Annotated in this window: 35 protein-coding genes, 2 rRNA genes and 2 pseudogenes (1 of these 39 running past the window's edge); 22 read left to right on the top strand and 17 right to left on the bottom strand. The window is 48.2% G+C overall.

Annotated elements, in window-relative coordinates:
- Positions 1-77 precede the first annotated feature (77 nt).
- The 7 genes and pseudogenes from V8Z93_RS13930 to V8Z93_RS13900 form a co-directional block, all read right to left on the bottom strand.
- Positions 78-284, bottom strand: a pseudogene (locus V8Z93_RS13930) (IS66 family transposase); the annotation flags it as partial.
- Positions 285-534: 250 nt separating this feature from the next.
- Positions 535-1,560: an IS110 family transposase gene (locus V8Z93_RS13925; RefSeq protein WP_217763492.1), complete on the bottom strand. Its 1,026-nt coding sequence runs from the start codon at positions 1,558-1,560 to the stop codon at positions 535-537.
- Positions 1,561-1,849: 289 nt separating this feature from the next.
- Positions 1,850-2,875, bottom strand: a complete 1,026-nt coding sequence (locus V8Z93_RS13920) for an IS110 family transposase (protein ID WP_203041275.1) — start codon at positions 2,873-2,875, stop codon at positions 1,850-1,852.
- A 111-nt stretch (positions 2,876-2,986) separates the two neighbouring features.
- Complete coding sequence (locus tag V8Z93_RS13915; RefSeq protein ID WP_439431879.1) at positions 2,987-4,324, bottom strand: IS66 family transposase; 1,338 nt, start codon at positions 4,322-4,324, stop codon at positions 2,987-2,989.
- Between the two features lie 182 nt (positions 4,325-4,506).
- Positions 4,507-4,854 (bottom strand): IS66 family insertion sequence element accessory protein TnpB, encoded by a 348-nt coding sequence (gene tnpB, locus V8Z93_RS13910; protein WP_118155425.1) that lies wholly within the window; start codon positions 4,852-4,854, stop codon positions 4,507-4,509.
- Positions 4,842-5,252: a hypothetical protein gene (locus tag V8Z93_RS13905; protein ID WP_118155427.1), complete on the bottom strand. Its 411-nt coding sequence runs from the start codon at positions 5,250-5,252 to the stop codon at positions 4,842-4,844. The genes tnpB and V8Z93_RS13905 overlap by 13 nt, the downstream gene beginning before the upstream one ends.
- A 119-nt stretch (positions 5,253-5,371) precedes the next feature.
- Positions 5,372-6,151 (bottom strand): VapE domain-containing protein, encoded by a 780-nt coding sequence (locus V8Z93_RS13900; protein ID WP_439431878.1) that lies wholly within the window; start codon positions 6,149-6,151, stop codon positions 5,372-5,374.
- 202 nt (positions 6,152-6,353) lie between these two features.
- On the opposite strand from V8Z93_RS13900, the gene V8Z93_RS13895 reads away from it, so the two are divergent.
- On the top strand, positions 6,354-6,488 hold the full coding sequence (locus V8Z93_RS13895) for a hypothetical protein (protein WP_439431877.1): 135 nt from the start codon (positions 6,354-6,356) through the stop codon (positions 6,486-6,488).
- Positions 6,489-6,974: 486 nt separating this feature from the next.
- On the opposite strand, the gene V8Z93_RS13890 is transcribed toward V8Z93_RS13895, so the two are convergent.
- The gene (locus V8Z93_RS13890; protein WP_439431876.1) at positions 6,975-7,421 is read right to left on the bottom strand and encodes a DUF6078 family protein; all 447 of its coding nucleotides are present in this window, start codon (positions 7,419-7,421) and stop codon (positions 6,975-6,977) included.
- A gap of 210 nt (positions 7,422-7,631) precedes the next feature.
- Between V8Z93_RS13890 and V8Z93_RS13885 the strand changes: the two genes are divergently transcribed.
- Positions 7,632-8,249 (top strand): HAD family hydrolase, encoded by a 618-nt coding sequence (locus tag V8Z93_RS13885; RefSeq protein WP_439431875.1) that lies wholly within the window; start codon positions 7,632-7,634, stop codon positions 8,247-8,249.
- 24 nt (positions 8,250-8,273) lie between these two features.
- Positions 8,274-8,441, top strand: a complete 168-nt coding sequence (locus V8Z93_RS13880; protein ID WP_238405748.1) for a DUF418 domain-containing protein — start codon at positions 8,274-8,276, stop codon at positions 8,439-8,441.
- Between the two features lie 85 nt (positions 8,442-8,526).
- Here the strand turns inward: V8Z93_RS13880 and V8Z93_RS13875 are convergent, their stop codons facing one another.
- The 4 genes from V8Z93_RS13875 to V8Z93_RS13860 form a co-directional block, all read right to left on the bottom strand.
- Positions 8,527-9,981 carry a rhamnogalacturonidase gene (locus V8Z93_RS13875; RefSeq protein ID WP_439431874.1) on the bottom strand — a complete coding sequence of 485 codons (1,455 nt, stop codon included), beginning with the start codon at positions 9,979-9,981 and terminating at the stop codon, positions 8,527-8,529.
- A 384-nt stretch (positions 9,982-10,365) separates the two neighbouring features.
- Positions 10,366-12,357, bottom strand: coding sequence for a glucosamine-6-phosphate deaminase (locus V8Z93_RS13870; RefSeq protein WP_299332001.1), 1,992 nt, complete (start codon positions 12,355-12,357; stop codon positions 10,366-10,368).
- Positions 12,358-12,443: 86 nt separating this feature from the next.
- Positions 12,444-13,235 carry a glucosamine-6-phosphate deaminase gene (gene nagB, locus V8Z93_RS13865; protein WP_203039691.1) on the bottom strand — a complete coding sequence of 264 codons (792 nt, stop codon included), beginning with the start codon at positions 13,233-13,235 and terminating at the stop codon, positions 12,444-12,446.
- Between the two features lie 106 nt (positions 13,236-13,341).
- The gene (locus tag V8Z93_RS13860) at positions 13,342-14,541 is read right to left on the bottom strand and encodes an ROK family transcriptional regulator (RefSeq protein WP_439431873.1); all 1,200 of its coding nucleotides are present in this window, start codon (positions 14,539-14,541) and stop codon (positions 13,342-13,344) included.
- A gap of 404 nt (positions 14,542-14,945) precedes the next feature.
- Between V8Z93_RS13860 and V8Z93_RS13855 the strand changes: the two genes are divergently transcribed.
- The 12 genes and pseudogenes from V8Z93_RS13855 to V8Z93_RS13800 all read left to right on the top strand — a co-directional run bounded on the left by V8Z93_RS13855 (position 14,946) and on the right by V8Z93_RS13800 (position 33,355).
- Entirely contained in the window at positions 14,946-16,178 is a 1,233-nt protein-coding gene (locus tag V8Z93_RS13855; RefSeq protein WP_439431872.1) for an MFS transporter, read from the top strand.
- 88 nt (positions 16,179-16,266) lie between these two features.
- On the top strand, positions 16,267-17,184 hold the full coding sequence (locus tag V8Z93_RS13850) for a dihydrodipicolinate synthase family protein (protein WP_439431871.1): 918 nt from the start codon (positions 16,267-16,269) through the stop codon (positions 17,182-17,184).
- A gap of 68 nt (positions 17,185-17,252) precedes the next feature.
- Positions 17,253-18,440, top strand: coding sequence for an AGE family epimerase/isomerase (locus V8Z93_RS13845; protein ID WP_439431870.1), 1,188 nt, complete (start codon positions 17,253-17,255; stop codon positions 18,438-18,440).
- Positions 18,441-18,460: 20 nt separating this feature from the next.
- Positions 18,461-19,738 (top strand): sialidase family protein, encoded by a 1,278-nt coding sequence (locus tag V8Z93_RS13840; protein WP_439431869.1) that lies wholly within the window; start codon positions 18,461-18,463, stop codon positions 19,736-19,738.
- Positions 19,739-19,812: 74 nt separating this feature from the next.
- Positions 19,813-23,112, top strand: a complete 3,300-nt coding sequence (locus V8Z93_RS13835; protein WP_439432867.1) for a SusC/RagA family TonB-linked outer membrane protein — start codon at positions 19,813-19,815, stop codon at positions 23,110-23,112.
- Between the two features lie 12 nt (positions 23,113-23,124).
- Positions 23,125-24,687 (top strand): SusD family outer membrane lipoprotein NanU, encoded by a 1,563-nt coding sequence (gene nanU, locus V8Z93_RS13830; protein ID WP_439431868.1) that lies wholly within the window; start codon positions 23,125-23,127, stop codon positions 24,685-24,687.
- A gap of 416 nt (positions 24,688-25,103) precedes the next feature.
- Positions 25,104-26,969 carry a family 20 glycosylhydrolase gene (locus V8Z93_RS13825; protein WP_439431867.1) on the top strand — a complete coding sequence of 622 codons (1,866 nt, stop codon included), beginning with the start codon at positions 25,104-25,106 and terminating at the stop codon, positions 26,967-26,969.
- A 350-nt stretch (positions 26,970-27,319) separates the two neighbouring features.
- Positions 27,320-29,377, top strand: a pseudogene (locus V8Z93_RS13820) (GDSL-type esterase/lipase family protein); the annotation flags it as partial.
- Positions 29,378-29,416: 39 nt separating this feature from the next.
- On the top strand, positions 29,417-30,541 hold the full coding sequence (locus V8Z93_RS13815) for a cyclically-permuted mutarotase family protein (RefSeq protein WP_439432866.1): 1,125 nt from the start codon (positions 29,417-29,419) through the stop codon (positions 30,539-30,541).
- Positions 30,542-30,847: 306 nt separating this feature from the next.
- Positions 30,848-31,204 (top strand): P-II family nitrogen regulator, encoded by a 357-nt coding sequence (locus tag V8Z93_RS13810; protein ID WP_022120874.1) that lies wholly within the window; start codon positions 30,848-30,850, stop codon positions 31,202-31,204.
- Positions 31,205-31,272: 68 nt separating this feature from the next.
- On the top strand, positions 31,273-32,535 hold the full coding sequence (locus tag V8Z93_RS13805; RefSeq protein WP_439431866.1) for an ammonium transporter: 1,263 nt from the start codon (positions 31,273-31,275) through the stop codon (positions 32,533-32,535).
- A gap of 100 nt (positions 32,536-32,635) precedes the next feature.
- Positions 32,636-33,355, top strand: a complete 720-nt coding sequence (locus V8Z93_RS13800) for a hypothetical protein (RefSeq protein WP_439432865.1) — start codon at positions 32,636-32,638, stop codon at positions 33,353-33,355.
- Between the two features lie 439 nt (positions 33,356-33,794).
- On the opposite strand, the gene V8Z93_RS13795 is transcribed toward V8Z93_RS13800, so the two are convergent.
- Together V8Z93_RS13795 and V8Z93_RS13790 are read right to left on the bottom strand one after the other, a co-directional pair.
- The gene (locus V8Z93_RS13795; RefSeq protein ID WP_439431865.1) at positions 33,795-35,279 is read right to left on the bottom strand and encodes a glycoside hydrolase family 125 protein; all 1,485 of its coding nucleotides are present in this window, start codon (positions 35,277-35,279) and stop codon (positions 33,795-33,797) included.
- 80 nt (positions 35,280-35,359) lie between these two features.
- On the bottom strand, positions 35,360-37,537 hold the full coding sequence (locus V8Z93_RS13790) for a GH92 family glycosyl hydrolase (protein WP_439431864.1): 2,178 nt from the start codon (positions 37,535-37,537) through the stop codon (positions 35,360-35,362).
- A gap of 429 nt (positions 37,538-37,966) precedes the next feature.
- Here V8Z93_RS13790 and asnB point away from each other — a divergent pair, with 429 nt between their 5' ends.
- The 5 genes from asnB (at position 37,967) to V8Z93_RS13765 (ending at position 48,163) form a co-directional block, all read left to right on the top strand.
- On the top strand, positions 37,967-39,754 hold the full coding sequence (asnB, locus tag V8Z93_RS13785) for an asparagine synthase B (protein ID WP_439431863.1): 1,788 nt from the start codon (positions 37,967-37,969) through the stop codon (positions 39,752-39,754).
- A gap of 187 nt (positions 39,755-39,941) precedes the next feature.
- Complete coding sequence (gene gltB, locus V8Z93_RS13780) at positions 39,942-44,465, top strand: glutamate synthase large subunit (RefSeq protein WP_439431862.1); 4,524 nt, start codon at positions 39,942-39,944, stop codon at positions 44,463-44,465.
- Positions 44,466-44,484: 19 nt separating this feature from the next.
- Complete coding sequence (locus V8Z93_RS13775; protein WP_439431861.1) at positions 44,485-45,828, top strand: glutamate synthase subunit beta; 1,344 nt, start codon at positions 44,485-44,487, stop codon at positions 45,826-45,828.
- A 177-nt stretch (positions 45,829-46,005) separates the two neighbouring features.
- Positions 46,006-47,064: a glycoside hydrolase family 43 protein gene (locus V8Z93_RS13770; protein WP_439431860.1), complete on the top strand. Its 1,059-nt coding sequence runs from the start codon at positions 46,006-46,008 to the stop codon at positions 47,062-47,064.
- Positions 47,065-47,167: 103 nt separating this feature from the next.
- Entirely contained in the window at positions 47,168-48,163 is a 996-nt protein-coding gene (locus V8Z93_RS13765) for a hypothetical protein (RefSeq protein ID WP_439431859.1), read from the top strand.
- Positions 48,164-48,268: 105 nt separating this feature from the next.
- On the opposite strand, the gene V8Z93_RS13760 is transcribed toward V8Z93_RS13765, so the two are convergent.
- The 3 genes from V8Z93_RS13760 to V8Z93_RS13750 form a co-directional block, all read right to left on the bottom strand.
- Complete coding sequence (locus V8Z93_RS13760; RefSeq protein ID WP_439431858.1) at positions 48,269-49,450, bottom strand: hypothetical protein; 1,182 nt, start codon at positions 49,448-49,450, stop codon at positions 48,269-48,271.
- 111 nt (positions 49,451-49,561) lie between these two features.
- Positions 49,562-50,734 carry an OmpA family protein gene (locus V8Z93_RS13755; RefSeq protein WP_439431857.1) on the bottom strand — a complete coding sequence of 391 codons (1,173 nt, stop codon included), beginning with the start codon at positions 50,732-50,734 and terminating at the stop codon, positions 49,562-49,564.
- Positions 50,735-50,811: 77 nt separating this feature from the next.
- Positions 50,812-53,184, bottom strand: coding sequence for a hypothetical protein (locus tag V8Z93_RS13750; RefSeq protein WP_439431856.1), 2,373 nt, complete (start codon positions 53,182-53,184; stop codon positions 50,812-50,814).
- A 1,240-nt stretch (positions 53,185-54,424) separates the two neighbouring features.
- On the opposite strand from V8Z93_RS13750, the gene V8Z93_RS13745 reads away from it, so the two are divergent.
- Both V8Z93_RS13745 and V8Z93_RS13740 read left to right on the top strand, forming a co-directional pair.
- A 16S ribosomal RNA gene (locus V8Z93_RS13745) occupies positions 54,425-55,956 on the top strand.
- A 346-nt stretch (positions 55,957-56,302) separates the two neighbouring features.
- A 23S ribosomal RNA gene (locus tag V8Z93_RS13740) occupies positions 56,303-57,671 on the top strand; it runs 1,528 nt beyond the window's last position.
- The 16S and 23S rRNA genes sit together here, the layout of an rRNA operon.

Here is a 57,671-nt window from a genome sequence, read left to right as displayed (position 1 = left end):
CCTTGCCGGTAAGCGTCTCCGCGTTTATACCTTGCATAATTCAAAAAAAGCAGTAACAGCTGATTAAACTAATGCTGTTACTGCTTTTTCCATCGGTCAGGAAGTAAGTCTCTATATTTTTCCAATGGGGTATTGGGTTGCCATTCTGCAGTCTTTTCTATTACGTCGCATATGTATTCAAACAGATTAATGCCATTCAGCCTGCATGAGATGGCGATGGAATATAGGATAGCCGCCCGGCTTGCTCCTTCGTGCGAACCAAAGAACATTGAGTTTCTTCTTGATTCCTAAGACATAGCCAAATTTTTGAGCAGCTTTTTGTGTTAATAAATACAAAAGAGGCGCTTTGGAACATACAGGCACTACAATACCCGTAGCAGAAGTGGTCAAAATTGACTTTTCTGTTACAAAACAACACGGAACTCGTTCTTTTAATAGCGTATGGCTAGATTCCTAATTAGTTATCCGTGTTTGTGTCTTTACAAGACTCTAAATGGCAGTAGCACAGACTGCTATAGTTCACTTGTTTCGGACTTATGATATTGCAAGTTTCTCATTGCTGCTCTTTGAATCCAACGGTTCCCATTTTCTGTTCTGCTTGCCTATGGCGAACATTCTGAGAACGAGTTTGAACTTAACGGCATTCAATGCCTTGCGTTTGGTGTCTGAATCTTGCTTACCTCCTAATTTACGGTTATAGAATGATTGTAACTCTGCATCATATTGTACAGCAACTGTGGCCGCCATGGATAGATCAGCTTTCGCCTGACCATCACAGCGTGCTGAAGGTCGGGGACGCCATCTCACACTGGTGCCTGAAGTGTGAGAGTGCGGTGCAACGCCGACATAACTGGCATATTGCCTTGCTGTTTCAAAAGCGGTAAAGTTTCGAGTAATGACAATGGCATTTATGGCATTGACGAAGCCAATTCCCGGTATTGTCAGAAGATTCTTGTAAGTAGTCAAAAGGCTATCGTCTGTAGCCAGCAACTTCTGCTCTTCCAACTCGATGTTTTCAATGTCATGACCGAGTTTTCTGATGTAGCCATCATATAACTGGGCATCTTCCTTTGTGGAGCACAGCTGTCTTCTGTTCATAAAGCAGGTACGCTGTTCCACCAGGAACTTACGCTCATTCATCAGTGTCTTGAGTCTCTGCATGGTTTTGTCAGGCATTTTATAAGGCTTGACACATTCGGTACCATTATAGCGATAAAGAAAGTCTGCAATCTTGGCAGAGTCAATCTTGTCACTCTTGTCCTTGGACCCCATGGGATAGTGCTTTACCACATGGGTGGAGAGCATGCAGAACTGATAGTTCCTGGCATAAAGAAACTTCTCCAGCTCCATGGAATAGCTGCCGGTGAACTCCATTCCGAAGAGACAGTTCGAGAGAACCACATGATTCTTCTTGAGCCATGTGCACATTTCGCCAAATCCCTTGCGGGAATTGTTGAATACAGCGTGAGGAAAGTCCTTAATTGGGGTTCCTTCACAGAAAATTGATGCGTCAATGACATTTTTTGAGATGTCGATGCCGATAAATGATTTATTTTTCATACCTTTGTACCGCATTTTGCAGGAAGGAGCTCTCTATGTCAGGGTAAGCCACATCTTTTACAAGCTGGCGCACAGCTAAATCCCTAAACGGCACTTGACCTGGCATTTCAGGCAGGGGAGACTAGATCAGGGAAAGGTCTTTGCCTACGGCAAAATAGTTCACTACCCCCGTCCGGAGTTCCTTCCTTTTCAGATGCTCCGGCAAAGGTAGTGGAAAAAACGCAGACAAAAGATTTAATCGTGAGATTGTTATGATCTAAGCCGGGGGATAGTTCACTTTTGCTGCATTTTAGTTCTTGTATGCATCTGTCTCCACATATGGTGTTCCACGCTTTATCACGGCAAACATACGAAGGACTAGCTTGAACTTGACGGCATTGAGCACGATGCCACCGCATTTTTCCTTTCTCTTGCGTATCCAATAGTCTCTTATTGAAGGATTGTTCCTTATGGCGGAAAGGACAGCTATGGATAAGTCTGCCTTGGCTTCAGAAAAGCCTTTCTTGGAAACGGTCGTTCTCTTTCTTACAGAGGTTCCTGACTCCTTTTTGAATGGAGCAATTCCTATGTAACAGGCATATTTGCGAGGATTGCTGATAGCAGTGAAGTTTTCCGTCAACACAATGGTTTCCAACGCAATGATACGCCCAATGCCGGGAATGGAGGTCAGCAGATCGTAATTCTTGCTGATGCTTGCGTCTTCATTTATATAGCTGTCAATCTCCCTGTCTATTGCTTTCTGGTTTTCCTTCATGCTCTTCAACAGGAGTTTCTTGCGTTCAACGGATAAGTCGGTGTCGTATGCGCAGATATCATGAAGCTGCTGCTTATAGAGAGTTGACTGCTTGGTGTTCTGCTTACGCTCTGCCAGCAATCTCTTCAACTTGAAATAGACAGGTGAGGGAAGCTTGGAGGGATTGCGAAGAATCTTCTTGTGGTTCTGCTCACAATAGATTGCTATTCTGAAAGCATCCAGTTCGTCAGTCTTGATACGGTCAAGAGAGCGCTGGTCATCATCCAGATCAGGTTCGAAGCGATGCATTTTTCGAGGTTCCACCATACCATAGATATATTCTTTGGATTCCAGCCATAATCTGAAGTTTTGGTTATAGAGTCCCGTATATTCCATACAGAACAGAAAGGTATCAAAGTCTTTTCCTACCTTTGCGACCCAGGAGCCAATCTTTTTGAATCCTGCATCATCATTGCTCACCTGAATATGGGCATTCTTCCAATCGATGGTTTCACCATCATAATAAGCAAGGTCAAGTGTCTTCTTGGAGACATCTACGCCAAAATACAGTTCTTTATCCATATTATTAACATTTTAATATTAAATGGAAACAAGAAAACATTTGGCTTGGCGAAGGACTGAATCAAAAAATAGTGATATTCTAGAGTGACATACAGTTCACCTTAACACCCGTTAACCAATTCGTTTAAACTTGTTTCCAGGTGCAAAGGTAAAAGATAGTGATATGTACCTCTGGATTCTCTCAATATAGTTGTTATCGAGAGCCGTATCACCTCTTTTGAAGATGTCACAAATGGCATTATATTCATTAAGGGCATAGCCGACCGCCTGCGCCAAGGTAGACTTGGGCAGTAAATCCTTCCTGGAAGATATTTCCTCCAGTTTCTCCAATAAATCCTGCAAAATGTCCGGTGCATATGACTGCCGATAGGCTAGATGGTCTTCAACGGTCCATCCATTTACCCCAACCTTATGTTTTTTGTCTTCTCGATAAAATCTGTTGATGATATCTACGACTTTCTGAGCATCCTTGTCCTCCTTGCCGCAGTCGATGAAGTCTCTCTTGACATGCTGTAGGCAGGCGATTCTCATAATGTCAGGATAAGCATCCGACTCCAGTTTCCGGTAAGGAGCATACGCATCACTCTGTATGGTACCTTTATAATCTGAGAATACGTTAAGTATGACTTGCTCAGAGCGTGAACCATCCTCATATACGAAGAAGACAAGTCCCAGTTTAGGCGCACTTACAGCCCAGAGGTAGCCTTTTTTTGACCCCTTGTCCGTAGGCTTTGTCTTGGCTAACAGTACTTTATGGTATGTCTCGTCTGCCGAGACATAATCCTGCTGCAACACTACTTGGCAGATAGCCTTATAGAAGTTTTCCAGTACATCGGCACTTCTGGCAATCAGTTTGTTTGCCGTGGCTTTCCTTAACGTAAACCCATTGTCGGCAAAGTATTTGATGATTCGCTCTACCGGCATGGAATAGATGTATCGCATCTGCAGGAGTCCTGCTGCAAAGGAAGGTGAATAGGAAGAATTCAACAACAGAGCCGGCGGAGTTTTCCCCGGATACATGATACTTCCATCAGTATAAGTGTTGATGTGATACACGGTCTTGATGAATTTGATGGGTTCCATGCTGTAACGTATACAGGTACGAGTTCCGAAGAGACGCAACGTCTTCAAAAGCTCTGCATCCATGACTGGATCTATCGTAACATGCACCTCTTTCATCTCGTAATGCATGTCACGCTTGGCACCGTTGTTTTTGCGTGCCTTTCTCTTTTCGGCCTGCTCTGTTTTCTTCTTGTCAAATTCCTCCTGGGTCATCGAGGCTTGTGGATTCTTTTCCTGACGTTCGGACTTCTTGCCTGAAACGAGCTTGCCGAGTGCCTTGTTCTGACGATTCGCTTTGTCAATGGCGATTCCTTTCTGGACGAGTAGTTCTTCTAATGACTTTATACGTTCAATGAGTTCGTTGACCTGTAGAGTCAGCGAACTCACTGTAGTATTAGCTTGCTGAAGTTGTTCGTTGGCAAGCTGAAGTTGTTCCTTCAAAAGTACTATAATTTCGTCCTTTGTCATAGTGCAAAGGTACGAAAAAATATCGAGATATGCAAGTATTCTTATATATTATTTTTAGTTATTTTATTAATGTACAATATGTTAGGATTTTCCTACCGCTACTATAGATTGAGTCTCTTTCTATATTTCATGCTTTTTAGGCAAATTCCGCTCATGATGGCCGATAGTGTCCTGTACGGCATTTTGCATTGTTTGTTCTTGGGGTCAAAGAATGGCAATTCAAAGGTTCCTCGCTCCAGTCGCTTCTGGTACAGCAAGAAACCATCGCCATCCCATTTGAGCAATTTTACCTGCTGGCGGTTCTTGGAGAAGAAGATGAATACCGCACCACCAAGTGGCGGAAGTTCCATCTCGGTTCTCACTATCTGATACAAGCCATTTATGCCCATGTTCATTCGGACATATCGCTGGCAGACGTAATACTGGGTATTTTCGTTTAGTCCAAACATAGCATATCCTCCTTTTCGTAAAGTTTCATCAGATGCATGACAGATTTGACGCTACCTTTCTTGATGGTGACTATCGTTCCATTTGGGAAGGTTAGGGTTATGCCAAAAAGATAGTTCTCTGGACAGACGGGTTCGGATGGCATTTCCATGGGAAGGAACATCATCCCAGTGTCCTTGGCTATTGCCTCGGAACATTCCTTACGGGCTTCGGCCTGAAGCAGACGAATCTGCTGTTTGGCTAACCTAACGGAATAACCTTTCTCTGACATCCATCTATGCATCGAGCGATGGTTTACATGCCGTTCCTTTAAAAAAGGAATCAAACTGGCTTTTGGATTATGATTCAAATGAATCTGGAAGGCATTCCATGCCCTCTCATAACGTTCTGTTGCTCTCATAATTTCGTTGCTTTTAAAATTATGGTGCAAAGGTAAGAACTTTTACGATAAAGGGCAAGGTATAAATGCGGAGCCGCTTACGCCTTGCCAATCGTCTTTACGCTTTCTATAAAAGAAAACTATTTTCTAACTACCTGATACTCAGTACCAAATCTCGTTTTCTTGCTCTCCAGTCCCTCGATATTCTGAAGCTCTCTGCCCAATCTCTGTAGACTCGAAACCTGCAGGGAGGAACCGAATTTCTGCTTCAAAATGTCGAAAATGGCGGCTGCCATCATGTATTCTCCCTTTTCTGGGTCATTTGTTGGCTCAAAAACCTCCAGAAAACATTGTTTTATTGGCGAAATCTGCTCAAATTGCCTGTTGTATTGCATGATGATGGCAGTTTCCTGGGCATCGAAATAGGATTTTTCTCCCTGCTCCAGGGCTTGCATCGCCTGCGCATAAAGCTGCTCATAGTTCAATCTGCCACTCACATCGATAGGACCCGTCAGCTCCACACCCAGGAAACGGCGGTTGCCGGATGGGTCGGCAAGAATATCCGTCATGTTGCTCGTGGCTATGAAGGAGGCTAGGCGAGGGAACTCTTCTACATGACTACCATACGGGGGCTTGATTTTCACCGTGGGCAGTTGTAGCAGATTCTTCAGAAAACCCTGTTGTATCTGGGGCGAAATCTGATTGAACTCATCCAGGTTGATGAGCAGAAACTGTACCATGCCCTGCAACACCTGGCGCTTCTCCGAAAGAAGCATGTTGTCGGTGAAACCCCACGACAGTTCGCCCGGTATCAGACGGCGACAGAAGGTGCTCTTGTTGTAGCCCTGCTTGGAAATGAGCAGCGGCATCGTGCTGTTGCCGTATTGGCGGCGATAGGAACCTCGCCACTGATCTACCATGCCCAGAAACCAGGTGTAGAACCAGTCTTCCCAATGCGGATTTCGGGTAGGAACGGTGCGGGCGAGGGCACGGATATTCCGTGTATTTCATCACGGCATTATAGCGAAACTGGTATCTGCTTTGCAGAAAATTCTTCATCTGTAGAATATCAGCTCTGCCTTTTCTTCCCGATGAGGCTTTCTCGGTTTTCCGGTCCTTGGAATGGGTGGCGTAGGCACTGCCCACAATCTGACGGAACTCTTCCTCGGTGGCATCATTCCAGTTGTTTCTTCGGATATGGATGAATGCCTCCTCTTCGCTCATGCCCATGCGGCAGAGCTTGGCGGCAACGGCTGAAAGGAAGGCGAAAAACTGGTCGTTCTCATTAGCCCACTTCATGTTGGCTTCTGTCATTTCTGCCTGCGTCTCCTGGACAGCCTTACTGTAAAGAAACTCGTTGTCCTGGAATGCCTTCAGGTCATCCACTCGCTTGGGTGCGGCTGCTGATAGTTGGCAGTTTCTGGCGATGCGTTCCCAAAAACGGTCAATGCTTTTCAGGCTAACCATCAGTTGGTTCTGCCTGTTGATTCTAGTGATGGTAAACTTCATATTCAAGCTAATTATATGATATAACGATATTTAGAATAGCTTATGACGTATATGTTAAGCTGTAAATGACGTTCTGAACGGTGCTTCCAGGCATCGAGGAATGTTACCCGAGGCGTTGCCCAACTTTGCCCGAGGCTTTGGGCACTTGTACCCGGAATATCCGGTTAATAGTACCCGTGTTCTCGGGTATGAGTGCTCATGTTCTCGGGCACGAATCCTCATGTACGCGGGTGCTTAGTAGTTAACCTCTTCCGTATACTTATCGAATTTCAGGTTGGCGTATCCACGTGCCTTGCACCAGTTCAGCACATACTGCTGCTGTTCTGGCAAGAGGCCCGTCTGTCCTAACTTATATCTGTAATATGAAGTGTTGCTTCCGAAGTAGGAAGTCATGTGGTCTCTGAAACTACCTCCGTCTTTGCGCTTCAGTTCGTCGAGAATATTCTCAAAACCGTATGCCATTTTCATCAGTCGTAGTTGCAGGAAGTGTTCGCACTTATCGTCGTGATAAGCATCGGGAAAGACGGCGTAGCCGATGGTGTGCTCCGGATCTTTGTAGGTCACGGATAGATAGCGTGCGCATTGCTGGGCTAGGGGACATTGCTGGTTGAAGCAATAGGTCCATGTGCTGTGACTTTCGCCATTGGCGAAATAGAGTCTTACTAAATCTGCTTGTGTCATAGTCTCATTATGTTTAAAGTTTAAGTGTGGTTTCACAGGAGTCATGAGCTTCTAGGTGGAATCGGCAAGAACTTTTCTTGCTGGTTGCAAAGATACAAAAAAATGGGTCTGAATGCAAGCTTTTTCTCATTTTATTTGCTTAAATGATTTTTTTTCCGTACTTTTGCCCTAGGCAGAAGAAAGTTCTGTTAATATATAAATATTTAGATTATGCAATACAAGAATATTATATTCGATTTAGGTAATGTCTTGGTGAAGCTCAATCCGGAAGGATGCATCGGGGCTTTCAAGGCGATAGGAATGGGGGAGTTGGTTGATTCAAATCCTCAGAGTGAGGGGATGAAGCTGATGAGCAAGCTGGGTGTGGGAATGATGACCACCGAAGCGTTCTGCGATGCAGCCCGTAAGTTGACTGGAGCTGATGTGACGAATGAAGAGATCATCGATGCAGCGAACAAGATGCTGGTGGAGATTCCTGATGAGAAAAAGAAGCGACTCCTGCAGTTGAAGAAGGCTGGCTATCGCCTCTTTCTCCTGAGCAATACCATTGATGTACATTGGGATTATTGCGTGGAGCATCTCTTTCCTTATCAGAACCATGGGGTAGAGGATTATTTCGAACAGTGCTTTCTCTCTCAGCGAATGCATCTGGCTAAGCCTGATGCCCGCATCTATGAGGAGGTAATCAGGCAGGCGAGCATCCAGCCCGATGAAACCCTCTTCATTGATGATCTGAAGGAAAACTGTGAGGCTGCCGAGAAGCTGGGCATCCATACCTTCCAGAACGTGAAGTTCGATGATTGGCTTGCACTTACCTTTGTACGCTAATAATAACTAACATACAATATCGAAATGAATTTTTATAAGACTTTGGGACTGAAAAACAGCCGTATTGATGTGGCTGATGCCTTGCGAGGATTGGCAGTGGTGCAATGTCTGTTTTCAAATATCTGGCTCAAGTATCATTCCCATGGTCCTTTTGAGGGAATATGGAAGAAGTTGACCTGGATAAAATTTTAAGGCTTCCAAAAATCCCTCGCTTAGTCCAATTGGCTAGGCGAGGGATTTTTATTCATCGATTTTTTCTTTGATTTTATATTTGCCTTTATTTCTTCTTCACTATCAATTTGCTTCCTTTCTGCACATCAGCCTTGATTTGGGTGAAGCGTTCGTTCTTTACATCTTCCAGCATGATGGCAGGGCGATAGTCGGGTTTGATAGTAGTGAAACTTACATTATCTACTTCCAGATTATCCACGTGGCGGGCAAAGAGGCCGAAAGCCGGTGTTTCCTTGGCAAACTTTGGCTCAGGATAGTTGGTGCCTTGCTCTCTGTATTGTCTTTTAGCAAGTTCAGCTGCGCCACCTCCACGATATTGCAGACGGATGTTGCTGAGCGAAATATTGCGAAGAGGCTCGCCTGGCATTCCTGTAATGATGATACCGGCAAGGGAATCCACATCGTTGGCAACCACATTACTGATCATGATGTCGCGACCTGTAGATACGGTAGTGCGCTCCTTAGGGCCTCGGTTGCGGCAACCGGTGGTAATATAGATAGGGTAATGGTGTACATGGTTCATGGTGACGTTGTTTACTACCACATTCTCCATGATGCCCTGGTCAACCTCTTCAAACGCCAGACCGCTGCTATACATGAATGTGCAGTTGCTGAGCGAAATATTCTTATATCCTCCATTCGATTCCGTGCCGAGTTTGAATCTTCCGCATACCCAGTTTACCTTTTCAGGGATATAGGTTCCATCAAGCAGGGTGCCAACCTTGTAGCCCGTAATCACACAGTTGGTAATGGCGATGTGCTCTGTAATCACCGGTTTCTTTAGTGCGTATGAACTTTTGAGAACCAGGGCATCATCGTGAGGTGTGTTGATTTTGCAGTTGCTTACGGTGAGGTATTTGCAGCAGTCGATGTCGAATCCGTCGCGGTTGGTATCAATCACCACATTATCTACGGTACCCAATTCGCATCCTGTAAGTATGATGCCGAAGTGACCGCCCCGGTAGATGGTGACATCACGGATCAGGATGTTGCGGCATTGCTTGAGGGCAATAGCCTTATCGCCCGTACCGATATTTCCACCTTGCAGTTTTCCGCCTTTTTCTGTATCTCTCCTGGTGAGTCCTTCGCCGTCAATCATTCCCCGTCCGGTGATTGACACATCATTGGCACCGATGGCATAGATGAGGCTGTTTTTGAAATAAGAGTGTCCACCATCCTGGTAGGCTGGTCCTATCCATTCTTCTGCCTCATCGTATGCTTTCATCTTAGCTGGTGCGGCAAGGATTTTGGAGCCGGTCATCAGGTGGAGTTCCACATGGCTTTTCAGGCGGATGCTTCCACAGAGATAGGTTCCTGCTGGCAGAACGATACGTCCACCTCCATGTGCCACACAGGTGTCGATAGCGGCATTGATGGCATGATGGTCTAGCGTCTTTCCATCGCCCATAGCTCCGAAGTCTTTTACATTGTAGTCTTTGGCTTGCAAGCCTGTCACTGCCAGTGCTAGAAATAGCAGAAATGTAGATAGTTTCTTGTACATGATTTTTTTATTTTTATGATTTCAATGATTCTTGTTTATGATTTCGATGAATCTGGTTTATGATTTCGATGAATCTGGGTGCAAAATTAAAGAAATCATCTGGAAGAAATGTATGATAATCGTTCAATTTGTACTGCTTATCGTTCATTTCCATCATCACAGCATGCATGGTGCCCACGGTAGCATGCCCATCTTTACATACAAAATAAGGTTATTTCTTTACAAAATTAAAGACGGATCATCGGCTTATGTATGAATGCCCCCTTGCTTCACAGCAAGAGGGCACAAACACCAATTTTTCTCGTACATTTAAATGCTTAAATGAATAGTTGATATAAAAGTTAGAGGATTAAAATCCTTGAATATTTGTCAACTATAAATTGCTTATAGCGGAACATACTCCACGAAAGCCTCCATAGCCTCGTAGCAAGCCAGGCCTAACTCATCATAGAGCTGGGCGGTGCCACGGTTGCGGTCCTCGGCACGCTGCCAGAACAAACGCTCATCGTTGCCCAGGAATGGGGCACTCTCCATCTGTGACTGATGCTTCAGGATAGAGTTACGCTTTGCTCTTAACTCCTCTGGGCTCAATGGAACACACATCTCGATGTTCTCAATCTCCCATTCTGCCCATGCACCACGATACATCCAGATGCGGCAGTCCTTCAGCCACTCTGCGCCAGCCTTCTTCTCCTCGTCGATGGCTGCGAGAACAGCGTCGGTACACTTCTTGTGGGTGCCGTGTGGGTCTGCCAGGTCACCAGCTACATAAATCTGATGAGGCTTCACCTCCTGCAACAAAGCTCTAACAATCTCAACATCCTTCTCTGTCATCGGCAACTTCTCAATCTTACCGCTCTCATAGAATGGCAAGTCGAGGAAGTGAACACGGTTCAGAGGAATCTGGTTGAAGGTACATGCTGTGCGGGCCTCGCCACGACGAATCAAGCCCTTGATGGTCAGGATGTCGCGGGTGTCGAAGTCGCCCTCCTTCTTGTTGGCGAAGAATTCCTTGATCTCCTTATACTTCTTAGAGATAACGCTGTCCTTGGAATCAGCGAAAATCTGGTTGAAGCCGTTGATGAAGTGCATGAATCTTGTTACCTCCTCGTCGCCTACAGCGATGTTACCAGATGTTTCGTAAGCCACGTGAACCTCGTGCTGCTGCTGAACCAATCGGCGGATAGTACCACCCATTGAGATTACATCATCGTCTGGGTGAGGAGAGAAGACAATCACCTTCTTAGGGAATGGCTTCGCACGCTCAGGGCGATAGGTGTCGTCAGCGTTTGGCTTGCCACCAGGCCAGCCTGTGATGGTGTGCTGCAAGTCGTTGAAGATCTTGATGTTGGCATTGTAAGCAGAGCCGTAGAGAGCCAAGAGTTCGCTCAAGCCGTTCTCGTTGTAATCCTTGTTGGTCAACTTCAGGATAGGCTTGTGCAGTTTCTGGCAGAGCCATACCAGTGCCGAACGCACCTGCTTGTCGGTCCACTCGCAGTTGGTTACGAGCCATGGATGCTTGATGCGGGTGAGGTTAGAAGCTGCGCTCAGGTCGAGGATGACGTGTGCATTAGGATGAGTCTGGAGGAAGCTTGCTGGCAATGTGTCAGTGATGTTTCCTTCTACCACCTTCTGCATGATGTCAGCCTTCTCGTCGCCCCAAGCCGTGAGATATACTTTCTTGGCAGAGAGCAGGGTAGCGATACCCATGGTGAGCGAGCAAGGAGGAATCTGCTCCTTGGTGCCGAAGCTGTTCTCCATCTCCTCGCGGGATGTGTTGCCGATGAGGATGAGGCGGGTTATCGACTGGATGCCGGAACCAGGTTCGTTGGCAGCGATGTTACCCATTCTTCCGATGCCCAGCAGAGCCACGTCGAGACCACCGAAGGTCTTGATGCGCTGCTCGTAGAGGCGGCATGTATCCTGCACTGCGTCTTGAGCCACGCTGCCGTCGAGCGTGAAGATATTCTGTGGGTCGATGTCAATATGGTCGAGGAAGCGCTCCTTCAGCTGGTTGATGCTCTTCAGCGAGCTTTCCTTGGCTATAGGATAGTACTCGTAGGCGTTGAAAGCAACCACGTTTCTGAAACTGAGCTGCTTAGCCTCGCATCTTTTCTGCAATTCTTTGTAGATAGGTGTGAGCGAAAGACCTGTGCCCAATGCCATTACATAATACTTACCCTCATGCTGGGCTGCCTTGATTTCCTTCTCTATCTGGTCAGCTACATGAGCTGCACCCTCCATGGAAGAGGCGAAGATGTCGGTGTGAATTTTCTCCATTCTGGAGATTTCTGAATACTCAACGGTAGTCTTTGGCTTGTAGTAAGCCAAAGGCACCTTGTTGAGTACGATCTGTGAACTTAGATTGAGTCTCATTATTCTGGTTTTTTAAAGGTTGTGGGGGTGTTCCTTATAATTCTGTAATTCTATTTTTTACAAGTTGTCCTTATAAATGTTACCATTTACAGGTTGTCCTTCTCGATGTCCTTGAAGTACTTGTAGGTGCTAACCTTCAACTCGTCGGTAGCGCTCTCATCGCAAACGATGATGCCGTGCTGGTGAGTCTGAAGCGCACTGATAGTCCAAGCCTGTGTAACAGGACCCTCGATAGCTGCCTGGAGTGCACGAGCCTTGTTGTGACCGTTGCAGAGAATCATTACCTCTCTGGCTGCCATAACGGTACCTACGCCCACTGTGAGAGCAGTAGCAGGCACAGCGTTCATATCGCCGCCGAAGAAGCGTGAGTTGGCGATACGGGTATCTGTGGTCAGAGTCTTAACTCGTGTACGTGATGTGAGAGAAGAGAAAGGCTCGTTGAAAGCGATGTGGCCGTCAGGACCGATACCGCCGATGAAGAGGTCGATGCCGCCTGCTTCCTCAATCATCTGCTCATAGTGAGCGCACTCTGCCTCGAGATCCTCTGCGTTTCCGTTGAGGATATGGATGTTCTCCTTAGGGCAGTCGATGTGGTCGAAGAGGTTGTGAGCCATGAAAGAATGGTAGCTCTCTGGGTGAGACTCTGGCAAGCCTACATACTCGTCCATGTTGAAGGTGAGTACATGCTTGAATGAAATCTCGCCAGCCTTTACAGCCTTAACGATTTCTGCATACATGCCTACTGGTGATGAACCTGTTGGCAAACCCAATACGAATGGTTTTTCTGCTGTTGGTTGGAAGGCTTTGATGGTCTCCACAACGTGACGAGCTGCCCAGCGGGCCAACTCCTCGTAATTCTTTTCGATGATTACACGCATAGTTGTTTATGTTTTTATTAATAAATAGTTGAAAAGTTTATATTCTATTTCTTTTTCTTTTCTGAAAATCAGCTTCTTTTCTGAGAATCTTTTTCTTTTCTGAAAATCAGTTCCCTTGCAGCATCCTGCTTCTTGCCATGAGGCAGGCTCCTATCAGCCCAGCCTGACCTTTCAGCTGTGATGTCACAATCTGTGAGTCTTCGCTCACCAGATTCAGGGAGTACTTCTTGATACCCATGCAGATAGATTGGGTGAGATAGTCTCCGGTCACCGACAGGTCTCCACCGATGACGAGCATCTTAGGGTTGAAGATGTTGATGATTCCTGCAAGATTGGTTCCCAGTTCCACAGCCATTTTCTGCAAGGCTTCGATGCTGAGCACGTCTTCTTTCCCGATGGCGTCGAGAATGTCCTGCAGGGTGAGCGGCTGGTGCTGCTTCATCACTTTTTCGGTGAGTACCGATGTTTCTCCGTTTTTGAGCAGCTGGTTCATCTTTCTCAGCAGGGCTGAACCGGAAGCTTCGGTTTCCATGCATCCAGTTTTTCCGCAATGGCAGATGATGCCATTATTATAGATGTGCATGTGTCCGATTTCTCCCGAGAAGCCCGATTCTCCCAGATAGAGTCTGCCGTCGATGATGATGCCGATGCCGATACCCCAGCTGATATTGACAAAGATAACGTTCTTCACGCCCTTGCTCACGCCTCTGAGGCTTTCGCCGTAGGTCATGCATCGGGTGTCATTGTCGATGCATACGGATAATCCCAGTTTTTCCGACAGGATTTCTGCCAGTGGCTTCTGCACGCAGGTGAAGTAATTATAGGCGCAGCCTGTGTTAGGATTCACACGTCCGCCGATGCTCAGGCAGGTATTCTTAATCTGTTCCTTGGTGATGCCCGATTTTTCGATAAACTCGTTGGTGAGACTGATGAATTGCTCGAAGCATTCCATGCTGTCCTCGTAGATGAAGTCTATCTTCTGTGGTTCTGTCACCATGTTGCCGCAAAAATCGCAGATGCCGAAGGTTAGATTATCCTTTCCCGTGTCGATTCCCAGGAAGTAGCCCGAAGTAGCAATCAGGTCGTATATCTTGGGTGCTCTTTTCGAATAGTTGTCTTTCTTTCCTGTTACCTGTACCAGGCCGATGTCAATCAGCTCGTTTAGAGTCTTTGTGGTGTATGGCACGCTAACGCCTAGGCTTTTTGAGAGTTCGGCTATGGTCTGCCCGCCATATTCTATAAACTGGTTTAGGATAGCAGTCATAGAGGCCGACCATTTTGTTTGGTTGATGATGTTCTTTAACATAAGCGTTGCCTTAATGAATGATTTAACGGTGCAAAGTTAAATAAATAAATCCATTTTATTAATATTTGCTAGTTAATTAATCTAAATATTTTAAAGAAAGTGCCAATTTAAACATTTTTTGCTCTGATTTCCCCCGAATGTACCCTGGAAAGCGATGGTTGGGATACCCTTAGCCCCAAAAGCGGCTTTCTTTGTGCTATAAATGATGTATCGAGGTGCTCTATATAATATATAATAAGGTATAAGGGGTGAAACTGTCATAATAAATAAATAAACTAATTTATTTAATTATAATAATGAAAATAATTTCTTTAAAATTTGGTTGATATTAAAAATAGTCGTATATTTGCAGCAGAATTTCTAACTAACAATAATTATATAGCAAACTAACAATAACAACAACAATGAGAAATAGAAAGTTTTACCCTTGGTTGGTTGTTGCGCTCCTGTGGGTGGTTGCACTTCTCAACTATATGGATCGCCAGATGCTTTCAACCATGCAGGCAGAAATGAAGGTTGACATCGTGGAATTGCAGCAGGCTGAGGCCTTCGGAGCTTTGATGGCTGTCTTCCTTTGGGTGTATGGAATCGTGAGCCCATTCGCTGGTATCGTGGCTGATAGAATCAGCCGAAAGAAATTGGTGGTGGGCAGTCTCTTCGTCTGGTCTCTGGTTACTTACCTCATGGGTTATGCTTCCAGTTTCAACCAGCTCTACATGCTCAGAGCTTTGATGGGTATCAGTGAGGCACTCTACATCCCTTCTGCTCTCTCGCTCATTGCCGATTGGCATGAAGGCAAATCCCGCTCTCTCGCCATCGGCGTCCACATGACCGGTTTGTATGTGGGGCAGGCCATCGGCGGATTCGGTGCCACAGTGGCTGCAGCCTTCTCTTGGCATACCACTTTCCACTGGTTCGGTATCCTCGGAATCGCTTATTCCGTAGTATTGCTCCTCCTCTTGCATGATAAGGAAAAGGAGACCGTGAGTGTGGCGGCGCAGCAGGTAAAACCTGCGAAGGGCGGACTCTTCCAAGGCTTGTCGGTAGTGCTTTCTACCTGGGCTTTCTGGGTTATCCTTTTCTATTTTGCAGTACCTTCTCTCCCGGGTTGGGCAACCAAGAACTGGCTCCCTACCTTGTTTGCTGAGAATTTGGGCATCCCAATGTCGCAGGCGGGTCCGATGTCAACCATCACCATCGCCGTATCTTCATTGATTGGTGTACTCTTCGGAGGTGTGCTTTCTGACAAGTGGGTACAGAAGAACATCCGTGGCCGTGTCTATACCAGTGCCATCGGTTTGGGTATGACCATTCCTGCGCTCTTCCTCCTCGGCTTCGGCCATAGCCTGATAGCCATCGTAGGTGCAGGCTTGCTCTTCGGTATCGGTTACGGTATATTTGATGCCAACAATATGCCAATCCTCTGCCAGATTATCTCGGCAAAATATAGAGCCACCGCATACGGTATCATGAACATGGTGGGCGTATTTGCCGGAGCCATGGTTACACAGGTGATGGGTAAGTGCTCTGATGGCGGCAACCTGGGCTTTGCCTTCGCCGTACTCGGCATCGTGGTGATAGCAGCACTGACTCTCCAGTTGGTCTGCCTGAAGCCAAAGACAGATAATCTGGAATAAGATAAAGACAGATTTTCTTAAATAAGATAATCTGGAATAAGATAAAGAATTAAGAATCATATAATTAACGTAAAAAATATTTTTGATTATGGAAAAAATCATTGGACTCATTGATGCACCGTTCACTCCTTTTTATGCCAACGGTGATGTGAACTTGGAACCTATCGAGGCTTATGCCAAGATGCTTCAGAAAAACGGTCTGAAGGGCGTGTTCATCAACGGCTCTTCTGGTGAGGGTTACATGCTGACCACCGAGGAGAGAATGCTTCTCGCCGAGAGATGGGTAGCGGTGGCTCCAAAGGATTTCAAGATTATCGTTCATGTGGGCAGCTGCTGCCTCCGTGAAAGCCGTCGTCTTGCTGAGCACGCACAGAAGTTGGGTGTTTGGGGCATCGGTTCAATGGCTCCTCCATTCCCACATATCGGTCGCATCGAGGAACTGGTGAAGTATTGCGAGGAGATTGCTTCTGCAGCTCCGAAGCTTCCTTTCTACTACTACCACATTCCTGCTTTCAACGGTGCTTACCTGCCAATGCTCGACTTGCTGAAGGCTGTGGATGGACGCATTCCTAACTTCGCCGGTATCAAATATACCTTCGAGAGCCTCTACGAGTACAACCAGTGCCGCCTCTACAAGAACGGCAAATACGATATGCTCCATGGTCAGGATGAGACCATCCTCCCTAGCTTGGCTCAGGGCGGTGCACAGGGTGGCATCGGCGGAACAACCAACTACAATGGTAAGGAGCTGGTTGGTATCATCGAGGCTTGGAAGAACGGCGACATCGAGACTGCACGCGAGAAGCAGAACTTCGCTCAGGAGGTCATCAATGTCATCTGCCACTACCGTGGTAACATCGTGGGCGGCAAGCGCATCATGAAGCTGATGGGCTTCGACCTGGGTCCTAACCGCACTCCATTCCGCAACATGACCGATGAGGAAGAGCAGGCAATGAAGAAAGAGTTGGAGGCTATCCACTTCTTCGACCGTTGCAACCAGTTTTAAAAATCAAGATTGATTGTTGCAACCAGTTTTAAAATTCAAGAATAATTATCTCCACTAAATCGATAAGAATGAATATCAAGGAATATATCAAGCAGTGGGCTGAATCCTACAAGACCGATCTCACAGAGAACATCATGCCCTTCTGGATGGAGCATGGTTGGGACAAGGTGAATGGTGGCGTCTATACCTGTGTGGATAGAGACGGAAGTCTGATAGACTCCACCAAGTCGGTGTGGTTCCAGGGTCGATTTGCCTTCATCTGCGCTTATGCATATAATAATGTAGAGAAGAATCCATTGTGGTTGGAAGCAGCGAAGAGCACGCTCGACTTCATCGAGAACCATTGTTTCGACGAGAACGGAAGAATGTATTTCTCTGTTACAGCCGAGGGCAAGCCATTGCGCATGCGCCGCTACGTGTTCTCTGAGACCTTCGCAGCCATTGCGATGTCTGAATATGCCCTGGCTACAGGCGACCAGAAGTATGCCGAGCGTGCCCTGCAGATTTTCAAGGACACCCAGCGCTTCCTCACCACTCCGGGCATCCTGGCTCCTAAGTTCGAGGAATCAGTGCAGTTGCAGAGCCACAGCATCATCATGATTCTCATCAACGTGGGTTCATGCATCCGCAAGGTTATCAACGACCCTAAGCTCACCGAGCAGATTGATGAGTCAATCGCCAAGCTGAAGAAGTACTTCATCCACCCAGAGTTTAAGTGTCTCCTGGAGACCGTGGGCATGAACGGTGAATTTGTGGATACCTGTATGGGCCGCACCATCAACCCAGGCCATTGCATCGAGACTTCATGGTTCATCATGGAAGAAGCGAAGCTGAGAGGTTGGGACAAGGAGATAACCGATATGGCACTGCAGATCTTCGACTGGTCTTGGGACTGGGGATGGGACAAGCAGTATGGCGGCATCATCAACTTCAGAGACTGCCGGAATCTTCCTGCGCAGGATTATTCACAGGATATGAAGTTCTGGTGGCCACAGACCGAAACCATCATCGCTTCTCTCTATGCTTACCTGGCTACGGGTGATGACGAGTATATCTACAAGCACCAGCGCATCAGCGAGTGGACCTACGCCCACTTCCCAGATGCCGAGTTCGGCGAGTGGTATGGCTATCTTCACAGAGACGGAACCGTGGCACAGCCGGCAAAGGGCAATCTCTTCAAGGGTCCGTTCCACATTCCTAGAATGATGATCAAGGCATATACATTGTGCCAGGAGATTTTGAACAAGGAAGTATAAATGAACAAAAAATGAGAAATATGATTTTTTCTGCAAACATAGGCAAGGCTTTGTGCCTCGCTACAATAGGTATTTCCTTGCTATCTACAGTACAGGTTGCTGTTGCTATCCCGGCTGTGGCTGCAGAGACACAGGTTGTTAACAGACAGGGCGGCATCACTGTCTTCCCTAACAAGGATGCACAGTATCGCATTCCTGCCATCGTGGAGTGTAAGTCGGGAAAGTTGATTGCGTTTACCGATCATCGTTATCATAATAAGGATATTGGTGGCGGCCGTCATCTCGACATCGTGATGAAGACCAGTATGGACAAGGGCGCTACCTGGAGCTCTCCGGAGCAGATGGTGGCTAAGGGCGGAAACGGTATTGCTACCAGTTTCGACTGCGCCCATGGCGATGCGGCTGTCGTGGTAGATAAGAAGAGTGGCAGAATCCTCCTGATGTGTGCATCGGGCGGCATCGGCTACTGGGAGTCTAAGCGTGGTAATCTCCTGATGATGGGTAGATACTACAGCGACGACGAGGGTAAGACATGGTATGGCGAGGAAGTGACCAAGCAGATTTACGACCTCATGCCAGATGTGGAATCAGCCTTCTTTACCAGTGGTAGAATCTGCCAGAGTAAGCAGATTAAGGTAGGCAAGTACTATCGTGTCTATACCGTGTTGTGTACCCGCAGCGGTAACCGCATTCTCTATAGCGATGACTTCGGAGAGACCTGGAATGTCTTGGGCAAGAATGTAGCCGAGGCTGCTCCTCGCGGAGACGAGGCTAAGGTTGAGGAGTTGCCAGACGGCAACGTGTTGCTCAGCAGCCGTGCGATGGGTGGACGCCACATCAACATCTATACTTATGAGGATAAGAAGACAGCCACAGGCTCTTGGGGCAAGGTAATAGCTTCTGATGCCAAGAATATGGGTGTTGCAGCCCACAAGAACTCTTGCAATGGCGAGGTTCTCATGGTGGATGCCAAGAAGAACGGCAAGAAGGTGAAACTGCTCCTGCAGAGTGTTCCGGTAGGTCCAGGCCGTAACAATGTAGGTATCTACTACAAGGCATTGGAGACTCCTGCTGATTATGCTACTCCAGAGGCGATTGCCAAGAACTGGGAAGGCTGCTATCAGTTGAGCAACACAACATCGGCTTACTCAACCATGGTTCAGGGCAAGAATGGAAGCATCTACTTCCTCCTGGAAGAGAATGCATTCAGAAATCCTAAAACCCAGACGGATGATTATTACGACATCCGATTCTATAACCTGAGCATTGAGCAGATAACAAATAATAGATATAAATAACAATAACTAATTATCAACTTATGAACATGAACTCAGATTTGAAACAATTAGTCATGGCAGTATCTTTGGGATGCATGGGCGCTTCGCCAGCATTCGCAGGTACTAACAGCTTGGCAGTGAGTGCCACGCAGCAGACCTCTACCTGTACAGGTGTGGTTGTTGATGACCTTGGAGAAACCGTGATCGGTGCTTCTGTACTCGTGAAGGGTACTTCCAATGGTACTGTTACCGACTTGGACGGTAAGTTCTCTTTGAGCAACGTGAAGAAGGGCGACATTATCGTCATCTCTTATATCGGATTCGATACGCAGGAGATTAAGTTCGAGGGTCAGCCTATCAGCGTAACCATGAGCGAAAACAAGCAGGTGCTTGCCGAGGTGGTGGTAACGGGTTATGGTGGTCAGCAGAAGCGTGCCACATTGACTACTGCTATCTCTAAGATGGATAACAAGGTATTGGAGAAGGCTGCTGTCAGCAACGTGGGTAATGCGTTGCAGGGTACAGTGACTGGTCTCCGCGTAATCAGCGAGTCTGGTCAGCCAGGTGCAAGTCCTAACATCACTCTCCGTGGTGGTGCTTCTATCACGGGTGGCCATAATGGCGCCCTCATCGTTGTGGATGGTATCATCCGTGAGAGCTTGAGCGATATCAACCCTTCAGACATCGAGTCAATCCAGGTGTTGAAGGATGCCGCTTCTACCGCTATCTACGGTGCCCGTGCCAACGGTGGTGTAATTTTGGTTCAGACCAAGAACGGTCAGGCTGGTAAGACAACCGTAAACTATAAGGCTAAGCTCGGTATGAACTTCTCCCGTCAGGGTTACGATTTCCTCAATGCACATGATTACATCTACTACAACCGTTTGGGTTACAAGCGTTATACCAATAATGCTCCAAGTGCAGCTTCTGTAGATAACCAGATGGGTTATGGTATCGGTAACAAGTTGTTCGATATCCGTTATCTCAATGATGATACCAAGCATCTCCAGAGCGAGGGCTGGCAGGTAATGGACGACCCATACTATGAGGGCAAGCAGATTCTCTATAAGGATTACAGCGGTCAGATGGAAGATGCAACCTTCCACGATGTAGCGCTTACCCAGGATCACTACCTGAGCCTCTCTGGCGGTAATGATAAGGGTACCTTCTCTGCAAGTCTCGGTTACTACAATGAGGATGGTGCTGTTAAGGGTACAGGCTACAAGCGCTTCAATGGTGCCTTCAACGGTTCTTACTGGGTACTTCCTTTCCTGAATGTAAAGGCTGGTACTACCTATAGCTGGGCTAAGCAGCCTTCTCTGTGGATCGGTACATACGAGTTCTTCTATCGTTCCCGTTCACAGCGTCCTACCTGGAATCCATATCTGGAGGATGGCACTCCAGCTTCTGGTTGGGGTACAGGTGACGGTAACCCAGAGTACTACCGTTCTCGCTTGACCAGTACTGATGGTACACGTAAGCAGACCTACAACTTGGGCTTCGATTTGAACATCATTCCTAAGAAGTTGGTCTTCACTGCAAACTCTTCTCTGTATCACTACGATTACCAGTACGAGAGCTTCAACAAGTCTTACCAGCAGCAGAACCAGGGTTCTCCTAACCAGACCCGTGGTGCTTATGCCAACATCACACGCTTCACTCAGATTCAGTTGAGCGGTACCTTGAACTATCACGATACCTTCTTCGAGAATCACAATGTGGATGCCATGATTGGTGGTGAGTACTTCGACTATCAGTACTTTAACTTTAATGCAAGTACAGAGAACTCTCCTTTCGATACCATCCATACCCTGAACGTTGGTGCTAACCGTAAAGCTACAAGCAGCAGCAAGACCGGTTACCGTATCGAGTCTCTCTTCGGTCGTGTGAACTACGACTTCAAGCAGAAGTATCTCTTCTCTTTCACCTATCGTTACGACGGTATCTCTAAGTTGAAGGACAACCGCTGGGGTTTCTTCCCAGGTGTATCTGCAGGTTGGAACATCATGGAGGAGGATTTCTGGAAGAACTCTAAGATTTCCAGCGTCATCAGCAACTTGAAGCCACGTGTAAGTTATGGTATCAACGGTAACGTAAACGGTATCGGTAACTTCGATATCTACGGTCTTTACAAGAAGTATGGCAACTATGCCGGTCAGACTGGTTACTACAACTCAACCCTTACCAACACAGCGTTGAAGTGGGAGCAGAGTAAGTCGTTCGAGGCAGGTCTCGATATCGGTTTCTTCAACAACCGTCTGGGCTTCATCCTCGACTACTATAACCGTACAACCAACAACTTGCTTACTGATATCAGTTTGCCAGGTTACACCGGTTTCTCTAGCATGAAGACCAACCTGGGTAAGCTCCGCAACTCAGGTTTCGAGATGGAGGTACGTGCCAACATCATCAACAGCAAGGACTTCAAGTGGGATGTTACAGCCAACCTCACTTCTGTAGCCAACAAGGTATTGCAGTTGCCAAGCAGCGACAAGCCAAACAACCAGATTGGTGGTTACGAGGTAGCAGCAGGCAAGGTAGATGCTAACGGCAAGACCCCAACCAAGTGGATTGGTGGATACCGTGAAGGTGGCAAGTTGGGCGACCTGGTAGGTTACCAGCAGCAGCATATCTTCAGAGATTGGGACGATGTAAAGGCAAATGCCAACGAGCGTGTTGATGACATCGCACATCTTTATGGTCCAGGTTTGGCAGACCAGATCAACCCTGCAACCGGTAAGAAGTATAAGGAGTCTAATGGCTGGAAGCCTATCGAGCCAGGAGATGTATGCTGGGAAGACGTGAATGGCGATGGCCATATCAGTCAGCTCGACCGCGTGGTAGTAGGTAATATCTTCCCTAATGTAACCGGTGGTTTCACCACAACATTCGGTTACAAGAACGTATCTCTCTACGCACGTTTCGACTACTCATTGGGACATACCATCTACAACGACCTCAAGGCTCGTTCTTTGGGACAGTATCAGGGCTCGTTCAACCTTATCGACAAGGTAAAGGATACATGGTCTGAGACCAACCGCGATGCAGACCTTCCAGTATTTACATACGCTGACCAGTTGAACAAGATGAATATCACCCGTGAGAACAACGGTTACACCGCAGCCAACGGTAACAGCTCCCGTTTCTACGAGAAGGGCGACTACCTGGCACTGCGCGAGATTACTCTCAACTGGAACTTGCCAAAGACATGGATCAGCAGAGTAGGCATGCAGAATGCTTCCCTCTATGTAACAGGTCAGAACCTGTTCTACATCACTGGTTATGACGGAGCTTCTCCAGAGCCAGCAGCGTATAATGGTTATGGTGCAGGTATTGACAACGGTCGTTACCCAACACCACGCACATTACTCTTCGGTTTATCTGTAACATTCTAAAATTTGACTAAAATGAAAAAGTTTTTGAAATATTTTGCAGCAGGCTGCATGGTCTTCTCAATGACTAGCTGTCTTGATGTAGAACCACAAAGTGAGATTACTGATGCTGGCTACTGGAAGGAAGAAGGCCAGTTCAGTTCTGCCAACACCGGTCTCCAGGCGATGTTCCGTGACCGCACTTTCAACCTTTACCTTTGGGGTGAGATGCGTACCAATCTCTATGGTGGCAGTCCTTTCTCTGGTGAGGCAAGTAGTGGATATGAGTTCATGTGGAACAACCTCTTGAGCCAGGCAAGTCCAGCCATCAGCAACTATGGCGGCTGCTACGGATTTATCAACCAGCTCAACTTGATGATTGCCAAGGCCGAGAATACCGATATTATCAAGGAGGCTGCCAAGAAGAACTATCTGGGTTCAGCATACGGTATGCGTGCCTTCATATACTTCCAGCTGTTGAGAACCTATGGCGATGTCATTGTAGTAACCGACTATACCAAGGGTAGCGACATCAGCATCGGCAACATGGGTAAGGCTGCTTCTCCAGCAGCTGAGGTAATGGCTCAGATCAAGAAGGATATCCAGGCTTCTGAGCAGGCTTACGGCGAGAACTACAAGTTTACCAACGGCAGAAACTACTGGTCTCTGGCTGCTACCAAGATGCTCAAGGGTGAGGCTTATCTCTGGAGCGGTAAGCAGATGGGCGGCGGTAACGCTGATTATCAGATTGCCAAGGCTGCATACGAGGACGTGAAGAAGGCTGACGTAGCTTTGCAGAACGACTTTACCAAGGTATTTGCCTTTAACAACAAGAAGAACAAGGAGATTATCTACGCTGTTTATTATGGCAAGGATGAGAAGAATATGTGGAATGATACCTTCCGCTTGACTTTGGTGATGGGTTCTATGTTCTACAGAAACTATTATGAGGCTGATGGAACTTCTCTGGCAGAGTCTGCGATGAAGGACATGGACGGTGTAATGCGTATATCTCTCAACAAGGATATGTGGAAGGAGCTTTATCGTGACGGTGATACCCGTAAGGCTGGTAGCTTGAAGGATATCTATGCCAAGAACGAGGATGGGTCCCTCAAGTATGTTGGCAACATCCAGTATAAGTTCCAGGGTACCTTGCCAGAGGGTTACAACCAGCGCCAGTGGCTCGATGATTACCCAATCTATCGCTATGCTGACTGTCTCTTAGGTTTGGCTGAGGCTAAGGCTTTGCTGGGCGAGGATCCTGCTGCTGAGATCAACGAGGTAAGAAAGCGTGCTTACGGCGAGGAGTACTTCAATGCTCACCAGGCTGAGGTGGCTTATCCTAATGATACAGACGCTTCATTCTATGCCAACAACTCTTTCGTAGGCAGCGATGCCAATGTCATCGAGGCTGTATTGAAGGAAAGATGCCGCGAGTTCCTCTTCGAGGGTAAGCGCTGGTACGACCTCCGACTGATGGGTGCTGAGTATGTTACCAAATATACTTCTGCTCATGCCGATAAGCTGTTGTGGCCTATCGATGAGAACACCCTCGGCTTGAACGGTCTGTTGCACCAGACTCCTGGTTACGACAAATAAGGAGCCTATTGTGGAAATGATTTCGCCGATGAGGCAAATCGTTTTGTTTGATTATAAAAGGAGGGTGTGTCATTATTCATCGGATTACGCGGAATAAACGGAACCTTAACCGCCTTCCTCGGATTACTCACGGATTTTAAACGGAAACTCGACCTGGCGGTCGTGGCGATACCCCCTAAAGCTGGAATGCGAATGCGCTAGCCCAATGGCCGTAAGGCCAAATCCGTTTAAATTCCGTGCGTAATCCGTGAAGCAAGAATGTTCCGTTAACTCAGCGTAATCCGATGAAGAAAAACGATGAAGCAACAAAAAAGAGGGTGTGTCTTGGACTTTTGGCACACCCTCTTCATAAACTCTCTTTCTAAATCAACTTTGTGAATAACAATAATTCATCAGAATCAACCTAAATAAAAAATATGAATCGACTCTTACTATTTGTGTTTTCTATATTTTGGTGCATGGCTGGCATCTCTGCCAATCATCCATCTTCCTTGTTGCCTCTGCCTCAGAAGTATCAGTTCAACGGCAAGAAATCCAGCGGCGAGTTGACGGTGGAGGAAAAATATGTGAGCCAGATTGAAGGAGCCAAGTTCCAGGAAGAGGCTTACCATCTATCGATTACCAGGAAAGGCATCCTTCTGGAAGCTACCACCCCGAAGGGTATGTATTGGGGACGACAGACGCTGGAACAACTAAAATACACTAAAAATAAAAAGACTTGGGTGCCACAATGTGACATCACCGACTGGCCTGCCTTCCGCATCCGCGGTTTCATGCACGATGTGGGCAGAAGCTATATTCCTGTAGAGGAACTGAAACGTGAAATCAGACTGCTCAGCAGATACAAGATCAATGTCTTCCACTGGCATCTCACCGAAAACCAGGCTTGGCGACTGGAATGCAGGAAATATCCGCAGCTCAATGCGCCTGAAAACATGGAGCGTGAGAAAGGAAAGTATTATACCCTGGATGAGGCTCGCCAACTGGTGGAATTCTGCAAGCAGCACCAGGTGCTCCTGATTCCGGAAATCGATATGCCGGGACATAGTGCAGCCTTTGAGCGTACCTTCAAGACCGATATGCAGAGCGAGAAGGGCACGCAGATTCTGAAAGATATCATCGATGAGGTATGTGCTACTTTTGATGTACCTTATCTCCATATAGGAACCGACGAGGTTCAGTTTACCAATCCGGATTTCGTTCCGATGATGGTGAAATACATTCGCGACAAGGGCAAGAAGGTTATCTCCTATAACCCTGGCTGGAACTACAAGCCGGGCGAAATCGACATGACGCAGCTCTGGAGCTATCGTGGAAAGGCACAGAAGGGCATCCCTGCCATCGACTGCCGCTACCACTACGCCAACCATTTCGATACCTACGCCGACCTGGTGGCGATGTTCAACAGCCGCATCTACAACCAGCCTGAGGGCAGCGACGACCTGGCTGGCTGCATCGTAGCCTTCTGGAACGACCGCTTCATAGACAATACACCTCAGCTGCTGGCTGAGAATAATTTCTATCCTTATATGCTCACCCTGGCAGAACGTGCCTGGCGTGGAGGCGGCAACTGCTATTTTGATGGCAAGGGCACCCTGCTGTGGGAAGACGAGCCAGAGCAGTTGGCTGCATTCAAGGAGTTTGAAGACCGCCTGCTGTGGCAGAAGAAAACCTGGTTGAAAGAGGTTCCCTTCCCATACGTTTGCCAGACCCAGAGCGAGTGGCAGATTACCGATGCCTTCCCTAACGAAGGTGATTTGAACAAGGTGTTCCCACCAGAGGAGAAAGAAGATTCTGTTTATCAGTATGAGGGCAAGACTTATAAGACCCGCAAGATCATCGGCAACGGCATCTATCTGCGCCATGTATGGGGCACGCTGGTTCCCGGCTTCTACGCCAACCCTCAGGAGAACCACACCGCTTATGCCACCCGATGGATTTATTCTCCAAGGGAAAGAAAGACGAAGCTGGCGCTGGAGTTCCAGAACTACAGCCGTTCGGAAAGCGACTTGGCTCCCCGTCAGGGCACCTGGGATTACAAGTGCAGCCGTGCCTGGATCAACGGCAAGGAAATCATGCCTCCTGTATGGGAGAACACGAACACCGAGCGCTCTAACGAGATTACGCTGAAGAATGAGAATTACATGTCTCGTCCGGCGATAGACATTACCCTGAAGAAGGGCTGGAACAAGCTGATGCTGAAGCTTCCGGTGGGCAAGTTCTCTTCTAAGGAGACCCGCCTCGTAAAATGGATGTTCACGGCTGCTATCCTCGACGAATAATATTAAAATAGAAGTTTTTTAGGTTATATATAGTTTACTGAACTTTCGCAAGTATCTCACCCACACGCCCTGAAAGGGCAGAAGCTCCTAGCCCAGGGCAGCGCCCTGGGTAATGATGGATGCAAGCTTGTCGCCCTGTAAGGGCAAAAGCCTTCAAGTACCAGGCAATATACAAAGCTTTTGCCCTTACAGGGCGCCTTGCTGATTGCTTGTATACCCAGGGCGATGCCCTGGGCTAGGAGCTTCTGCCCTTTCAGGGCGTGTGGAGCATACTTGCGAAAACTAGAATAGTTTATATAGGTATGTTGTATGATAAATTAATGAATCCAAAGGGAGTGTTGACGGCTTTGATGCTGTCGATGCTCCTCACGGGCTCCCTCTCCGTTGAGGCTGCCCGAAAGAAAACTGTGCAGAAAATCAAGGTGGCTTGCGTGGGCAACAGTATTACCTATGGCACGGGAATCGAGGATAGAGAGCATTTCTCCTATCCTGTACAACTGCAGAAAATGCTGGGCGACAAATATCTGGTAGGCAACTTCGGAAAACCGGGTGCCACCCTGCTGAACCACGGCCACCGCCCCTATATGAAGCAGGAAGAGTATAAGCAGGCGATGGCCTTCAAGGGCGACATCGCCGTCATCCACCTGGGCATCAACGATACCGACCCGAGAAACTGGCCTAACTATCGAGATGAATTTGTAAAAGACTATCTGTCATTGATGGACTCTCTGCGTTCTGCCAATCCCAAGGTACGCTTTATCCTGGCTTGCATGACGCCGATAGCCCACCGTCATCCCCGATTCATTTCGGGCACCAAGCAGTGGCACGATGAGATACAGGAAGCCATCAAGGTGGTGGCTCGGGTGAGTGGGGCAGAACTCATCGATTTTCATGCACCCCTCTATCCTTATCCTAACCTGCTGCCGGATGCCATCCATCCCAACCCGGAAGGGGCAGGCATCCTGGCAAAGACCGTTTATGGCGGCATTACCGGAAACTATGGCGGACTCCAGATGTCCTCTCTCTATACAGACCACATGGTGCTGCAGCGCAACCAGTCGCTGGATATCCATGGCATCGCTAACACGGGCGACCAGGTAACGGTGAGCATTGCCGGGCAGAAGGTTTCTGCCGTTGCCAACAACCGGGGCGAATGGAGCGTAGTGCTGCAGCCGCTGCCTGTGGGCACCGACTATACGCTCACCATCCAGGCGGGCAAGCAGAAGAAGGAATACCACCATGTGGCAGTGGGCGAAGTGTGGCTGTGCTCAGGGCAGTCGAACATGGCGTTCCGGCTGAACCAGGCTTCCACCGGCAAGCGTGACATCGCCCAGGCAAACGACCCCGACCTGCGCCTCTTTGACATGAAGGGCCGCTGGGAAACCTATGATGTGGCATGGCCGGCATCCTGCCTCGATTCGCTGAACCATCTGCAGTATTACAGGAATACCACCTGGCAGGGGGCTACCCCCGAGACGGCAGCCCAGTTCTCTGCCGTGGCTTATTACTACGGCAAGATGCTGCGCGACAGCCTGAAGGTGCCAGTGGGCTTGATATGCAATGCCATCGGCGGTGCACCTACCGAGGCATGGGTAGATAGAAACACGCTGGAAACCCGCTTCCCTGCCATCCTGCGCAACTGGCTGCAGAACGACTTTATCCAGGATTGGGTGCGTGGCAGGGCAGCCAGGAACCTTACCAACGATGCCACCCGTCTGGGCCGTCACCCTTATGAACCATGCTATCTCTACGAGAGCGGCATCCTGCCTCTGCAGCAGTATCCTATCAAGGGTGTCATCTGGTATCAGGGCGAATCGAATGCGCATAATATGGATGCCCACAGTCAGCTTTTCCGTCTGCTGGTAGACAGCTGGCGAAGCAACTGGAAGAATCCGCAGATGCCGTTCTATTTCGTGCAGCTGTCTAGTTTGAACCGTCCTTCCTGGACTTGGTTCAGAGATAGTCAGCTCCAATTGATGAAGTCAATTCCAAATACCGGAATGGCGGTATCTTCTGATTATGGTGACTCTCTTGATGTGCATCCAACGAATAAGCAACCTGTGGGCGAGCGCCTGGGTCGCTGGGCATTGAACCAGACCTATGGTCACGGCGTAACCCCATCAGGCCCTATATATAATAATGTGGAAAGAGAAGGCGATGCCCTGGTGGTATCCTTCGCCTATGGCGATGGACTCCGCACATCGGATGGCCAATCGCCTCGCTGCTTCGAGATAGCCGGGGAAGAGGGTATGTTCTATCCGGCACAGGCGAAGATAGAGGGCGACCAGGTGAGACTGACATCTCCTGAGGTCAAGCTTCCGAGATTCGTGAGATACGGATGGCAACCGTTTACCCGAGCCAATCTGGTGAACAGCGATGGGCTTCCGGCTTCTACCTTCCGTGGAGATACAGATTCTATCATTACAATCATAAATAGTTGTTGTACAATGAAATCAGATCCTAAAAAACAGTATTCTAACATCAAAACCATATCCGGCTTCCCAGTAGGGGAAACTGGGTATGACCTGGGTGTATCAGCCTGCTATGGTGGTTTCATCGGCGACTACATGGTAGTAGCCGGTGGGTGTAATTTCCCTGAGCCTGGAAAGAAGAAGTATTATTCGGGCATTTATGCTGCGAAGGTGGGGGGCAATTCAGACGAAACCCCGGATTGGCAACTGATAGGCCATCTGCCTGAGCCTGCAGCCTATGGCGGCACGGTTACTTCGGGCGACAGTCTGATTCTGGTGGGCGGCTGCAACAATGAGCAGAAATTGCGCAGCGTGCTGAGCCTCCACCTGGACAGGGAGAGGGGCAAACCGGTTTTGAAATCGCTTCCGTCGCTGCCACGTTCGGTAGATAACATGGGCGTCTGCCTCTCTGATACCCGCCTTTTCGTGGTGGGAGGCAACCAGGATGGCAGACCGTCGGCTTCGGTTCTGAGCCTGGAAATCGGAAAGGATGCAGCGTGGAAAAACGTGACAAGCAAGAAAGATGCGGCAAAGAAGCTGGCTTCAGCCTGGAAGCACGAGACAGAGCTGATAGGCGAGCCAAGGGTTCAGCCTGTGTGTGCCGCCTATCGTGGCAAGCTTTATGTATGGGGCGGCTTCTACGAGAATGGCAAGTCGAGCCTGGTAGCCACATCGGGCTTGTGCTATCATCCTGAGAGCAAGAGCTGGACATCGCTCCCTGCGCCACGCAATCCTCAGGGCGATGAACTCACCCTTACGGGAGCCACAGCCATGCTGGCGGTAAGTCCATCGGGCAATCCCGCCATCGTCTGCGCCGGAGGTGTGAACAAGGAAATCTTCTGGGATGCCATCAGCGGAACCTATTCCATGGTGGCGAGGGAGGATTATCTGAAGAAAGATATTTCGTGGTATAAGTTTAATGATAATTTGTTAGTTTATAGTTTAAACTCTGGGAAGTGGGAAACTCCATTCCCTGAAAGTCCGCTGCTTGCTAGGGCGGGCGCCCAAGTAGTTATGCGTGGACATACCTTATATTATATAGGTGGTGAACTGAAGCCTGGGCTTCGTTCGCCTGGTATTGTAAAGGTAGATTTACGTTAATAATGATTCGACCTGTATGGTTTCAGTGCCTGGCGAGGCATCTGACCATACAGGTCCTTTTCTTTTATTCATACGCTCATAATACATGCCTTTTCCTTTTATTCTAACTCTTATAGCAAAATGAAAAGCAAAAACGCTTGTTTGCTTTCATTTTGTATTTATATTTTCTTTTTCTTTTATCAAATAGTAAGCAAATGGAAATAGTAAGAGCAAAAAGAAAGAAATATTGTCTTTATTAAAGCAAAAAGTTGTAACTTTGCACTCGAAATCAAACAAAATGTAATTTTAATAATAGGAGAGATTGACATGAAAAAGATTGAAGCAATCATCCGCAAGACAAAGTTCGAGGATGTAAAGGAAGCATTGCTTGCCGCCGACATCGAGTGGTTCTCTTACTACGATGTAAGAGGCGAGGGCAAGATGCGACAGGCGCGTATCTATCGTGGTGTCATGTATGATACCAGCAGTATTGAGCGCGTGTTGTTGAACATCGTGGTTCGCGACAAGAACGTGGAGAAAACAATTAATGCCATCCAGGAGGCTGCCCGCACAGGCGAGATTGGTGATGGTCGAATCTTTGTAATTCCTGTAGAGGATACCGTGAGAATCCGCACAGGTGAAAGAGGCGACATCGCACTTTATAATGCCGAGCAGGAGAAATAACGATTGCGGTATGGAAGGAGAGAGAGAGTAAGTTTTCAGGTAAAAGAACACTTTAAAGTTTTTATGTTATGAGTGTACAGGATTTAGGAATTTCATTAGATACCGTGTGGATGCTCTTGGCAGCCATGTTGGTCTTTTTCATGCAGCCGGGATTCGCCCTCTGCGAGGCGGGCTTTACCCGTAGTAAAAACACCGCGAACATCTTGTTTAAGAACTTTGTCGATTTCATGGTCGGTTCCGTTCTCTTCTGGTTCGTAGGTTTCGGATTCATGTTTGGTAGCGATGGTGCCGGATTCATCGGCATGCCTAACTGGGGCGATTTGTCTTTCTATACAAATGCAGCCGGTCTTCCTACAGAGGGTTTCCTGATGTTCGAAACCGTATTCTGCGCTACTAGTGCTACCATCGTTTCAGGTGCCATGGCAGAGCGTACCAAGTTCTCCATGTATTGCATCTATTCATTCTTCATCTCATTGATCATCTACCCTGTAGAGGGTCACTGGACATGGGGTGGCGGTTGGCTCTGCAACGGCGAGGCTGGTTCATTCATGATGAGCACCTTCGGTGCTGCCTTCCACGATTTCGCAGGTTCTGCCATCGTTCATAGCGTGGGTGGTGTACTTGCTTTGGTTGGTGCCATCTGCTTAGGTCCTCGTTTGGGCAAGTATCGCAACGGCAAGAGCATGGCTATCCCTGGTCACAACCTGATGGCTGCTGCCCTGGGTGTATTCATCCTCTGGTTCGGCTGGTTCGGTTTCAACCCAGGTTCTCAGCTTGCTGCTTCTGGCGAGGTTAACCGCGTAGCCATCAGCCACGTATTCCTTACCACCAACCTGGCTGCCGTATGTGGCGGTCTCGGTACCATGTTCACATCATGGATCAAGTATGGTAAGCCATCATTCTCATTGACATTGAATGGTATCCTGGCTGGTTTGGTAGCCATCACCGCAGGTTGCGATTTGGTTAGTCCGTTGGGTTCAGCCATCATTGGTCTCTTGGCAGGTATCATCCTGGTATTCTCTATCGAGTTCATTGATACCAAGCTTCACATCGATGACCCTGTAGGTGCCAGCTCAGTACATGGTGTATGCGGTATCTTCGGTACCTTGATGACAGGTCTCTTCGCCCTCGATGGCGGTGCCTTCTATGGTGGCGGTTTCGGTTTCTTCGGCGCACAGTGCTTCGGTATCCTCTGCATCGACCTTTGGGCAGCCGTAACAGGTGTTATCCTCTTCTGGGGAATCAAGAAGATTGCCGGCTTGCGAGTTGACAAGCGAATTGAGGAAGAAGGCCTCGATATCTACGAGCATGGTGAAAGTTGCTACAACTAAAATAACTTTCATATATAAAGAATAGAAGCGGGTGGATTGATTTCCACCGCTTCTTATTATAAACCCGAAAATAAGAGAGATTATGAAGAAAATTTCAGATATGAAGAAGATTTCAGGTATGAAGAAGATGGGTGCCCTGGCACTCGGTTTGATGGCATTTGCTCCTGCTGCGATGGCACAGGATAAGGTTGAGACATCTATGGGTGCAGACATCGTGAGCCAGTATTACTGGCGTGGTCAGGACTTGGGAGCCGTTTCCCTGCAGCCTACATTGGGCATCGGATACAAAGGCCTCTCCCTCACAGCCTGGGGAAGCGTAGGACTTTCTCAGCCTGAGGATACCAAGGAGTTCGATCTTACCCTGGCATACGAGACTGGTGCTTTCCATATCGGCGTAACCGACTACTGGTTCAATTCGCCTAACGAGAAGTATTTCGCCTATAAGGCGCACGAAACCTCTCATGTCTTCGAGGCAAACGTAGGTTATGATTTCGGAGCACTTGCCCTCAACTGGTATACCAACTTTGCGGGCAATGATGGAGTCAACAAGGATGGCGACCGTGCCTATTCATCTTATCTCGAGGCTACAGCTCCATTCAAACTCGGAGGTTGTGATTGGGAAGCAAGTGTAGGTGCCGTACCATTTGCCACATCCTTCTATGGTGAAGCCAATGGCTTTGCAGTAACCCATGTAGGCGTGAAAGCCACCAAGGATTTGAAGATTACAGATTCCTTCAGTGTTCCGGTCTTCGCCCAGGTGGCTGCTAATCCTAGCACCGAGAAAGCCTACTTGGTAGTAGGTTTCACCCTGCAGCCATAAGCCGTAGTTCTTTGTCCCACAGATTTCACAGATACAATAGAAAAGGGTCTATATGCCACGATAATCGGGTGGCGTATAGACCCTTTTTATTGTATCAGGGATACCGAAGGATGGCACCACACGCCCTGAAAGGGCAGAAGCTCCTAGCCCAGGGCAGCGCCCTGGGTATACGTAGCAATCAGCAAGGCGCCCTGTAAGGGCAAAAGCTTTATTAATCATCTGGTTTTAAAGCTTTTGCCCTTACAGGGCGACGAGTTTGGAACCATGAAAACCCAGGGCGATGCCCTGGGCTAGGAGCTTCTGCCCCTTCAGGGCGTGTGGGGCAAACAGGGCAAAAGTTCAGATTTGTTCTTTGTCCCACAGATTTCACAGATGCAATAGAAAAAAGGGTCTATATGCCACGATAATCGGGTGGCGTATAGACCCTTTTTTTGTTGTATTATAAGTTGTTCAGCAAGTCGGCCTTGCCATCATTGATCAACTTAATCACCAATTCTCCGAACAGCGTGTTCTGCCATGCAAACCATGGACGGGTGAACTTCGATGCATCATCCTTGTGGAATGACTCGTGGATGAAGCCCATGCCCGCATCCGTGTTCAGCAACATCTTCATGCAGAAACGAATCTCGTCGTCGCTCTGGGCTGTGAAACACTTCATCATGATAGACATAGGCCATGGCATGTCGTATCCGATGTGAGGACCACCGATGCCCTCGCCAGCCTTGCCACGGAAGAAACAAGGATTGTCCTCGCTCCAAACAAAACGGCGGGTGTTCTGATAGATAGGGTCGTTCATCGGAACATCACCCATATAGCCCATACCCAACAGGGATGGCACGTTGGAATCATCCATCAGAAGCTGGTTGCCGAAACCGTCAACCTCGTAGGCGTAAATCTTGCCGTACTTAGGATGGTTGTAGATGGCATACTTCTGCAAGGCTCCCTGAACCTCATCAGCCAGACTGCTGCAATCCTGCGCTATCTTCAGGGCTGCATCCTTCTTTGCCGCATCCTTCTCAGCCACATGCTTCAGAATCTCGGCAGCCTTGTTCATGGATGATACTGCCATGAAATTGGAAGGAATCAGGAATGGAAGAATCGTGGCATCATCCGATGGGCGGAACATGGAGGCAATCAATCCCACTGGCTTCACCGGAGCACCGAAACCATCCCAACCGATGGTATCGAAGGCACGGTCGGAAACACGGGTAAAGTGGTATGCCTTGGCTGTCACCTTGCGCTGCTGCTCATGGAAGGTCTTCAGAATGTTCTCCACAGCCTGCATCCATACTTCGCCGAAGATGGAGTCATCGCCTGTCACCTTCCAGTACTCGTAAGCCAGGCGGATAGGGTAGCAGAAGGAGTCTATCTCATACTTGCGCTCGAACACGTCTGGCTGCATCTTGGTGCGGTCTTTCACCCATCCGGCACCCGTAGGACCATCGTTGAAGGCATTGGCGTAGCGGTCGATGTTGATGCACTTCAGCTGGCGCAGAATCACGCCCCTCAGCATCTTCTTCAGCTTCTCGTCCTTGTTGGCGAGGGCTACGTATGGCCAAACCTGCGCTCCCGAGTCGCGGAGCCACATGGCTGGGATATCGCCTGTATATACAAATGTATCATCGTCACCGTTTTCGAGCACACGGTAGTGAACGGTGCTCTCCAGGGTGTTAGGATAGCAGTTGGCAAACATCCATGCCAGCTTCGGGTTCTTCTTCAGCAGTTTCTGTACTTCCTTGATCTTCTTCTCCACGGCGGTGGAGGTGAAGAGGCGGTCCTCCACTGGCGGACGCTTGGATTCGTACTTGCCATCCACCGGTGTTACCACCTTGGTATAGCGTGCGTGCACATCCACCTTGGCGTTCTCCTGAGCCATCGCTGTCATGGAGGCAAGAAGAGCCATTGCTAAAATAGTCTTTCTCATTTTCTTATCTTTTGTTAGTTAGTTCTATACAATAATCAGTTCAAAAACATCATTCTCATGAAATAATCTCATGAAAAATCTTATGGTCGGTCGGCTGGACGGGTGCCCCACTTGGATGGCTGGCTGCCCATCTGTATTTCCAGGGTGCCGCCCTTCATGATGTCGTTATACATGATGTACGACTTGGTGTATGGCTTGCCGTTGAGCTTGATGTGCTGGATATACATGTTCTCCTTGCTGTTGTCCCTGCAGATGATGCTGAAGGTCTTGCCCTTGCCCACGTTCACCGATGCCTTGTCGAAGATAGGACTGCCGATGATGTACTTGCCGCCGGCTGGCTCTACCTGATAGAGACCCATGGATGAAAGCACATACCATGCCGACATCTGGCCTACGTCCTCGTTGCCGCTCAATCCGTCGAAATCGTCCTTGTACATCTCGTTCATGGTCTGGCGCAGCAGACGGGCTCCCTTCCAAGGCTGCCCCACGTAGTTGTACATGTAGAGCACGTGATGGCTAGGCTCGTTGCCGTGGGCATACTGGCCGATGAGTCCTGAGATGTCGGGAGATGCATTGTCGCCCATGTTTCCGGTGACGATGAAGAGCGAATCGAGCTTGGTAACAAACTTCTGTTCGTTGCCGAAGAGCTTGACGAGTCCGTGTACATCGTGTGGCACCAGCCAGGTGTATTGCCATGCATTGCCCTCGGTGTAGTCGTCGTCACGATGCTCGGCAGCGAATGGGTTGAATGGGGTGCGGAACTTGCCGTCGGAACCGATGCCGCGCATGAATCCGGTTTCCTTGTCGAAGTATGTGCTGTAAGATTTAGCTCTCTTCTCGAAATACTTGGCGTCTGCCTTCTTGCCCAGCATGCGCGCCACCTTGGCCACGCAGGCATCAGCCAGGGCATATTCCAGACCCTTTGCCACGGTTTCCTTGGTCTTCTCCTTGTCGTAAGGCAGATAGCCGTATTTCTTGAGCAGACCCAGGCCGCGGTCTTCTCTCAACGCCGACTGCTTCATTGCCTCGTAGGCGCCTTCCTTATCCTGTACGTAGCCCTTCAGTACCATGTCGGCAAGCACAGGGATGCCCGGGTTGCCCACCATGCAGTTGGTTTCGTTACCCATCAGATGCCATACCGGCAACTGGCCCTGCTGGCGATAGATATTGATGAAAGTGCTTGCCATGTCTGGAAGCATATCGGTATGAATCATCGTCATCAGCGGATGAGCCGCACGATAGGTATCCCAGAGCGAGAGGGTGGTGTAGTTGGTGAAGTTGCCATCATATACCTTGCCGTCGGCACCGCGATACTGTCCGTTGACATCCGAGAATACGGATGGAGCGGTCATGGTGTGATACATCGCCGTGTAGAAGATGCGGCGTGATGCGGAGTCGGTGGTCTCGATGTTCACCTTGTTCAGTTCCCTGTTCCAGGCTTCGTCGGCATCAGCCACCACCTGGCGGAAATCCCAGCCCGGAATCTCCTTCTTCAGGTTCAGCTGAGCGTTCTCGGCGCTTACAGCCGACATGCCCGTCTTCACCATCAAAGGCTTGGTAACATCTGCTGCCGTAATCAGCCATCTTCCGGTGCCTAATGGCTTCACGGTGACAGGCTGCGAGAATTCAGCGAAGAAGAATGCCTTCTGGTCGTTGGCCCAGCCTTTGGAGAAGCGATGGCCTGCCAGGGTGGTAGATGTAATCTTATCTACGTTGTAATCCTTTGCCGCATCCCATCCGATGCCCTGCTTCAGGTCGAGCACCAGCTGTGCCTGCTGGGCATCTGCCCCGAAGGTATAGCGCTGGAATCCGGCACGCTGGGTGGCTGTGAGCTCTACCCACACGTTAGGCTGCTGCAGTTTCACGGCGTAGTAGCCCGGGCGCACATTCTCGTTGGCATGACTGAAGAGGATTTCTTTTTGGTTAGCATCTGTCACCGGCAGGAATGCCACGTCTCCCAGGTCGCCGATACCGGTGCCGCTGAGGTGCTGATGGCCGAATCCGATGAGCACGGAGTCGGAATGGTGATAGCCCGAGCACCAGTCCCAGCCACGTGATGGCTCAGTAGGGCCCAGCTGCACATATCCGAACGGAACATTGGCTCCGAGGAATACGTGACCGTGACCACCCGTTCCGATTCTTGGATTTACAAACTGGGTGAGATTGCCCAACTTAGCCTGTTGAGCGAAGGATGCCTGTGTGAAGCCGCCGGCTATCACGCAAGTCATCATGAATAGGTTTATAAGTTTCTTTCTCATAATGTTTAAGTTGCAATAGAATGCGTTATTATCTTCTGCAAAGATAAGAAAAAAAACTGTTATCACCCAAGTTTTCCGTAAAAATCTGATGGATAAGATGGGTTTTTAGAATTAATTAATTATTCTTTATGTTTCTGCTACATTAAATGATTCTGTTTACTTATATTCAGTGAAAAATTAAACAAAACCTTGATTTTATGCCTAACTTTCGTTTTGTAATCTAATAAGTGTGGTTTGCTTACAAAATGTAATTAATCTGCGAGCTGTATTTGTCTATCTGATAGTGATGTAACTTTACGAAGACAAAAAGCAAGAGAAATCTTCTTTATTCTATCAAAAAGTAGTAATTTTGCAGTCGAAATCTAGCAAAGTGATATTTGTTAGCAGGTAAAAAGATAAAAATAACCGTAAAAGAAAGGAAAAGATATTATGTGTGGAATCGTATCTATCTTCAATATTCAGGAGCAAACTCCTGAATTGCGACAGCAAGCGCTTCGTATGAGCCAGAAGATCCGCCATCGCGGACCCGACTGGAGCGGCATCTATTGTGGTGGTTCCGCTATCCTGGCACATGAGCGTCTGAGCATCGTTGACCCAGAAAGTGGTCGCCAACCTTTGTTTGCACCAGATAAGAAACAGGTGCTTGCCGTGAACGGTGAGATTTACAATCATCAGGATATCCGTACCCGCTTTGCCGGTAAATACCAGTATCAGACGGGTTCCGACTGCGAGGTGATTCTTTCTCTCTATCGTGAGATGCGAGCAGATTCCGACTTTGATACCTTAATATATAAAGGTGAGGATGCCCTCCACGCCCGTATCACCCAGATGCTCGAAGAGCTGAACGGCATCTTTGCCTTCGCCCTTTACGATGCCGAACGTGATGAATTCCTCATCGCCCGCGACCCTATCGGCGTAATTCCTCTTTATATTGGTTATGATAAGGATGGAAAAGTGCTGGTAGCAAGCGAGTTGAAGGCTCTGGAAGGTCAGTGCGACCACTACGAGCCATTCCTCCCGGGTCATTATTATTACAGCAAGAACCCTGGCATGAAGCGCTACTACACCCGCGACTGGTTTGAGTATGCCGCCATGCAGAAGAAATATCAGATTGATGATAAGAAGAAGGCTGAAGCCCAGCTGAAGGATGCGGAACCTCAGGAAGAGGCAGCCGTGAAGGAGATTCACGATGCCCTGGAGGCTTCTGTGAAGCGCCAGCTGATGAGCGATGTGCCTTACGGCGTATTGCTGAGTGGCGGTCTTGATTCTTCTGTTATCTCTGCCGTAGCCGAGAAATATTCTTCTACCCGTGTGGAGAATGGTGGCGAAACCAAGGCCTACTGGCCACGATTGCATTCCTTCGCCGTAGGCTTGAAGGGTGCGCCTGATTTGGCAAAGGCACGACTGGTAGCCGAGCACATCGGAACCGTGCATCACGAAATCAACTACACCATCCAGGAAGGATTGGATGCCATCCGCGATGTCATCTACTTCATCGAGACCTACGATGTAACCACCGTGCGTGCCTCTACCCCGATGTATCTCCTGGCGAGAGTCATCCGCAGCATGGGTATCAAGATGGTGCTTTCGGGCGAGGGTGCCGACGAGGTGTTCGGAGGTTATCTCTACTTCCACAAGGCACCTGATGCCAAGGCTTTCCATGAGGAAACCGTACGAAAGTTGGGTAAACTCTATCTCTACGATTGCCTGAGAGCCAACAAGAGTCTGGCTGCATGGGGCATCGAGGGCCGTGTGCCTTTCCTGGATAAGGAGTTCCTGGATGTAGCCATGGGCATGAACCCTGTGCTGAAGATGTGTCCGGATAAGACCATCGAGAAAAAGGTGGTTCGTGAGGCATTCGCCGATCTGCTTCCTGAAGAAGTGGCATGGCGCCAGAAGGAGCAGTTCTCCGATGGTGTGGGCTATTCATGGATTGATACCCTGAAGCAGATTACGGCATCAGCCGTCAGCGATGAGCAGATGGCGCATGCTGCCGAGCGATTCCCTATCAATCCTCCACAGAACAAGGAGGAGTATTATTATCGTTCAATCTTCGCCGAGCATTTCCCAAGCGACAGCGCTGCCAAGAGCGTGCCTAGCGTACCTAGCGTGGCATGTTCTACAGCCGAAGCCCTTGCCTGGGATGCCTCATTCAAGAACCAGAACGACCCTAGCGGAAGAGCCGTGGCGGGAGTTCACGAACAGGCGTATAAATAGTCAATTTAAGTTTCGCAAGTAGGCTCCACACGCCCTGAAAGGGCAGAAGCTCCTAGCCCAGGGCGTGTGGGGTCTTCCCATCTGTCCTTTCAGGGCGTGTGGTGAAGTCACATGCGAAAGTTTAGTAGACAGCATGAAATAATGATATATTAATAGTTAGAAATAACCGATATAAAACGAACAAGAAATGGAAAAAGGATTGTACAGTTCAGCCTATGAGCACGATGCGTGTGGCGTAGGTATGGTGGTGAATATCCACGGTAACAAGAGTCATGAACTGGTCGATAACGCCTTGAAGGTACTCGAAAACATGCGCCATCGTGGTGCCGAGGGTGCCGATAACAAGACGGGTGACGGTGCCGGTATCATGCTCCAGATTCCACATGAGTTTATTCTTCTTCAGGGTATCCCTGTGCCTGAGAAGGGAAAATACGGAACGGGTCTCGTCTTCTTGCCTAAGGATGAGAAGAAACAGCAGGACATCCTCTCTATCATGATCGAGGAAATTGAGCGCGAGGGATTGCAGCTGATGCACCTGCGCAATGTGCCTACCAACCCTGACTGTCTGGGTGAGGCTGCATTGAGCAACGAGCCTGCCATCAAACAGGTGTTCATCACAGGCGTTACAGATGATAAGGTGCCTGTCTTCGAGCGTACCCTCTATCTCATCCGTAAGCGTATCGAGAAACGAATCAGCGATCCTGATTTCTATATCTGTTCGTTGTCTAATTCGAACATCGTATATAAGGGTATGTTGAGCAGCCTCCAGCTGCGTCAGTACTATCCTGACTTGACCAATAATTATTTCACAAGCGGTCTGGCATTGGTTCACTCCCGCTTCTCTACCAACACCTTCCCTACATGGAGTCTGGCTCAGCCATTCCGTCTCCTTGCCCACAATGGTGAGATCAACACCATCCGTGGTAACCGTGCCTGGATGAAGGCTCGTGAGAGTGTGTTGAGCAGCGAGGCTCTGGGCGATATCCGTGAGATTTCTCCTATCGTTCAGCCTGATATGAGTGACTCTGCCAGCCTCGACAATGTATTCGAGTTCTTCGTGATGAGCGGCTTGTCTTTGCCTCACGCCATGGCTGTCATGGTGCCTGAGAGCTTCAACGACAAGAACCCTATCTCTGAGGATTTGAAGGCTTTCTATGAGTATCACTCTATCCTGATGGAGCCATGGGATGGCCCTGCCGCCCTGCTCTTCAGCGATGGCAGATATGCCGGTGGTATGCTCGATAGAAATGGTCTGCGCCCTGCACGCTATACCATCACCAAGAACGATATGATGGTTGTAGCTTCTGAGGTGGGTGTGATGGATTTCGACCCAACCGAGATTGCCGAGAAGGGACGCTTGCAGCCTGGTAAGATTCTCCTGATTGATACCCAGGAAGGCAAGATTTACTATGATGGCGAAATCAAGGAGCGCCTGGCTGAGGCTCATCCTTACCGCCAGTGGCTGAATACCAACCGTATTGAACTGGAAAAGTTGCGCAGCGGACGAAAAGTGGAAAACGCTGTGGAAAACCTCACTCGCAAGGAATTGGAGTTTGGTTTTGGCGAGGAAGACATCGACGGTACCATCATCCCAATGGCTACCAAGGGTCAGGAGCCTACTGCATCCATGGGTAATGATACTCCGCTTGCCGTACTCTCAGACCAGCCACAGATCTTCTTCAACTACTTCCGTCAGCAGTTTGCTCAGGTTACCAACCCTGCCATCGACTCCATCCGTGAGAACCTCGTGATGAGTCTTACCGAGTATATCGGTAGAGTAGGTTCCGGCATCCTGAACCCAGACGAAAGCAACTGCAAGATGGTCCGTCTGCCACATCCTATCCTGACCAATACCCAGCTGGATATCCTTCAGAATATCCGCTACAAGGGATTCAATACAGTAAAACTCCACATGCTTTTCGAAACCGCCAAGGGCGAAGAAGGACTGCATGAGGCTTTGGATGAACTCTGCAAGCAGGCGGCACAGAGCGTGGATGATGGCTACAACTACATCATCTTGAGCGACCGTGGCGTGGATGAAACCCATGCTGCCATCCCATCTCTGCTCGCCGTAAGCGCCGTACATCATTATCTGATTGATGCCGGCAAGCGTGTGCAGACTGCCCTCATTGTTGAGAGTGGTGAGATTCGTGAGGTAATGCACGCAGCATTGTTGCTGGGTTACGGTGCATCAGCCCTCTGTCCATACTTGACATACGCCATCCTCGACGACCTCGTAAAGAAGGGAAAGATTCAGGAGGATTACCATACAGCCGAGCAGAACTACATCAAGGCTGTGAAGAAGGGCTTGTTCAAGATTATGGCTAAGATGGGTATCTCTACCATCCGAAGCTATCGTGGTGCCAAGATCTTCGAGAGCATCGGTTTGAGCGAGAGCCTCCTGAAGAGCTACTTCGGAACAGAGGTGAGCACCATCGGCGGTATCGGACTTGAGACCATCGCCCGTGATGCTATCCGCCTGCACGACAAGGCTTTCGAGACCAAGAAACTCGACTTCCTGCCAAGTCTCGGACAGTTCCACTACCGCAAGGACGGTATCAAGCACGCTTGGAACCCAGAGACCATCGCCACCCTGCAGCTCGCAACACGCAAGGGCGATTACGATCTCTTCAAGAAATATACACATCTCGTTGACGATAAGCAGGAGCCTATCTTCATCCGCGACTTCTTCGGTTTCCGCAAGAATCCTATCTCTATAGATAAGGTGGAGCCAGTAGAGGAAATCGTGAAGCACTTCGTTACCGGTGCGATGAGTTTCGGTGCCCTCTCTAAGGAGGCTCACGAGGCTATGGCACTCGCCATGAACGCCCTGGGCGCTCGAAGCAATACCGGTGAAGGTGGTGAGGATAACGAGCGATTCCATTCTACACAGGATGGCATCAGCCTCTCAAGCAAGACCAAGCAGGTGGCTTCCGGTCGATTCGGTGTGACTACAGAATATTTGGTAAATGCAGAGGAAATCCAGATCAAGGTGGCACAGGGTGCTAAACCGGGTGAGGGTGGTCAGTTGCCTGGCTTCAAGGTCAACGAGGTCATCGCCAAGACCCGTCACTCTATCCCTGGCATCAGCCTGATTTCTCCTCCACCTCATCACGATATCTACAGTATCGAGGATTTGGCTCAGCTCATCTTCGACCTCAAGAATGTGAACCCTAAGGCGGCTATCTCCGTGAAGTTGGTAGCTGAGAGTGGCGTGGGTACCATCGCTGCCGGTGTGGCTAAGGCGAAGGCAGACCTCATCGTCATCTCTGGTGCTGAGGGTGGTACAGGTGCCAGCCCTGCATCTAGTATGCGTTTCGCAGGTATCTCTCCTGAAATCGGACTTTCTGAAACCCAGCAGACTCTGGTGAAGAACGGTCTTCGCGGCCAGGTTCGCCTGCAGGTGGATGGTCAGTTGAAGAGCGGTCGCGACATCATCCTGATGGCTCTGCTCGGTGCTGAGGAATTCAGTTTCGGTACTGCCGCCCTCATCGTTTTGGGTTGTGTCATGATGCGTAAGTGTAACCTGAATACCTGTCCTATGGGTGTTGCCACACAGGATCCTAAGCTCCGTGCGCACTTCCGTGGCAGCTACAAGTACCTCATCAACTACTTCCGCTTCCTCGCCGAGGAGGTTCGTGAGTATCTCGCTGAGATGGGTTACACCTCATTGAACGATATCATCGGTCATACCGAGCTCATCGTCCGCAAGAAGGATGAGGAGATTGTTCCTACCGAGGGTGCTGATGCCGTAGAGCCAGAGGTGGCTAAGAGCATCGAGGAAAAGGCAGACTTGCTCGACTTCTCCCGCTTGCTGCATCGTGAAACAGGTCATTGCTCGCTCTATCATACTACCGAGCAGATTCATGACCTCGACAATGTGCTCGACCAGCAGATTATCCGTGGTGCCCAGCGTGCCATCGAGAACCAGGAAGAAGTGAACCTCGACTTCGCCATCAAGAATACCGACCGTGCTGCCGGTGCCATGTTGAGCGGTATGATTGCCGAGAAATATGGTGAGGCGGGTCTTCCTGACAAGACCGTGAACGTGAAGTTCAAGGGTTCTGCAGGTCAGAGCTTCGGTGCCTTCCTGGTCAAGGGAGTGGATTTCAAGCTCGAGGGTGAGACCAATGACTATTTCGCCAAGGGACTTTCAGGAGGTCGTATTTCCATCCTTCCTCCTATCCGCAGCAACTTCTCTGCCGAGGATAACATCATCGCCGGTAACACCGGATTGTATGGTGCCACAAGCGGTGAGTTGTATATCAATGGTAAGGTAGGCGAGCGCTTCGGTGTTCGTAACTCCGGTGCCATCGCCGTGATTGAGGGTGCTGGCGACCACTGCTGCGAGTATATGACGGGCGGTAGAGTAGTAGTGCTCGGTGAAACCGGCCGTAACTTTGCCGCTGGTATGAGTGGTGGTGTAGCCTACGTATGGGATAAGAACCACAACTTCGATTACTTCTGTAACATGGATATGGTGGAGATCAACCTCGTGGAGGACAGCACCTATCGCAAGGAGTTGCACGAGCTGATCCGTCAGCATTATCTCTACACTGGCAGTAAGCTTGCCCGTACCATGCTCGATGACTGGAACCACTACGTAGAGGATTTCATCCAGGTAGTGCCAATCGAGTATAAGCGAGTTCTCCAGGAGGAGCAGGTAAAGAAGTTGCAGCAGAAGATTGCGGATATGCAGCGCGATTACTAATTTTAAAATTAGAAAAAAGATGGGAAATCCAAAAGCATTTTTGACTATACCTCGCAAGGAAGCAGGTTATAGACCAATTCACGATAGAATCCTCGACTTCAGCGAGGTAGAACAGACATTGAATAGCAACGACCGCCGACAGCAGGCTTCACGTTGCATGGATTGTGGCGTGCCTTTCTGCCACTGGGCTTGTCCGCTGGGCAACAAGGCACCGGAGTGGAATGATGCCCTCTACAAGGGCGACTGGGAGCAGGCTTACCGTCTCCTCAATTCCACCAACGACTTCCCGGAGTTCACAGGACGCATCTGTCCTGCACTCTGTGAGAAGGCGTGTGTATTGAATCTCATGGATCATGAGCCAACCACCAACCGTGAGGATGAGTGTGCCATCGTGGAGCACGCCTTCTCTGAGGATTATGTGCATGTTGAGATTCCTGAGCGTAATGGCAAGACTGTGGCTGTCATCGGTGCCGGTCCTGCGGGACTGGTAGCTGCCAACCAGTTGAACCATAAGGGATATAAGGTAACTGTGTTCGAGGCACGTGAGAATGCCGGTGGTCTGTTGCGTTATGGTATTCCAAACTTCAAGCTCAACAAGAGCATCATCGACCGCCGTCTCCGTCTTCTCGAAGAGGAGGGCATCGAGTTCAGATACAACCAGCATATTGACGTTACCAAGTTGCCGGAAGGCTTCGATGCCTACGTGGTATCTACCGGTACACCGACAGCCCGCGACCTGAAGATTCCAGGAAGAGAGCTGAAGGGTGTTTATTTCGCCCTCGAACTGCTTTCTCAGCAGAACCGTATCCTCGCCGGCATGGAGTTCTCTAAGGACGAACTGGTTAACTGCAAGGGCAAGGATGTATTGGTAATCGGTGGTGGTGATACAGGTTCCGACTGTATCGGTACTGCTCATCGTCAGGGTTGCAAGAGCGTAACCCAGATAGAAATCATGCCTAAGCCAGTGGAAGGCCCTGAGGATCCTAAGAATCCTTGGCCAAACTGGCCTCGCACCCTGAAGACCACCTCTAGTCATGAGGAAGGCTGTACCCGCCGCTGGAACATCAACTCTCTGGAGTTCCTGGGAAAGAACGGTAAGCTGACAGGTGTGAAGGTTCAGCCTATCGACTGGAAGCCAAACCCAGAGGGTGGTCGCCCGCTGATGGTAGAGGCAGGCGAGCCGGAAATCATCAAGGCAGAGGCAGTATTCCTGGCAATGGGCTTCCTGAAGCCACAGCAGCCTGAGTTTGCCGAGAATGTATTCGTGGCAGGCGATGCAGCCAGTGGAGCCTCTCTGGTGGTTCGTGCCATGGCAAGCGGCAGAAAGATTGCAGCCCAGGTAGATAAATTCCTGAGCAAGTAAAAATCGGTTATTTTTAACTATAAGTGCAGGGAGGTTAATCTCAGTGATGAGGTTTTCCTCCCTTTTTCGTTAAAACTCCCCATTCTTCCCCCAAGAATTTGGTAATCTCAAATAAAAAGTGTAAATTTGCACTCAATATTTCAACTAATAATAATTAAACTAGCAAATCAGCAGAAAATGAAAAAGAAATTATCAGCTGTTCTCCTGGCGTTGGCAGCCTTTATGCCAACGACCGCACAGAATTTAGTAAAGGGCGATTACGGTTATCTCTACTGTCACATGAGCGACAAGGGAGAGTGGACTGCCTACGCCGTATCACGTGATGGCTACAACTATCAGGACATCAATGATGGCAAGCCAATCTTCAATCCAGAAGAGCACGCCCGCATCGAAGGCGGTACCCGCGATGCCTACATCACCCGCATGCACAATGGCAAGGGCTACATCATGGTAACCACAGATATGTGCGTGCGCAAGAGCCGCAAGTGGGATAACTATGGCATCGACCTCCTGAAGAGCAAGGACCTGAAAAACTGGACCAGCGTTACCTTCGATTACCGCAAGGGTATGCAGAACTTCTGCGATGCTGCTACAGCCAAGTCTCCATACAAGGACTGGAGCACCATCAACCGTGTGTGGGCACCTCAAATCTTCTGGGATCCTGACTACCGTTGGGAAAACGGCGAAAAGGGCGGATACATGATCTACTATTCCATGCTCAACCGTGCAGAGGAGCAGTACGACCGCATGTACTACAGCTATGCCGACAAGACATTCACCAAGCTCACCACACCAAAGTTGCTCTTCGACTGGGGCTATGCTACCATCGATGCCGACATCAACTTCCTGAAGAGCGATGGCCTCTACCACATGCTCATCAAGAAAGAGGGAGGAAAACCGGGCATCTACACTGCCACCAGCAAGTATCTGAACCATGGCTGGGGTGAGCCTGTAGAGAACGATTATGTAAGCTTCGAAGGCCGCAAGAACTGCGAGGGTAGCTCTGCCTTCCAGCTCATCGGCGATGACACCTGGCGCGTGGCATACATCCAGTATCACGATAAACCGAAGCACTATCGCATCTGCAAGGCAGACAAGTATCTCCGCAATTTCTCCGACCCTGTGGATATCAAGGGCGTAACCGGTCCGCAGCACGGCAGTTTCATGCGAATCACCAAGAAGGAGTACAATAGTCTCCTAAAATGGGATAAGGAATTAAAAAATAAGAAAAAATAGGGGATTTCTCGAAAAAAAGTAGTAACTTTGCCACGAAATTTCAGAATTAACATAAATAATATAAATAATAAGTATCTAGGAATCAAAAAGAGATAATAATTATATGAAGAAACGTTTCGGAATCATCGTGGCAGCGTTACTGACTGCTACTCTTTCTTTCGCTCAATCTGCCGACTATCCTTGTGTAGAGGGTAGCACGGGCAATAAGGATGATAAGAATATCCTCAACCATCTGGATGGATCTATCACTTTGGGTACCACTGGTCTAGGTGTGGATTTGGCAATGCCTATCGGCAACCGTGTGCAGGTGCGCACGGGTTTCTCCTTCTTCCCTCATTATGAGCAGACCATGCACTTCGGTGTTCAGGTGGGTGATGATAATGATCCTGCCGTTCAGGATGAGAAGTTCAACAAACTCTCTCAGACCCTGAAAGATTTAACGGGTTTTGAGGTAGATCGCAATGTGGATATGCAGGGCAAGCCTACTATGAGAAACTTCAAGTTGCTGGTGGATGTCTTTCCTTTCCGCAACAAGCACTGGCACGTAACGGGTGGTTTCTATTGGGGACCTTCTACTGTGGCTAAGGCTGAAAATGCGGCATACGATGGTACTTCGTTGGTATCTGTCGCCATCTATAATAATATGTATGAACGTATCATCAATTCCTACGAAAATGATGTGCCATACATGACGCTGGGTGGATCAGACCTTTATGCCGATGAGGAACTCTATAATAAGTTCAAGAATTGGGGACGCATGGGTGTGCATGTGGGTGATTTCAAGAATGATTCTCCTTACCGCATGGAACCGGATGCCGACAATATGGTGTCTTGTAGAATCAAGGTGAATAATTTCCGTCCTTACCTGGGATTTGGATATGGAGGCAAGTTGTCAAACCGCAGCGACCGCAACTGGATTTCTTTTGATTGTGGAGCCATGTTCTGGGGCGGTACTCCTAAAATTATCACGCATGATGGTGTAGATCTGGCGAAGGATGTGAAGAACATCGATGGAAAGGTAGGAGATTATGTGAGTTTCTTCAAGGGCGTTAAGGTTTATCCGGTTCTTGAGTTGAGATTGACACATCGCATATTCTAAGTATATTCTAATAGAAGTTATTTGTGGCAGTATACAAAAAAGGGTCGTCCTATGATGGGCGACCCTTTTTCATATGCTATTCTTTTTTCTATTCAATTCTTTTCTTTATTTCACTACAATCTTCTTTCCCTTGAAGATATAAATGCCTTGTGGAAGACCTTCGGTTGATGTGGCGTTCTTGCGAACCTTCACACCGGTCATCGTGTAGATATCGCCTGACTTGTTGGCATCCAAATCTGTAATCACAGAGCTAATGCCCGTGGCGAAATCTTCCACCTTCAACTCTGTAGGAGTTTTTGCTGTAGCAGGAAGATAGGCGCTGTTGTGAGGAATACCTGTAAAGTAAGCGTCAATCTTGCCATCGTAAACATATACGGATGACATGTACTTGCTGGAATTGTTGAATACCAGATCACCATTGGCGTTGGTTCCCAATACACGCATGCTGCTGGCATCGAACTCTGTATAGTTGAAATGCTGGCTTATCCAGTCGCCCAGACAGAAGAAGACGCCATTCAGGTAGTTCTTCGCTGTAACGCTGTTGCTTGTACTTGTAAGTGGCATAATCAGATTGTTCTTGGCGTTGTCAGAACTGCACTCGATAAGAACAGGAGTGTTGGCAGGGATGTCACCGCTAATCTCTTGGTAATAGGCATTGCCGCTATTGTTGTTGATGGCAGAGATGACAAGTGCTCGCATGCCGCTTGACTGCAGCTTGAATGGGAAACCTGCCAGATAAGTAGCATAGTATTTTCCGTTCTTTGCCTTCACCAGTGGGGTGATTCCGATATAGTTGGCACCGGAATTATTCAATGGGATGACTTTCCAGTCACGGGTATCGCTGCCCTTGGTTCTTACATAACTGCTGTCGCTTCCGGCATAACTGCTGTTCTCGTCGCTCAGATAGAGCTTGGTGCCTGAGTCTGTCTGCCAGAATTTATAAGATGCTCCACCATTCTTGGTTTCGATGCGGATGTAGTAGTTGATGAGCTGGTGCATGTCGATGCCTTGCGAGATGATGTTGTACTCTGCGCTGTTCACCTTCTTGATGTAGAAGATGGAACCTGGGTCTGATTCGATATCGCTCCATTTCTTGCGGGTAGCGATGGCTCCGGCATCTACATTGGTGGTGTGGGCATTGGCACCGCGGCTGTGACGGTCAGCAAGTGTCATATATCGGCCTGTATTCACATTTTGGATGCGATAGAAACCATCACCGTTCAACTGTGCGTGAGCTGTTAATCCTGAGATACAAGCTATAGCTATTGATAGAATAATTTTTTTCATACTGATTGATAAAAAAATAACCGATTTCCATGCGATATCACATTTGTAGAGATAAGGATGAAAATCGGTTATATTATTATTTATTGTGTCTTATAACCTGCAACAAGCTGATTACTTAGCAATACAGATAGTAACACGGTTCATATCGTTCTCCTCGAATGGCTGAACGCGTGAACCCATTGACTTCTTGATCATGCGGCTCTTTGCAACACCCTTAGCTGCGAGTGTGTTGTAAACAGTCTGAGCACGGCGAGCAGCAATCTTATCGTTGAATGCAGCGCTACCTGTACCCTTGTCAGCATAACCTGTCAAAGTGATCTTTGCATCTGGATTCTCCTTCATGAAGGTAACAATCTCAGCAATCTTTGTAGTCTGTGACTTTGCGATGTTTGAGTTACCGATTGGGAAGAAGATATCACGACGGAAGTTCTCATCTACAGCCTCCTGCTTGGTCTCTGTCTTAGGAGCTGGTGCTGGAGCTGGCTTCTCGATGATACGCTCGATGATCTTCTCTACTGGCTTTGGAGCAGGGATAGTCTTGGTTGTGTATGTCTTGCCAAGAGTGAACTTTGCACCTACCAATGCGTTGAAGTACCAGTCTGAGTTACCTGCCTTCTTTGAGTTGTAACGGTCGTTCAATGTATTGGCTGAAACCTCGAGGCCGAGGCTTACACGCTCGCTTACACGGAAGTCTACGTTAGCACCTACACGGCCAGTCAAACGTACCTTTGAGCCATCCCAAAGATATGACAAAGCTGGGTCTGACTTAGCTACCTTGTTGGCTTCAGGAGTAGTTGTACCATAAGCTGAGTTAATCAGGTTGGTATATGCTGCGTTCATATTGCTCTGAGCTGTAGCTGCTTCATCGTTGCCCCAAGCAATATTAGCACCAATACCAGCGAATACGCCAACGTTTACCAAACGGTTTGGATTGAAACCGCAGAAGAGGTTGCTGAGGTTGAATGTTGCGTCAACCATTGGAGCAACGTAGTTCCACTTCCACTTATAGGTCTGGCCGAGGAACTCCTGACCAGCCTTGCTCTGCCATGCGTTCAAAGATACACGGGCACCTACTACCTTGTTGAAGTTATAGCCATAACCTACCTGTACGTTTGGAGAGAGCAAGTCGCCGAAACCAATCTCGCCCAATGTCTCCTGGCCACCAATCTGGACCTGGAGGTATCCATGAGGGTTGAAGACGTTTACAGTCTTAGCTTCCTGGGCTGAAGCTGCTGTGCAACCCAATGCCAATAAACTTGACAGTAATATACTCTTAAATTTCATAATCTAATTCTTTATTAAAAATTCATTTTAAGATTGAAGGTGGCAACCGAAATTGCCACGAACAATGGTTTCTTAAATTACTTTACTACCTTAACGTAGAACTTCTTGCTTACAGTCTTACCAAAGTAGTCAACGGCATTGTATGTGATGGTGTAAACACCTGCCTTAGTTGCCTTGAAGCCTACCTTGTACTGACCATTCTTCAAAACTACCTTGCTGCCGCTCTGACCTGCACCTGTCAATGTAGCACCACCGTCAACGGTGATTTCCTTCATATAAGCAGGAGCGAGCAACTCTGCTGTGTAAGAAGATGCAACGAATACAGTTGATGCCTCGCTGCCATTCAACTTCAGGTAAGAAGCACCCTCAGCAACGCGTGCCAACTGACCGAAGCTGCCGTTGTTTGTTCTGTAGAACATTGCTGGCTGGAGCAAAGAGTTAGACTTAGTCAACAAATTCTCGAACTTGTTGATGTAAGTGTTGATGCGGCTGATGAGCTGACCGTCGATTTCGTCAGTGAACTTGTTCACCTTGTCAACAATACCGTTAACGTTGCCAATCATGTTGCCAACCTGGTTGTTGATGTTGTCGATGATCTTGTTGAACTCATCCATTGGGATAGTTACATCATATTCACCATTTGTCTTACCTACAGTAACATGAACATCTTCAGGATTAATCTTTACACTACCGATTGTTACATCAGCTGTTGCACCAAGGCTTGACAAGTCGAAGACAACGGTCTTACCATCTTCGCCAAGCTTACCTGTAATCTTGTCCTTACCAACAATAGTAACACCTACTTCTGGTTTTGGTACCCATACATTACCATTGATCTTGATATTATCTACATCAGGAATTCCCTCGAGAGTAACCTTTGTCTTGACATTACCCATGTGCTCAATAGGAGTCCAAGTAAACTTGTAGTTATTGAAGTTAATCTTAGACTGCAATGTTGGGATTGATGGGAGATCAACATTGATACCATCCTTCAAGAATTCGAATGACAATGGGCTCATTGGAGATGCTGCCAACTTATAAGCAGAAGTAACCTTCTTATCTACCAACTTGCCATCCAAACCACGCTGTGACCATGTTGCCTCTACTGCATACAACTTCAAACGGTTGTTGAATGTGCTGTTGATGGTAGATGCGATGTTGCCAAGCTGCAAGTTTGTTGACTTAGGATGTCTCAACTTATCGAGGAGGTTCTTACCAACTGACTTCAACTTCTGAGCGTCCTCGCTAGTCCATACCTTAGCCTTGTTGAGAGACTCCTCATCAAGAGATACCTTAACAGCGTAGAAACCGTTCTTGCTTGTTGAAACTGCACGAGATACACCAGCAGTCAAAATCTTATCTGTGTTAGCCCACTCCAACTTGTATGGAGCAACATTACCCTGGCTGTCAACCAACTTCAAGTGGATAGCAGAAGGATCAACGTTAGCTGGGTTTACTGTTACGTAGATGATACCTGCATTGTCATCAGCATCGCTGATCAATGTACCAGCAAGCTTCTTATTAGCAAACTCTACACCCTCATCTGCATGACCATAGTATGCACCGAGGAAGTTAACCTGTACGCCGAATGGAGTATTCTCGTAGCCTGTGATAGGGCTCTCAGATGCCTGAATAATGATGCCAGATACCTGCTTGTTGAGAATATCGTCAACGCTATTCTTCAAAGCATCAATCTGTCCCTGAAGACCCGCAATCTTTGAATCAATTTGAGTCTTAGTATAGTAATCTGCCAACTGTGAACCAATCATACCATTGATTTTCTCATCTGTAGGAATCATGCCAACAACTTTGTTGGTAGCATTCGCAATCTCAGTGTAGAGACGTGCGCTCAAAGTGTCTATACGCTCTGAGTCTGCCTGAGCCAAAGCCTTGGTATAGGTCATATCCTTCAGTAACTGGTCAACATTCTTTGTGATACCAACCTTGCCAGTCTCTTTGTCGCCGTAAAGGTCACCCCAGATAGTCTTTACGCTATCTGCCAATTCTTTGTTGTTGCCTGCAAGTTTAAGCAAAATGTCCTGGTAAGCAGTAGAATTCTGAATAGCTTCGTTCAAAGTGGCATAGCTACCCAAGATGGTCTGCTTTGACAATGTTGCGATTGCATTCTTGACATCCTCGTCGTTAGTGATGTTGGCTGTCATCTGACGCTTCAATTCAGCAATGATGTTTTGATTGGTTTTAATCTGAGTCTCAATCAATTCTTTTGTGTGCGCATCTGAGCAGCTGCATGTCTTGATAGCATTGAGCTTACCATTAAGAATTTCCACGTCCTTAGCCTGCTGAGCAATCAGCTGGGCAATAGTCTTGTTTGCCTGAGCCTGAGCTTCGTAAGCTGCGTCACTGTCGTAGTCCTTACAAGACACGAAAGTACTTGCTCCACCCACTAAGAGGGCAGAGAAGAGCAAAATACTAGTTAATTGTCTTTTCATTTTTATAAAAAATTTAATTAAACTTATGTTGTCTAACTCTAACAAGTCATCCATGACCACTGACAAGATAGCATTCTGTTGCATTGTTGTGTTAGGTCACGCTTTGACTTTTAATTCTTAGCCTTTGTTTTTATTCCTTTATTTATTACCAAATGTATATATACCGCTGCAAAGTTATAGCTTTTTTTTCAAATAGAAAGATTTTCAAGCATTTAAATGCGAAAAAAACACTGATTTTTATCTTTTTTAAGCATTCTTCCCCTCATTTTCCGCTGTTTTCCTTCAAGTTAACAAATGTTGGGTAAAAATATCTTTCTTGCCATTTGATGTATATCAGTTCGCTTCTCGTCTAGTCCAGTTTCTCTTCTCCCTATACCTTATTTATAGAACTTTCGCAAGTATCTCACCCACACGCCCTGAAAGGGCAGAAGCTCCTAGCCCAGGGCAGCGCCCTGGGTAATGATGGATGCAAGCTTGTCGCCCTGTAAGGGCAAAAGCCTTCAAGTACCAGGCAATATACAAAGCTTTTGCCCTTACAGGGCGCCTTGCTGATTGCTTGTATGCCCAGGGCGCAGCCCTGGGCTAGGAGCTTCTGCCCTTTCAGGGCGTGTGGAGCATACTTGCGAAACTAGAATTATTTATATATAAAGCCCCAAAAAAAGCCCTTAAGTATGGGAAAATTTTCCCTTAAGGAAACTTGAAGTTTCAGTTAAGGAGACGTAGATTTTCCCTTAAGGAAAAAAACGGTTTCACTTAAAAAAGCATTTGAAACACTTTTGGAGTGTTTTTGAGGCCATTTCTTTGCCCTTATCAGTAGCCTTGATAGTGGTGTGTGTGCGTGCACACCTCATGCTATATAATATAATAAGGTGTAATGCAGAAAATAAAGCTTTGAAATGTTTTCGAATGTTAAAATCAAAAGAAAAATGAAAGTTTTTCCTCAAAACATTTGGCTGTTTCGGAAATAGTTAGTACTTTTGCACTCGCTTTTGAGAAATCGCTTCTCTTAGCAAACATAAAGAAGAGTTCTTTGAAAGATTTTACATAAACAGACAAGTAGTACAAGAAGCGGTTAACTTCTTAGAAATAAGAAAGTTGACTGGGTAAAAGAAACGAACCGTCAAGAAATTGACAAGTCAGGTTTACTAAGCTTCAATAAACGAAAAGGATATTCGTCCTAAGTACAGACAACAAACACCGATTGCTTCAGCAATGAGGCAAGAAGTAAAAATGATATTTTACAATGGAGAGTTTGATCCTGGCTCAGGATGAACGCTAGCTACAGGCTTAACACATGCAAGTCGAGGGGAAACGATAGAGAAAGCTTGCTTTTTCTAGGCGTCGACCGGCGCACGGGTGAGTAACGCGTATCCAACCTGCCCATCACTTGGGGATAACCTTGCGAAAGTAAGACTAATACCCAATGACGTCTCTAGAAGACATCTGAAAGAGATTAAAGATTTATCGGTGATGGATGGGGATGCGTCTGATTAGCTTGTTGGCGGGGTAACGGCCCACCAAGGCGACGATCAGTAGGGGTTCTGAGAGGAAGGTCCCCCACATTGGAACTGAGACACGGTCCAAACTCCTACGGGAGGCAGCAGTGAGGAATATTGGTCAATGGGCGAGAGCCTGAACCAGCCAAGTAGCGTGCAGGATGACGGCCCTATGGGTTGTAAACTGCTTTTATAAGGGAATAAAGTGAGAGTCGTGACTCTTTTTGCATGTACCTTATGAATAAGGACCGGCTAATTCCGTGCCAGCAGCCGCGGTAATACGGAAGGTCCGGGCGTTATCCGGATTTATTGGGTTTAAAGGGAGCGTAGGCCGGAGATTAAGCGTGTTGTGAAATGTAGACGCTCAACGTCTGCACTGCAGCGCGAACTGGTTTCCTTGAGTACGCACAAAGTGGGCGGAATTCGTGGTGTAGCGGTGAAATGCTTAGATATCACGAAGAACTCCGATTGCGAAGGCAGCTCACTGGAGCGCAACTGACGCTGAAGCTCGAAAGTGCGGGTATCGAACAGGATTAGATACCCTGGTAGTCCGCACGGTAAACGATGGATGCCCGCTGTTGGTCTGAATAGGTCAGCGGCCAAGCGAAAGCATTAAGCATCCCACCTGGGGAGTACGCCGGCAACGGTGAAACTCAAAGGAATTGACGGGGGCCCGCACAAGCGGAGGAACATGTGGTTTAATTCGATGATACGCGAGGAACCTTACCCGGGCTTGAATTGCAGAGGAAGGATTTGGAGACAATGACGCCCTTCGGGGTCTCTGTGAAGGTGCTGCATGGTTGTCGTCAGCTCGTGCCGTGAGGTGTCGGCTTAAGTGCCATAACGAGCGCAACCCCTCTCCTTAGTTGCCATCAGGTCAAGCTGGGCACTCTGGGGACACTGCCACCGTAAGGTGTGAGGAAGGTGGGGATGACGTCAAATCAGCACGGCCCTTACGTCCGGGGCTACACACGTGTTACAATGGCAGGTACAGAGAGATGGTGTTCTGCAAAGCGCATCTAATCCTTAAAGCCTGTCTCAGTTCGGACTGGGGTCTGCAACCCGACCCCACGAAGCTGGATTCGCTAGTAATCGCGCATCAGCCATGGCGCGGTGAATACGTTCCCGGGCCTTGTACACACCGCCCGTCAAGCCATGAAAGCCGGGGGCGCCTAAAGTCCGTGACCGTAAGGAGCGGCCTAGGGCGAAACTGGTAATTGGGGCTAAGTCGTAACAAGGTAGCCGTACCGGAAGGTGCGGCTGGAACACCTCCTTTCTGGAGAGACGAATTTCCTGTGAAGATATAGGAATCTGATTAAAAGTTCGCTTCTCTTCTTGTACGCACCATCTGTTTAATTAAATACAGGAGACTGGGATTCCTTATACATTATATAATATATAGGGATGGCTCAAGCAAAATGGTTCAACTCCACAATCTCCACCATGCCTTTTAAGGCAAGAAGATCTTTGACATATTGACACAAGCAAAACTGTAAGTAATGAACTTTAGTTCAGACTAAAGTGAATCAAATCGCAAGATGAGATTTCACAAGTTAGAATACAGCTGAAAGTATGAGCTACTTATTCGTTATTCGGAAACGAGTAACAAGAATACAGTCGTAAAGAAAGTAAGAAAGGGCGTATGGCGGATGCCTAGGCTCACGGAGGCGATGAAGGACGTGATAAGCTGCGATAAGCTTCGGGTAGGTGCAAATAACCTTTGATCCGGAGATTTCCGAATGGGACAACCTAGCCGTCTGAAGGACGGTTACTCTTACCAATGTAAGAGAGCTAACGCAGGGAACTGAAACATCTTAGTACCTGTAGGAAGAGAAAATAAATAATGATTCCCCTAGTAGTGGCGAGCGAACGGGGAACAGCCCAAACCAGTGGCGTCGCAAGGCGTGGCTGGGGTTGTAGGACCGCGACATTGTATGCAAATCGTGAACAGAACACTTTGGAAAATGTGACCATAGACGGTGATAGTCCAGTATGTGAAGCGAAATGCGGCATAGCGGTATCCTGAGTAACGCGGGACACGAGGAATCCTGCGCGAATCTGCCGGGACCATCCGGTAAGGCTAAATACTCCCGTGAGACCGATAGCGAACGAGTACTGTGAAGGAAAGGTGAAAAGAACCCCGAGCAGGGGAGTGAAATAGTTCCTGAAACCATGCGCCTACAAGCGGTCGGAGCACAGCAATGTGTGACGGCGTGCCTTTTGCATAATGATCCTACGAGTTACCGTCACTGGCGAGGTTGAGTGTCATGAGACACGTAGCCGCAGTGAAAGCGAGCCTGAAGAGGGCGCACAGTCAGTGGGGGTAGACGCGAAACCAAGTGATCTACACTTGGCCAGGATGAAGTCCCGGTAACACGGGATGGAGGTCCGCACCAATAAGCGTTGAAAAGCTTCTGGATGAGCCGAGTGTAGGAGTGAAAGGCCAATCAAACTTGGAGATAGCTCGTACTCCCCGAAAGGCATTTAGGTGCCGCGTCGGATGGTCACCGTGAGAGGTAGAGCGACCGATAGGACAAGAGGGCTTCACCGCCTATCGAGTCCTGACGAACTCCGAATGCTCACGGTTTGCAGTCCGGCAGTAAGGGGGCGGGTGCTAAGGTCCGTCCCCGAGAGGAGAAGAATCCAGACCGCCGTCTAAGGTCCCGGAGTTCTGCCTGAGTTAGTCTAACGAAGTCTGGTCCCTATGACAGCTAGGATGTTGGCTTGGAAGCAGCCATTCATTCAAAGAGTGCGTAACAGCTCACTAGTCGAGGGTCCGGGCATGGATAATAATCGGGTATAAGGCAGACACCGAAGGCGCGGGATAGCAATTTTAAAAGTATCGGTAGGGGAGCATACTCACAGCGTCGAATGGTGTACGTAAGTTATCCTGGAGCGGTGAGTAAAGCAAATGTAGGAATAAGTAACGATAAGGAGGGTTAGATTCCCTCCCGCTGTAAGACCAAGGTTTCCCGGGCAATGCCAATCAGC

This window comes from Segatella copri, from assembly GCF_051861805.1.
In the GTDB taxonomy this organism is placed as follows: Bacteria; Bacteroidota; Bacteroidia; order Bacteroidales; family Bacteroidaceae; genus Prevotella; species Prevotella copri_M.
This window is presented reverse-complemented; position numbering and strand designations above follow the sequence as displayed.

Bases quoted from the DNA above. Each gene is read 5' to 3' on its own strand.
- V8Z93_RS13925 (WP_217763492.1), bottom strand. From the start codon at position 1,560: ATGAAAAATAAATCATTTATCGGCATCGACATCTCAAAAAATGTCATT.
- V8Z93_RS13920 (WP_203041275.1), bottom strand. From the start codon at position 2,875: ATGGATAAAGAACTGTATTTTGGCGTAGATGTCTCCAAGAAGACACTT.
- tnpB (WP_118155425.1), bottom strand. From the start codon at position 4,854: ATGTTTGGACTAAACGAAAATACCCAGTATTACGTCTGCCAGCGATAT.
- V8Z93_RS13905 (WP_118155427.1), bottom strand. From the start codon at position 5,252: ATGAGAGCAACAGAACGTTATGAGAGGGCATGGAATGCCTTCCAGATT.
- V8Z93_RS13900 (WP_439431878.1), bottom strand. From the start codon at position 6,151: ATGGTAGATCAGTGGCGAGGTTCCTATCGCCGCCAATACGGCAACAGC.
- V8Z93_RS13895 (WP_439431877.1), top strand. From the start codon at position 6,354: ATGGGTGGCGTAGGCACTGCCCACAATCTGACGGAACTCTTCCTCGGT.
- V8Z93_RS13890 (WP_439431876.1), bottom strand. From the start codon at position 7,421: ATGACACAAGCAGATTTAGTAAGACTCTATTTCGCCAATGGCGAAAGT.
- V8Z93_RS13885 (WP_439431875.1), top strand. From the start codon at position 7,632: ATGCAATACAAGAATATTATATTCGATTTAGGTAATGTCTTGGTGAAG.
- V8Z93_RS13880 (WP_238405748.1), top strand. From the start codon at position 8,274: ATGAATTTTTATAAGACTTTGGGACTGAAAAACAGCCGTATTGATGTG.
- V8Z93_RS13875 (WP_439431874.1), bottom strand. From the start codon at position 9,981: ATGTACAAGAAACTATCTACATTTCTGCTATTTCTAGCACTGGCAGTG.
- V8Z93_RS13870 (WP_299332001.1), bottom strand. From the start codon at position 12,357: ATGAGACTCAATCTAAGTTCACAGATCGTACTCAACAAGGTGCCTTTG.
- nagB (WP_203039691.1), bottom strand. From the start codon at position 13,235: ATGCGTGTAATCATCGAAAAGAATTACGAGGAGTTGGCCCGCTGGGCA.
- V8Z93_RS13860 (WP_439431873.1), bottom strand. From the start codon at position 14,541: ATGTTAAAGAACATCATCAACCAAACAAAATGGTCGGCCTCTATGACT.
- V8Z93_RS13855 (WP_439431872.1), top strand. From the start codon at position 14,946: ATGAGAAATAGAAAGTTTTACCCTTGGTTGGTTGTTGCGCTCCTGTGG.
- V8Z93_RS13850 (WP_439431871.1), top strand. From the start codon at position 16,267: ATGGAAAAAATCATTGGACTCATTGATGCACCGTTCACTCCTTTTTAT.
- V8Z93_RS13845 (WP_439431870.1), top strand. From the start codon at position 17,253: ATGAATATCAAGGAATATATCAAGCAGTGGGCTGAATCCTACAAGACC.
- V8Z93_RS13840 (WP_439431869.1), top strand. From the start codon at position 18,461: ATGATTTTTTCTGCAAACATAGGCAAGGCTTTGTGCCTCGCTACAATA.
- V8Z93_RS13835 (WP_439432867.1), top strand. From the start codon at position 19,813: ATGGGCGCTTCGCCAGCATTCGCAGGTACTAACAGCTTGGCAGTGAGT.
- nanU (WP_439431868.1), top strand. From the start codon at position 23,125: ATGAAAAAGTTTTTGAAATATTTTGCAGCAGGCTGCATGGTCTTCTCA.
- V8Z93_RS13825 (WP_439431867.1), top strand. From the start codon at position 25,104: ATGAATCGACTCTTACTATTTGTGTTTTCTATATTTTGGTGCATGGCT.
- V8Z93_RS13815 (WP_439432866.1), top strand. From the start codon at position 29,417: ATGAAATCAGATCCTAAAAAACAGTATTCTAACATCAAAACCATATCC.
- V8Z93_RS13810 (WP_022120874.1), top strand. From the start codon at position 30,848: ATGAAAAAGATTGAAGCAATCATCCGCAAGACAAAGTTCGAGGATGTA.
- V8Z93_RS13805 (WP_439431866.1), top strand. From the start codon at position 31,273: ATGAGTGTACAGGATTTAGGAATTTCATTAGATACCGTGTGGATGCTC.
- V8Z93_RS13800 (WP_439432865.1), top strand. From the start codon at position 32,636: ATGAAGAAGATTTCAGGTATGAAGAAGATGGGTGCCCTGGCACTCGGT.
- V8Z93_RS13795 (WP_439431865.1), bottom strand. From the start codon at position 35,279: ATGAGAAAGACTATTTTAGCAATGGCTCTTCTTGCCTCCATGACAGCG.
- V8Z93_RS13790 (WP_439431864.1), bottom strand. From the start codon at position 37,537: ATGAGAAAGAAACTTATAAACCTATTCATGATGACTTGCGTGATAGCC.
- asnB (WP_439431863.1), top strand. From the start codon at position 37,967: ATGTGTGGAATCGTATCTATCTTCAATATTCAGGAGCAAACTCCTGAA.
- gltB (WP_439431862.1), top strand. From the start codon at position 39,942: ATGGAAAAAGGATTGTACAGTTCAGCCTATGAGCACGATGCGTGTGGC.
- V8Z93_RS13775 (WP_439431861.1), top strand. From the start codon at position 44,485: ATGGGAAATCCAAAAGCATTTTTGACTATACCTCGCAAGGAAGCAGGT.
- V8Z93_RS13770 (WP_439431860.1), top strand. From the start codon at position 46,006: ATGAAAAAGAAATTATCAGCTGTTCTCCTGGCGTTGGCAGCCTTTATG.
- V8Z93_RS13765 (WP_439431859.1), top strand. From the start codon at position 47,168: ATGAAGAAACGTTTCGGAATCATCGTGGCAGCGTTACTGACTGCTACT.
- V8Z93_RS13760 (WP_439431858.1), bottom strand. From the start codon at position 49,450: ATGAAAAAAATTATTCTATCAATAGCTATAGCTTGTATCTCAGGATTA.
- V8Z93_RS13755 (WP_439431857.1), bottom strand. From the start codon at position 50,734: ATGAAATTTAAGAGTATATTACTGTCAAGTTTATTGGCATTGGGTTGC.
- V8Z93_RS13750 (WP_439431856.1), bottom strand. From the start codon at position 53,184: ATGAAAAGACAATTAACTAGTATTTTGCTCTTCTCTGCCCTCTTAGTG.